Below are 57,126 nucleotides of genomic sequence, written 5' to 3'. Positions count from 1 at the left end.
GCTGATTTTGCCTTCAACGTTACCTGTTCAGGAAGGGTTTATCACGGCGTATGAACAGTATGGTTCGGAAACCTTTTTAGTCATCCGACCAGACAAATAAAAACATTTACCTTTTTATCAAAAACATTCATCTTTTTTTCAAATATTTACTTTTTTTAAAAAAGCATTATGCTAATATGTAATTGTTGTTAGTAGGAAATGCCGCATTGAGAAAGGAATATTTTGGATGAAAATGAAACTATTGAAAGTTGCCCTCATCTTAACGGTCCTCTTGTTTGGAATGCAACTTCCGTCTGCTGAAGCTGCTACTTACGATGGAGAAACGACTGTCAATTTGAACATTCGTACAAAACCTAGTCTAAGTGGAACGGTAGTAAAAACATTACCACGAGGTACGAAAGTAGAATATGGAACGTATAATAAGTCCTGGCATAAAGTGTATGTAAACAATCGTACATATTATGCTTCGGCCCAGTACATTCGTAAACTTTCATCCACTTCAAGTTCATTGACGACACAATCGGCAACGTCTACTGGTGTGACGACAGCGAACTTAAATGTCCGCGTCACGTCCTATCGATCGGCGAAGATTGTGACAACGTTGAAGAAAGGGACGGAAGTGAAGTATGCCGTTCATAATTCTTCTTGGGCAAAAGTCTACTTGAACGGGAAGACGTACTATGCCGCAAAAGCCTACATCGCACCAAAAGTTACCGAATCGAATGTAGAGAAGGTGAACGGCTATGCAAATCGTGATTTGAAGTTGTTTGCGGAGCGAAACCAACGTTCGAAAGTACAGAAAGTTCTTCCGAAAAATACGGTGATCCTCTCAAGTAAATATAACTCGAGTTGGTCGATGGTTTATATCGGGAACGAGACATACTTTACACCGACTGTTGGAATCACAACAGGTTCGGTTGATACCGGTGTAGAGAAAAAAGACGGGTATGCAAACCGGGAGTTGAAACTCTTCGCGGAGCGGAATCAACGTTCAGCGGTGAAGAAAGTCCTCCCTGTGAATACAGCTGTCGTCTCAAGCAAATACAACTCGAGCTGGTCAATTGTTTATATTGGAAGTGAAACGTATTACACACCGACGGCTTGGATCTCTACGTCAAAAACGCCGACAGAGCCTCCGACGACAACGGAGCCGAACGATGGATTGACACAAGGTTACGCGAACCGTACCGTCAATTTATTTGGTAAAACTCATCAGAGTTCGGAAGTCCTCATGGTTCTTCCAAAATACACGGCTGTTTCGTACAAAGCGTACAATTCGAGTTGGTCGACTGTTCAGATCGGTTCGAAAGTCTACTACACAGCGAGTTCGTGGTTGACGAAAGGAAAAGCGCCGGCAGAACCGGAAGCTGCACCAAAAGGTACGGTATACATCAACACGCCTGGAGATGTATTAAACGTTCGTTCGAAAGCGAGTCTTGATTCGAACGTAGTCGGTCAACTGAAACACGCATCTGCTGTATTACATTATGGTACTGTAAATGGCTTCCATAAAATTAAGTTCAACGGACAAGATGCCTATATTTCTTCTGCATTCGTCATGACATCGAAACCAAGCACTTCGACTGGAACGGTCATCGTTCTTGATCCTGGGCATGGTGGGAAAGATCCTGGAGCGACAAACGGTTCCTTGTATGAGAAAACAATCGTTCTTGATGTGACAAAACGTGTCGAAGCGTATCTTCGTTCAAAATATAACTATACGGTGCGACTCACACGTTCGACAGATGTATATTTGACGCTTGATGAGCGAGTAGCTGCTGCTAAATCGCTACGTGGCGATTTATTTGTCAGCGTCCACGTCAATGCGGCAGGTTCTTCAGCTGCTAAAGGTTTAGAAACTTATTACTCTTCGCAGTCCGCACATAGTGCCCGTAGTCGTGTGCTTGCTTCGAATATCCAAAGTAATCTAACTGGTAAGATGAGTGGAATGTCGAATCGAGGAGTGAAAACGGCGAATTATTATGTCATCACATATAATACGGTGCCATCTGCACTCGTCGAATTAGGGTTTATCTCATCACCGACAGACTTGACTTATCTTCGCAGTAACACGTCTCGTCAGCAGATGGCGGAAGGTGTGGCTGAAGGAATTGCCAAGTACGTTCAAACCTATTATTGATCAAATCGACCCAGACAATGATGTCTGGGTTTTTTGATGCATTAAAAAACCGAACCGATTCAATCGGTTCGGTACTATTTTATAAATCATCAAACCCGTTCGCGTCTGTCACTTTCGCATAAGAGCGTGACTTCTGTTCGAAGAAATCAGATTTTGTTGCATTGAGCGAGTCATCTGAGTATGCACGGATCCAAGGCATGACATCTTCGTCAAATCCTTCATACAAGTCGTTCAGACCGATGACACGTAAACGTTTGTTTGCTAAGTACTTGACGTAGTCACGCATTTCACTGACGTCGAGTCCATCGAGGTCGCGAAGTACGTATTCACACCACTCAATCTCAAGGTCGACGGCCTCTGCCATCGTATCGTATACGAATTGGCTGAACTGTCCGTCCGCATCAATCTTTGGATTTTCAGTCAGTACGGCACGTAAGAGCTGGCTGATGAAATAAGAATGTTGCATCTCGTCGCGCTGGATATAACTGATCATCGTTGATGTCCCGACCATTTTTTGGTGACGGGCCAGGTTATAGAAATAGGCGAAGCCAGAATAGAAGTTGATGCCTTCCAAAATAACTGAAGCAACAAGTGATTTTGCAAAATTCTCTGCATTTGGCGTGTCCCGGAACTCTTCATATAAGTCCAGAATGAATTGGTTACGTTTCATGACCATCTCGTCGTCTTTCGCAATATCAAAGATGCGATTTTGTTCTGCGAGTGGGACAAGGCTTGATAAAACGTAACTATACGATTGATTGTGTACGACTTCCTGTTGTGCGATGACGGCAAGTACGGCATGAACAGACGAGTCAGATGAGAACATAGAGGACTCGAGGATGTATCGTGTCTGGACAGAGTCGAGAATCGAGAGCAGTCCGATAATCCGTTTGAATGCATCTTGTTCGCGTTCCGTTAACTGCGGCCATTGTTGCATGTCCTTAGACATCGAAATCTCATCTGGGATCCAAAAGTTTGAAAGCAACTGCTTGTAAATCGTATAGAACTGAGGATACGCGATATCGTTCCAGTTTACGATTGAACTGGTTTCGCCACCGATGATGGCGGTTGCCCGGTTAGGATGTTTGGGCGACAATAATTTGATTTTCTGAATCGACATGATGCATAACTCCTTCTTCTACATGTTGAGCCATCCGCTCTGCCCAATGCTGGACGTTGAACGGTTGGTTACGTGGGGACTGCTCGATTTTAAGCAATTCCCCGGCAAGCGGGATTCCGTATTTTGAAAGGTGATACGCCATCTCATCGACCGCGCGACAGAAATGAACAAACATTTTGTCACCCGTTCCGAATACGGCTGCCTGACGAATTGGTACATTCAATTCTTTTAGCACGAGACGGAACGTGTCCTTCATTTCATCCGGCAAGATGCCATCCGCCCACGTGTATGATCCGAAGTAGACGAGGTCACACGATGCGAGAGACTTTGCTTCCCGATAGCCGACCCGATCGGCATCGTAGCGAACGACGTGGTCACCACGATGATGGTGGGTCGACTCGATGAGCGTTGCCACTTCTTCCGTGTTTCCGCTCATCGAATGACAAATGATTGCAATGTTCATGTCGTTAACCACCTTTCATAAAACGGACTAATTATGAGGCACAAGATTCGCATTCATCCACTTCAACGGTCGTTGAACGTGTGTAATAAATCGATTTCATACCGAGAGACCAAGCTTCTAAGTGCATCGCGAGAAGCTCTGTCGCTTTCACATCGTTCTTCACATATAAGTTGAAGCTGATGGCTTGGTCGATGTGCCGTTGGCGAGCCGCGTTTTGACGGATGCTCCATAATTGATCGATTTCAAATGCTGATTTATAGAACCAGTTCGTGTCCGGTGTCAAGTCCGGCACCGTGACTGGAATCTTATAGTTTTTCTTCTCTTCTGAGTAGACTTTTTTGTAGACCGGATCGATCGATGCAGTGCTACCAGCGATAATCGCTGTTGATGAGTTTGGTGCGACAGCCATCATATAGGCGTTACGGACACCGTTTTGATGCACCGCTTCAGCGAGACCGTCCCAATCGAGGTCATCATGTGAACGATAGTTTCGGCGCTTGAAGTATTCGCCTGTATGCCATTCTGAACCTTCGAAGACACCGAACGCGCCTTTTTCCTTGGCGAGTTCCATTGAAGCTTGAATCGTGAGGTAAGCAATCTTCTCATAAAGTTTTTCTGCGTATTGGACGGCATCGACCGATTCCCAGCGGATTCCTTCGAGTGCGAGCAAATGGTGCCAACCGAATGTTCCGAGACCGACGGCACGATATTTCTGGTTCGTGATCATCGCTTGTGGCACTTCAATGGTGTTCAAGTCGATGACGTTGTCGAGCATACGCATTTGAATTGGGACGAGTCGTTCGAGAACATCGGCTTTCACTGCACGAGCGAGTGCGATTGAGCTCAAGTTACAAACAACGAAATCGCCTGGCGTTTTCGTGATGACAATTTTCCCATCTTGCGTGTACTCTTCTTCGATCGTCGTGGCCGACATGTTTTGCGCGATTTCTGAACAGAGATTTGAACTGTAAATCATCCCTGCATGTTTATTTGGGTTCGCCCGGTTCACGGCGTCACGGAAGAACATATATGGTGTACCTGTTTCAAGTTGTGAGCGCATGTAACGCTTCACGAGGTCGATGGCAGGAACCGTCACGCGTGATAGCTCAGGCGTATTGACACACTCCATATATTTTTCAGTGAAGCTGCCGCCGTTCTCCGTCTCATCGAAATAGTCTTCGAGGCTATACCCCATGACCGTGCGAATTTCGTGTGGGTCGAACAAGTGCCAGTCGCCGCGTTCCTCGACCGTGCGCATGAAGAGGTCCGGTAAGCAGACACCGGTGAACAAGTCATGTGTCCGGAGGCGCTCATCCCCATTGTTCAATTTCGCATCGAGGAACTCGAAGATGTCCTTATGCCAAATGTCTAAATAGACAGCAATCGAGCCTTGGCGCATACCGAGTTGGTCGACCGAGACGGCCGTGTTGTTCAATTGCTTCATCCAAGGAAGGGCCCCACTTGAGACGCCTTTGAATCCTTTGATGTCACTTCCACGTGAACGAATCTTCCCAAGGTAGACACCGATTCCGCCGCCGCCTTTGGAGAGAGTCGCTACATCTGTATTGGAATCATAGATGCCACGAAGCGAATCATCGACTGTATCAATGAAACAAGAGCTGAGCTGTCCATATGATTTTCCGGCGTTCGACAACGTTGGTGTCGCGACCGTCATGTAGAGGTTTGATAAGGCCCAATAGGCTTCTTCGACGAGTTTTAAACGAGTTTCTTCTTTCTCTTTTTGCATGAGCGTCATGGCGATGACCATGAAGCGTTCCTGTGGAAGCTCATATAGGTTCTTCACATGATCGCGCCCGAGATAGCGGTCCGACAACGTGCGGAGTCCGATATATGTGAAGAGACGGTCACGGGACGGGTCGAGCAATGTTTCGAGATGGTCCATATCTTCTTTTGAATACGTATCGAGGAGCGCTGACGTGAAGATGCGTTTTGATGTCAACGTCTCGACAAGTTGGTAGAAGTTACCGTAACGCATCGATGCCTCATAGCCGCGGTTACGTGCTGCCTCGAGGTAGAGACGATTCAAATACATCTCCGTAGCCACGAACGTCCAGTCGGGTTCTTCGGCTTTTAACATGTCAAGGGCGTGCATCGTCAATAAGTCATACACTACATCTTGTGTTAGCGTCTTCGTTTCGAGCGCCCGAATCGCCCGCTCTTCATAGCGCTCAACACTTAAGTGAGGATAACGTGTTTGGATAGATTGAATAAGAGAAGAGACATCAGCAAGCGTTGGAGCTGCTGGTAGCATCGTCTCGTGATGGATTGGGGATGTCAAAATCGATCACTCCTTTAATAGATGTAGATGTTATGAAAGTATACTAAGAACTTCCTAACCTGTCACAATAATGTGTCAACGATCAAAATAGCTGTTAACTATATATTGACACATTTTTATCTTTTTAATCATAAAACACCTATATTTAGTTTTTCAATCCTTGACATTCTGGAATATGCCCATCGCCTTTTTGCTTTTGCTCAAAAAGGGCTTCATGACCCAATTTGAGACAGAGAAATGAGATGAAAAAAATTCTGGATTCCAATTGCGTGATTCTTCACAAAGAAATGAATTCGATTTCATCATCAAAGGGTGGGTGTTTGAATCTCTATGTAAGTGCGAATGTATTGTATTTGACGTCGCTCATCCAAATACCTGCATGAATCGATCGATACTAGATATAGTGTTTCAAAGAATCGCGAAAGGCGAATCGATTTGTCAAGGCTGGTATCCGATTAAAAAGTAAGGTAGATTGGTGAAGTAGGACATGGAATTTTAGCGAAAAGAAGGGTTTAACAAGTGCGTACAGAAGACTTACTATTAAGATGGGACCCACTCGGTTATGGGGCAGGTTCATACGGACCAGAGTTCGATGAGGTGATGATGGCATTGACCTATGTCGAATCCACAGAACAATTGACCGAGGTGATTCGCCGCACGCTTCTTGAGGCGTTCGATGCGTGTCCACCAGAAACAGAGATTATCGAGATGGCGCAGCGACTCCTCGCCTCGTCATCTTGCCAACTATAAGGAGGAACCAATTATGTTACGAATCGATCCAACACCGAACCCGAACGCGATGAAAGTCACACTCCCAGAAAACGTATTCGGCGCAAAAAGCCAAAGTGTGAAAGCAGGAGAAGCGACAGATCAACCACTCCTCGCGAAACTAGTTGAGATTGAAGGCGTCGAGAGCGTCTTCGCCTACGGAGACTTCGTGACCGTATCAAAAGAAAATGGCGTGAGTTGGGAAGCCATTCTTCCGCAGGTCGAAACGGCATATCGCGGATGAAACCGATTGTTTCAATTGTCATTCCAGCGTATAAACGCGAAACGGAACTGACGGAACTGCTTGAAAGCTTAACGGTCCAAACGTTTCAAGCGTTCGAAGTCTTGGTCATGAATAATGAAGGGCCGCCAAAACAACATCTTTTGGCGCCTTTTTTGAATCGTTTAAATGCTCGTGTGATTGAGGTTGGAGAGAATCATCATGTCAAGGCGCGTAATCGTGGCGTTCTCGAAGCGAGAGGCGACATCATCCTATTGCTAGACGATGACGATTTGCTTATGCCGACGCACCTGGAGGCGGGTCTACGAGACCTTCAACAAGCAGACCTCGTTTATTCGGACGCCGAACTGTTCCGCTTCGAATGGAGAGAAGGGCGTCGTGTCGTGACAGACTGGGAACCGTTCGCTTACGCGTTTGATCGTGAACGAATGCGTCAAGATTCCACGTTCATCCCGTCGGGTACCATGTATCGCAAATCGATTCATGACACGATTGGTCTATTTGACGAAGAGGTCTACAATTACTGGGATTGGGATTTCTTGTTGAGGGTGATGGAATCGTTTACCGTGTCACACCCGGCGCGTGCAACGGTACTTTATGCATTTAATGGTACTGACAACCTGTCGGCGAAGCAGGATGAAACGAGACGTCGTTATTTTGATCATTTTTGTCAAAAGCATGGTCTGACAGACATGGAGATGAAGAATTTCCATATCGTTCAGGAAGAACGACGTTCCTATATAAGACAGACAGAGAGAACGTTCACAGGCGAGCTACCTGGTCGAACGGAAGGAGAATAAGTATGTATTCATCAAAAGAGCTTGAATTATTAGAGTTGTTAGAAGAAAAGGGATACCTGGATACGAAGATGTTGGCGGACTTATTGGCACTCGATGAAGAGACGATTGAGTCGATGCTTGAGAAGTTCAAAAAAGACGGTATTCTGCTCGGCTTCCGGGCGATGGTGAATTGGCAAAAAATTAACCGACATGACGTTACCGCGTTTATTGACGTCAAAGTCACTCCAAAACGTGGACGTGGGTTTGATGATGTGGCCGAACGTATTTATCGCTTCCCTGAAGTGACGGCTCTCTATTTGATGTCTGGCGCCTATGACCTTCAAGTCGTCATTCGGGCAAACTCATTACAAGACGTCGCGTCATTCGTGTCGGATAAATTGTCGCCACTTGACTCGGTCTTGTCGACGACGACACACTTCAAATTAAAGACGTACAAGCATGACGGAATCTTGTTCACCCCACAAACTGAAGACAAGCGGTTGAACATCACACCATGAAGTCTTTGTCGAATCAAGTCGTCTCGATGAAGCCATCGGGCATCCGCCGTTTCTTCGATTTGGCACAGACGATGGAAAATGTGGTCTCTCTCGGGGTGGGAGAACCGGATTTCATCACACCGTGGAACGTGCGAGAAGCTAGCTATGCCGCACTTGAAGAAGGGTACACGGCGTATAGTGCCAACGCCGGTCTGATTGAGTTACGAGAAGAAATTGCTAATTATATGAAAGAACGCTTTTTAGTCGAGTACGATCCGACATCTGAATTGATCGTCACGACAGGGGCATCGCAAGCGCTCGATATCGCATTCCGCGCCCTTCTCAATCCAGGAGATGAGGTCATCGTGGTCGAACCGGCATTCGTTTCATACGGTCCACTTATCGAGTTGGCAGGTGGAACTGTCGTGCCGGTCGCATGTCGTCCGGAAAAAGGATTCCGACTCAATCGGGAAGACGTCGAAAAAGCCATTACAGAGCGGACGAAAGCCATCTTGCTCTGCTTCCCGTCCAATCCGACGGGTGCCACGATGAACGGCGACGAACTCGCGCAAATCGCGGAACTTGCGACAAAGTATGACCTTTGGGTCGTCAGCGATGAGATTTATGCGGAACTTTGCTATGACGACCCATTCGTCAGCTTCGCAACGCTCCATGACATGCGAGACCGGACGATTGTCGTCAACGGATTCTCAAAAGCGTTCGCAATGACAGGGTGGCGCCTTGGCTTCACATGTGCGCCCGAAGTTGTGACGAGAGAGATGTTGAAGGTCCACCAATACGGTATGATGTGTGCACCCACGCTCGTTCAGTTCGGTGGACTCGAGGCACTTCGCACTCGTGAGCAGCATGTGCCGGGCATGGTGAAAAGTTATCGCCAACGTCGAAACTACTTCATTCAAGCGTTGAATGAGGCGGGACTCCCAACCCATGTTCCGGGTGGCGCATTCTATGCCTTCCCTTCGATTCGTCATACGGGATTAACGAGCGAAGAATTCGCAGAACGACTTTTGCTTGAAGAACGAGTCGCCGTCGTTCCCGGGAACGCCTTCGGTGAGAGTGGGGAAGGGTTCGTCCGGGCGAGCTACGCGACATCGCTCGAACAATTACAGGAAGCCATTCGGCGGATTCAACGTTTCATGCAACAATTTGAAGTGACAGCAATAAAGGACTCTCATTCGTGAGAGTTCTTTGGCGTTTTAGCGAAATAACGAAAGGGAAAAGACGGGCGAGGTGAAGAACATGAATCAATTTGATTTTGTTGCAGTCGGGTGTGGTCCGTATAATCTTGGTCTCATGGCTCTTGCGGAGAAGACTGAACTGCATGGGATTTGCTTTGAACAACGTGCGGAGATGATATGGCATGAGGGCATGTTGATCGAAGGGATGACGATGCAAACGCATTATTTACAAGATCTCGTAACGCCAGCGGACCCGACCAGTGCGCTTAGTTTTTTGAACTATTTACGTGATGTGGGACGTCTCCAAACATTTATCACGCAAGAACAGGATAAGATTCCTCGAACGGAATACAATCGTTATTTGCGGTGGGTTGTTAACCAACTGTCAACGATTCGTTTCGGTCATTATGTATCTGACGTACAAGCGGAAGAAGAGGGCTTCCTCGTCACCGTCGAATCGGATGGTCAATCGACACAAGTTCATACAAAGCATCTCGTTTTAGGAACTGGGGCGGCACCGTTCGTGCCGGACGGGTTTGAACAAGTCATTCATACGAGCGATTATTTGACGTACCGGGACGTCCTCAAAGACCGATATCGTGTCGCGGTCGTCGGGAGCGGACAAAGTGCGGCAGAAGTCTTCCTAGATTTATTGCGTGACGCGACGGATGAACAACGTGTCGACTGGCTTACACGCTCCGAAAACTTTGAGTCACTCGAAGCAGGCAAGCTCGGGGATGAAATTTTTAGTGTGGATTATGTCGATTATTTTCACAAGCTATCGTATGACGCTCGGCAAGAGCTGCTCGGGTCATTCGAGCGTTTCCGTCACGGCGTCAATCCAGAGACGATGACATCCATTTATGAGGCACTCTATCACCGGACGTCAGAAGGTGAGCCCAAACGAGCGGAAATGATGACTCAGGTCGAAGTAGAATCGATCTCCTATGATTGGTTGACGCATCGGTTAAAGGGGACGCAACGATATACGGGAGAAGTCATTGAGAAGGCGTATGACCTCGTCGTCGTCGCGACAGGGTATCGTCCGGTCGTTCCGTCGTGGATTGAGAAGCTCCCGATTGTATGGGAAGCCGAGGGAGAATGGATGGTTCGAGAAACGTATGAGGTGGTCATGAGTGAACCGCTAGCCGGAAAAATGTTCACGCATACGAATATAGAACATTCGCATGGACCGGCTGCGACGAATCTAGGGATGGCGGTCTATCGAAACGCCTTGATTCTGAATGAAATGGTAGGGGAGACAGTCTATCCGATTCGCCATCAAAAGCCGTTTACAACATTTTAGGCAAAAAAAGGGCTAGGCGAGTCGCCTAGCGGAATCAGGGGGGAATACTTGAAGTCTTGCTTGATTTGTATTTACCCCGCGCTTCGACTTTGAAACATACCAACACGTCAAAAATAATCTTTTTTACTAAATTCTACACTTTATCGAAAAAAGTATGTTATAGTAAGTTGATGAATTTAGCATAGGAGTTGTTTGTAATGGCAAAATACGAAAAAGATCAAGTATTAACAGGTAAAGTAACAGGAATTCAACCCTTCGGTGCTTTCGTAGCACTCGATGACGAGACTCAAGGTCTTGTACACATTTCAGAAATCTCACATGACTACGTAAAAGACGTAAACGATTACGTTCAAGTTGGTCAAGAAGTTGAAGTGAAAATCCTTGAAGTGGATGAAGCTTCTAAAAAAATCAAGCTTTCAATGAAAGCGACTCAAGAAGCTCCAAAACGCGAGAAGTCTGCGAAGCCAGCTCGTCGTGCGCCACGCCGCAACGAAGCATCTTCAAACTTCAAGCAAGAAGAAGCTCCAGGATTCACAGTCCTCAAAGACAAACTTGAAGACTGGATCAAAAACACAAACTTCAAGAAGTAAGTGTTCCAAGGTGACCCGTTCCAAACGGGTCACCTTTTTTTGTTTTACAGGAATCGATGCGACGTGTGACGAAATTGTAACCCGAATAGGAGGAGATGAGATGAAGATTGGCATCATCGGAACGGGCGGGATTGCAACGAGTGCCCACATCCCGAATTATGTCAAAGCAGGGATGGATGTGGTAGCGGTCATGAACCGGACACGGGCGAACGGAGAACGTGTCGCCAGGCAGTTTAACATCCCGAACGTCTATGACACGGTCGAGGAGATGCTTTCGCGCGAACAGATCGATGCCGTCAGTATCTGTACACCGAACGCCTTACATAAAGAGCAAGTGCTTCTTGCGCTAGAAGCAGGGTGTCACGTTCTCTGCGAAAAACCGCCGGGCATATCAGAAGATGAAGCAATTGAAATGTTAGAAGCGGCAAAACGAGCCGGAAAAACATTGCATTACGGATTCCATTACCGACATCGTGTGGATACGATTCTGTTGAAGCGAATGATTGATGCGGGTGAACTCGGAGACATCTATGCGGCGACGGCACTTGCCCTTCGTCGACGTGGCATTCCGGGATGGGGCGTGTTCACGAATAAAGAACTGCAAGGCGGAGGAGCGCTACTCGATATCGGTGTCCATATGTTAGATCTCGCGCTACACTTGATGGATTATCCTGAGCCAAAAGAGATTGTCGGTCATGTTGGTCAATATTTAGGGAATCGACCAGGTGTCGGCTTGATGGGTGAATGGGACTATGAATCCTTATCGGTCGAAGATACAGCGAGGGCGATGATCACGTTCGAGACAGGCGCGTCTTTGTTACTCGATGTCAGTTATATGGCCAACATTGAAACAAAGGATACGATGCGTGTGGAATGTCGCGGTACGAAAGCTGGAGCCAGTCTGTTTCCGCTCACGCTTCACACGGAGAAATATGGGGCGCTTTTTGACGAACGTCCTGCTTATTTGACGGAACACGATCCGTACGAACGCCAAATCCAACTCTTCCTTGAGGCCTGTCGAGAGGCGCCAGACTATCGGCAAGCAGAGGAGGCGGTCATACTTCATCGCATCATCGACCGCATCTATCAGTAAGCACGATACTTTTCATTCCGTGAAAACAGGGTATATAGTGTAGGTGTTACATATTTCTACGAGGAGGATGAATCATGCACAACTTTGAATACAAAAACCCGACAAAACTAATTTTTGGGACACATCAGATCGAAAAATTAGCAGGTGAACTGGAAGCGCTCGACGCGAAGAAAGTGATGCTCGTCTATGGTGGCGGAAGCATCAAAAAGAACGGGACGTACGATGAAGTCGTGGCTGAGCTTGAAAAAGCCGGTATCTCATACGTAGACTTCTCAGGGGTTGAGCCGAACCCACGTATCGAGACGGTACGTCGCGCGGTGAAATTTGCACGTGAAGAAAATGTCGATGCGTTGCTTGCTGTCGGTGGCGGCTCAGTGATTGACTGCACGAAACTGATTTCAGCAGCGATTCCTTATGAAGGGGATGCGTGGGACATCGTGCTACGTGAACATATCCCGACAGAGGCGGTGCCATTTGGTACGGTCCTTACACTCGCGGCGACAGGATCAGAAATGAACTCAGGTTCGGTCATCACGAACTGGGAAACACAAGAGAAGTTCGGTTGGGGTCACCCACTCGTCTTCCCGACATTCTCGATTCTTGATCCACGCTATACGGTCTCGGTTCCAAAAGACCAGACCATCTACGGAATCGTCGACATGATGAGCCACTGTTTCGAACAATACTTCCACCCGAACCATGCACCGGTACAGGAACGTATGACAGAAGGTGTCTTGAAAGCGGTCGTTGAATCGGCACCGAAACTCGTCAACGATTTGGAAAACGTCGATCTTCGTGCCATCATCTTGTTCTCGGGTACGATGGCATTGAACGGCGTCCTTCAAATGGGTGCAGCGGGAGACTGGGCATCGCACAACATCGAACACGCCGTATCCGCTGTCCATGATATCCCGCATGCTGGAGGTCTCGCAATCCTCTTCCCGCGTTGGATGGAGCATGTATTAGATGAAGACAACGCGGCTCGCTTCGCACGACTCGGTACAGAAGTATTTGATGTCGAGCCTGGCGAGAACGATTTGGAGACAGGGAAACGTACGATTCAAGCTGTACGTGCATTCTTCGACCAACTTGGCGCACCGAACTCGCTTCGTGACTATGAGATCGATGAGTCGACATTCGATGCGATCCTCGATTCTGCGATGAAACGTGGCGCATTCGGTCGTTTCCGTACGCTCGAACGCGAAGATGTTGCGCATATCCTCGAACTCAGCAAATAAGGCAAATTCTTGCCTATTTTGCAATAATGATTGAACGAATCCGACGTTTCCGTTTATGATGGGTCATGTATGGCTCTTTCAGGAGCGATTTAAAGGAGGAAATGACATGTCAACTGTACGTTTCGATTATTCAAACGCGCTCTCATTCGTAGGGAAGCATGAAGTCGACCAAATGCAAGAAACGGTAAAAACCCTTCACTCGGTGATTCACGAGCGGAGCGGTGCCGGAAGTGATTTTCTTGGGTGGGTCGACCTTCCGACCGAATACGATCAAGATGAGTTCGCACGAATCAAAGCTGCGGCAGAACGAATCCGTGAGAATTCAGATGTTCTCGTCGTCGTCGGAATCGGAGGATCTTACCTCGGAGCCCGTGCAGCAATCGAAATGCTTCAACATTCGTTCTTCAACGTATTGTCAAAAGAAGAGCGCAAGGCCCCGCAAGTATTCTATGCAGGCCATAATATCTCTTCCACGTATATGAGAGAATTGCTTCAAGTGCTCGAAGGGAAAGACGTCTCAATTAACGTCATCTCGAAATCAGGAACGACGACAGAACCTGCGATTGCATTCCGTGTCCTCAAGCAGTTCATGGAAGACAAGTATGGTCAAGATGGAGCGCGTGAACGAATCTATGCGACGACAGACCGTGCCCGTGGCGCCCTCAAGACGCTCGCGGACGCAGAAGGATACGAAACGTTCGTGATTCCAGATGATGTCGGTGGACGCTTCTCTGTCCTCACACCAGTCGGACTTCTTCCGATTGCCGCTGCAGGAATCGATATCGATGCTTTGATGGAAGGCGCACGTGATGCACAAAACGCCTACAGCTCACCAGAATTGGCTGAAAACGAAGCGTATCAGTATGCAGTCGTACGTAACGCCCTTTACTCCAAAGGCAAATCGATTGAGATGCTCGTCAACTACGAGCCAGCCCTTCACTACGTGTCGGAGTGGTGGAAACAGCTTTACGGAGAATCTGAAGGAAAAGACAACAAAGGAATCTTCCCTGCGGCTGTCGACTTCTCGACGGACCTCCACTCGATGGGGCAATACATCCAAGAAGGTCGTCGCGACTTGTTCGAGACAGTCATCCGTGTGAAAGAAGTCCGTCACTCGATGAACGTCCCAGAAGACGCGCAAGACTTGGATGGCTTGAACTTCCTTGCAGGTGAAACGATTCAATTCGTGAACGATAAGGCGACAGAAGGAACGCTTCTTGCGCACACGGACGGAAACGTACCGAACTTAGTTGTCGAATTGCCAGAGATGACACCGTATCACCTCGGCTACTTGTTCTACTTCTTCGAAAAAGCATGTGCGATGAGCGGATACATCCTCGGGGTGAACCCGTTCAACCAGCCAGGCGTCGAAGCATACAAAGCGAACATGTTCGCATTACTCGGTAAACCGGGCTATGAAGAACAAAAAGCAGAACTCGAAAAACGCTTGAATCAATAAGAAAACGAATCGGTCCGCCAGTCGGACCGATTTTTTTGTTTGAAACTGGGTGAAGACAAGGTAAAGTGAGAGTAGACAGGGGAAAGAAAGGGATGGACTATGAAGACATTCAAGGATTACTATCATAATCAAGTCGAGTTAAGCTTCACCCATTATCCGTTCTCAGACACACCGCTCCACGTCTGGGTGGTCGCCCGTTACAAGGACAAGTGGGTATTGACGAAGCATAAACAACGCGGGCTTGAGTTCCCAGGTGGGAAAGTCGAGCCAGGAGAACATGAGGATGCCGCTGCCATCCGGGAAGTATATGAAGAGACCGGAGGCGTCGTCAAGACGTTACGATACATGGGTCAATATCGTGTGCTCGGTCGCGGCGACACCGTCATCAAAAATATCTATTTTGCGGAGATTGAACGATTCGAAGATCATCCCGCGGTCGACGAGACGGATGGGGCCGTCCTGATCGATGTCTTGCCGGACAATCTACTACGGAATCCGCGTTATAGCTTTATGATGAAAGATCGCGTCTTACCAGAGACGATGAGGGTACTCCATGAGCAACAGTTGGTTTGACCGAATCGACGTGTTGCCACCATACGCCGGTTACCGAGTGACGCGTGGGTGGTACACGACGAATGATGGGGAAGAGGTCGTCGCCTATTCGATTGAACCGAAACGGTCGAACGGACAGGTGTTGATGTACTTACGAGGAGGAACGGCACGAATCGGGGACGTTCGGTTACCACGCCTCATGCAATTTGCGGCCCGAGGTTTTCACGTGGTGGCTCCGGTCTACCGGGGCAATCACGGCGGCACAGGGAAAGAGGACTTCGGTGGTGCAGACTTGGAAGATGTGCTCTCCCTTTACGATCGTATCGAAACGAGCGGACGACCGATTCATGCACTCGGTTTTTCACGTGGTGGGATGATGGCCCTTTCCCTCGCTTCTGAACGACCGGTCACGACCGTCACTTCGTGGGCCGGTGTGACGAATCTTGAGTGGACGTATGAAGAACAACGATCGATGCGGAAAATGTTACGTCGCATGACAGGTGGGGATCCTGAATCGGCAGAAGCGGCATATACGGAACGCTCACCGCTCTACAAGGATTGGGTGGCCCCGACGCTAATCATTCATGGGACGGATGACGAGCAGGTTCGTTTACGCCATGCGACAGCTGTCGCAGAGAAGTTAGGGGAGCAAGCTGAATTTTGGGTACTCCCGTTCGGCCATCAACTCCCGTTTTGGGACAAATGGGAAACGACCGAACAAGCAATGGATTGGATGCTCCGAAATACAAAAGCACCGACTCGATGAGTCGGTGCTTTTTATTAGATGACGAGCGGACCGGCCGCGATGACCGATTCGTTTGCTTTTGTGAAACGCTTAAAGTTTTCTTTGAACTTCATGGCGAGAGCTTTGGCCTCGACATCGTAGCGAGCTGGGTCGCTCCACGTATCGCGTGGGTTGAGCACATCGCTTGGTACGCCTTCAATAGCTACAGGCATCTCGACATTGAAAATATCATGTTTCGTCGTCTCGACGTCACGAAGCTGGCCGTTGACTGCGGCATTGACCATCGCACGCGTGTAAGCGAGTTTCATACGTGATCCTTCACCATAGGCACCGCCTGTCCAACCTGTGTTGACAAGATAGACATCGACATCATGTTCTTCAATCAATTTACCGAGCATGTCCGCATAACGCTCTGGAGCGAGCGGAAGGAACGGTGAGCCGAAACAAGTCGAGAACGTCGCTTGAGGTTCTGTGACCCCGCGCTCCGTGCCAGCGAGTTTCGAGGTATACCCAGACAAGAAGTGGTACATTGCCTGTTCCTTCGTCAATTTGCTGATCGGAGGCAAGACACCGTATGCGTCTGCTGTCAAGAAGACGATCGTATTTGGATGACCTGCACGAGATGGGAGCATCGCGTTGTCGATGAACTCAATCGGATATGCCGCACGGGTATTCTCCGTTAAGGAAATATTTTTATAGTCCGGTGTACGGTCATCGTTCAAAACGACGTTCTCAATTAGAGAACCGAATCGGATTGCATCATAAATTTCAGGTTCGTTCTCACGCGACAAGTTGATCGTCTTCGCGTAGCAACCACCTTCGATGTTAAAGACCCCGTCTGGTGACCATCCGTGCTCATCATCTCCAATCAAGTGACGCTCAGGGTCGGCAGAGAGTGTCGTCTTCCCGGTTCCCGATAAACCAAAGAAGAGGGCTGTCTCGTTTGCATCGTTGACGTTTGCCGAACAGTGCATGGATAAAACGTTTTGTTCCGGCAATAGGAAGTTCATGACAGAGAAAATGGATTTCTTAATTTCGCCACCGTATTCTGTTCCCCCGATTAGAATCGTGCGCTTGGCGAATGAAACGAGAATGAACGTCTCAGAGTTCGTACCATCGACCGCTGGATCTGCTTTATAACTCGGTGCATAAATGACTGTGAACGGGTCGAACGCACTGTTCGTAGACCAATCACGTAAGAAGAGCTGTTTCGCAAATAGACTATGCCATGCATACTCTGTGATGGCACGAACCGGTAAATTGTAGTGCTCGTCAGCACCGGCAGAAGCTTCCAAGTAGTAAAGTTTATCTTTCTTTTCTAAATGGTCGACTACTTTGTCAAGAAGTGCTGTGAACTTCTCTTCTGCAATTGGTTGGTTGACTTTCCCCCAATCGACGAGGTTGTTGCTGACTTCATCTTGTACGACGAATTTGTCTTTCGGTGACCGTCCGGTAAAAGCACCTGTGCTGACAGATAATGCCCCGTCTTTCGTCAGTACCCCTTCACCGTTTTGAATGGCTTCTTCCACCAATTCTGGAACCGTCAAGTTCCGTAACATGTCGGCACCATTAATTAATTCTTCGATTTTCAGGAGCGTTGTCGCCATCCTGAATCCCACCTTTCCCCTAAATAGATGTGGATGAAATCCGCATACTTCCGCGATTACGTTTAATCAGTATGACATTTTTAATTATATGTGACACACTAATTAAACACAAGCGTTTCTTCTCTCTAAGTAAGCGCTTTCTTACACAGACAGTTTATCACATTCTCTTATCACAAGGTGTTAAAAAATAGAAACGAAATAAAAAAATGTTTGACGATTCACAAACAGAAATGTTTTGCAAGTCTGTGAAAACTTTTACGAATTTGTTCGATTCCCTTGACATAACCGAGTGTCATTTATATGATGGTTTTCGTAACGGATACTCTTATTCTGAGCGGTGGAGGGAACAAGGCCCTACGAAGCCCAGCAACCGTCCGACATGAAGTCCTGTGCGGAAAAGGTGCTATCCTGAAGCGAAGCCATTAGCTTCGAACGATAAGAGGGTAAGGAAGAACGATTCAACCTTTCCCAATGTATGTCATCGGGGGAGGTTTTTTTCATTACCGTCCCAAAGCAACGCGTAAGGGGAACGAGTACCGTCCACATAATACCCTTATTATAGGAGGTTTTTTGAATGTCAAAATTGAACCGTCGACTTTTTACTTCAGAGTCGGTTACTGAAGGACATCCAGACAAAATTTGTGATCAGATTTCTGACTCGATTTTGGATGCCATTTTAGCGGAAGACCCGAATGCCCGTGTTGCGGCAGAAACGTCTGTCACAACAGGTCTTGTACTCGTAGCTGGTGAAATCACAACGTCAACTTACGTGGATATCCCGAAAGTTGTCCGTGAAACGATTCGTGAAATCGGATATACGCGCGCGAAATACGGTTTCGACGCAGAAACATGTGCCGTCTTGACATCGATTGACGAGCAGTCAGTAGACATCGCGCAAGGTGTTGACCAAGCGCTTGAAGCACGTGAAGGTCAGATGACTGAAGAGGAACTTGATGCAATCGGTGCAGGAGACCAAGGTCTCATGTTCGGTTATGCAACAAACGAGACACCTGAACTCATGCCACTTCCGATCTCGTTGGCACATAAGTTGTCACGTCGTCTTGCTGAAGTACGTAAGAACGGTACGCTCGAGTACCTTCGTCCGGACGGGAAGACGCAAGTAACGGTTGAGTATGATGAGGACAACAACCCTGTTCGCATCGATACGATCGTTATTTCGACGCAACACGCTGAAGAGATCACGCTTGAGCAAATTCAAGAAGACTTGAAAAAACATGTCATCGAGGCGGTCATTCCGGCTGAACTCATCGATGCTGAAACAAAATACTTCATCAACCCGACTGGTCGCTTCGTAATCGGCGGACCACAAGGGGATGCAGGTTTGACAGGACGTAAGATCATCGTCGATACGTACGGTGGATACGCTCGTCACGGTGGCGGTGCATTCTCTGGTAAAGATCCTACAAAAGTTGACCGTTCAGCGGCATACGCAGCTCGCTATGTAGCGAAAAACATCGTTGCAGCAGGACTTGCGGATAAAGCGGAAGTTCAACTTGCGTACGCAATCGGTGTTGCACACCCAGTATCGATCGCTGTCGATACGTTCGGCACAGGTAAATTGAGCGAAACGGAACTCGTTGAACTCGTTCGTGAGAACTTCGACCTCCGTCCGGCAGGCATCATCAAGATGCTCGACCTTCGTCGCCCAATCTACAAACAAACGGCAGCATACGGTCACTTCGGTCGTACAGACATCGAACTCCCATGGGAGCAAACAGATAAAGCAGCCATTCTTGAAGAAGGCGCGAAACGTTTCGCGTAATCATAAAAAAACGACCTTTCCGCGGAAAGGTCGTTTTTTTATGTTGTCGGAGGTGCCTGTTTGTTCGAATCGGTTGTTTGATCTTGTCCGAGCGCTGTATCCTTCGCTTCGACGACTTTCTCCCCGATGTCCTGTAAGTCTGACTTGGCCTCTTGAGCCGTCTCGACGATTTTAGTGACGTCCTCTTTCACGGTATCGACTTCACCGACGACTTTTTCGTAGACGTTTTGGACGTCTGTGGAGACTTCTTGAATCTTTGTCGAGGCCGACTTCACTTGCTCAATGACTTGAGACGCCTTGCCGGCAGGATCTTGTTTCACTTCGTTGACGAGGCCCCCGACCGACGATTTCGCATTCGAGAGGGATTGCTTTGTCTGCTCCCGGTTCGAGGAGCTAAGTAAGGCGAGTAGACCACCGACGAGGGCACCGAGCAACATCCCGGTCACGACATTGATCTTTGGACTTCCCCCGTCCAATTGATCGAATTGGCGGTTCGGGTTTGCTGTCTGTTCTACTTTCGGGTCATGTTCTTGTCTAGGTTCCATGTGGTTCCACTCCTTCGTTTGATTGGCATTGCTTGTGATATACCCTAGAGCAATGGCGACGTAACGTTTTCTGATGAATCGTCATGAAAAAGAAATGAAGGGCAGGATAAAAACGCTAGGATAGGGAATGATACAAATAGATTGGCCAAAAGGGGGAAGCTGTCATGAAGATGAGGGAAGCAGTGCCAGAGGATGCGGCGTTGATTCGGACGATTGCACTCGCGACGATTTCAAAGGATGATTCCAATCGAACGAGAGCAATGGAGCGCGCCTATCGCCAAGAAGAGATTGTGCGAGCAATCAGTTCAAGTGAAGAAGCACGAGAACAGTACTTTATCGTCGGCGAGTATGATGAAGAGGTCATCGGATTTTGTCATGCCATCGATCGCGGTGACATGTGGGAGATGCTTCGTCTCTATCTGCATCCCGACTATCATCGGAATGGGTATGGCGCAGCCTTTTTGGAATACCTCCAATCCACAAAAGAACAACCGATGGAAGTGTACGTTGAGAATTCGAATGATCAAGCGATTGCGTTTCTCTTACATCAATCGTTTGAAGAAGTGAACCGCATCCAAGAAGAGGTGTATGATCGTCCGATGGAACTCATTCATTTACGATATGACCCGAGCTAAGCCTCCAGACGGATTTTCCTCAAACATCAGTTGCGACTGATGTTTTTTTGATACAATATACATAGTCTATAAATGAGGTGACGACAGCATGACATATGAAGAAACTCGAAAAGGGGTCATCGTCATCGTGTATCCGTTACAGTTCACATCACGGATCAGCGAGAATTTTATTCGACGGCTACAGGACGACTACGAAGTCATCGTCGTTCGGGACCAATCGGTCGGATTGACGGCAGATGACCATAAACAACTCATCAAACGAGCATTACGTGAGGCAGGAGAGTACAAATTGCCGATTCACATCGTGGCATTCAGCCTGGGCGCACTCTTTACGAATCGACTCTTACAGGAGTACGATGTGCCACTCGGGAGCCTCACATACATCTCCCCATTGTTTGACTGGCATGCAACGCGTCAAATCGGTGGGTTGAAACAAGTCGTCGCGAGTGCTGTCGACCGCTTCCGCCCAGACTTGCCACTCGGAATGATGACCTTCACTGGTGGGGGGGACGAATCGTCCCGATTCGGTGAAATCACGTATGCACAATATCGTGAAATTGAAGAAGAAATTGTCGAGCATCAAGAAGAGAAGAAACATTTGCCACGTCTTCCACTCGCTTGTTTCTACGCACCGGACGACCAATTCGCAGATGTGAAGCTGACACTGAATGTCTGTCGAAAGATTGGTGGAGATCAAGTGTATATCCGCCGATTGGAAGGTTTCCCGCATTTTGGATACGAACGATTAAACACGAAATTTGCGGAAACGCTCATGACATTTTATGAATTGATTCAAGAATGACGAAAGGCGACTCAACTGAGCCGCCTTTTTCTTATCCTCGTTTTTCAATCGCCACGATGAACGGGGGATGATTGATTTGGTTGATGAAGCCGTACCGTAGGACGCCTGCCTGTTTTTGGTCGAGTGACTCTACATAACGGAGTACCTCGTCACGTTCGACTTTTCCACTTTCATGTCCGTGGTAAATTACGATGACGATGACACCACCGACAGCCATGACCTCTAATAGTTGAGACAAGGCAGCGATGGTCGTATTCCCGTGTGTCGTGATGGATTTGTCGCTTCCCGGTAAATATCCTAAGTTGAAGACGGCCGCGGTAATCGGACGCAATTCCTTTTCAACGACCGCTTGGACCGTATCGTGACTATCATGAATGACGGTCACCCGGTCACTGACACCCGCCTCTTCAATCCGTGCGTTTGTGGCCGCTACGGCCTCTGACTGGATATCAAATGCGTACACATGTCCCGTGTCGCCAACGGCTTGCGCGAGGAATAACGTATCGTGTCCGTTTCCGGCTGTCATATCGATGGCGACATGTCCTTCTTCGAGATGATCATGTAGTAATTGTTTTGCAAAAGGTAGTACTCTCATTAATCCCATAGATCTCATCCTTCTTTTTTCCTTGGAAAGAATCTCGTCGTTCCAATTCCGCACGAATCTTGTTTAGCACCTGCATCTTGTGACGGCTCCATAGCGGACCAATCAATAGCTCGGGCGGACCGTCTCCTGTCAAACGATGGACGATGACCTCAGGAGGTATACATTCGAGCTGATCGCAGACGAGGGAGACGTATGTGTCTTCCTCCATCAATTCGAGTAGACCTTTTTCGTATTGACGGGCGAGCGGTGTGTGTTTCAAGACGTGAAGTAAATGGATCTTGATTCCTTGTATGTCCATTTTAGCAACTTCTCGTGTTGTGTCGAGCATCATCTCTGGTGTCTCACCTGGGAGGCCATTGATGATATGAACGCAGACACGAATGTTGTGACGACGAAGTTTCGCAAGACCTGTCAAAAACGATTGATAGTCGTGTCCACGATTAATCTTTTTAGCGGTCGTGTCGTGTACGGTCTGAAGACCGAGCTCCACCCAAAGGGACGTCCGTTCATTCAGTTCTGCTAAATAGGCGACGACGTCGTCCGGTAGGCAGTCTGGACGTGTCGCAATTGAGAGACCGACGACCCCATCTTCTTTTAGTGCCGGTTCATACAATTCACGTAACCGCTCGACCGGCGCATACGTATTACTAAACGCTTGAAAATAAGCGATGTACTTGGCATTTTTCCACTTCCGGTGGAGCCGGACCTTCACTTCTGCAAATTGAACGGGAATTGGGTCACAGGCATTTCCCGCGAAATCACCACTTCCATCGTCTGAGCAGAAGGTGCATCCGCCTTTTGAGACGCGACCGTCACGGTTCGGACAGGTGAATCCGCCATCGAGCGGTACCTTGAATACCTTCCCTCCATATTCTCGGCGATATGCCTCATTCAGCGTATGATATCGGTTTTGACCAAATGGATTCATGATCATCTCTCCTTCCTTGCTCATGCTATCACAAACGGGAAATGGCAAAACTTCATAATAAGTAATTTTTCTTGACACTTCCTTGGCGTTCGTTTAGGTTTGATAAGGAAATCTTGTCGATTCGGCCATTATGTGCCGATTTTTTTGATGTGAAAGAGGAATGAAAGGAGGACTTGGTGTGAACAATAAAATGCCAATCTCGGTATGGATTCTAGTCATTGCGATGGCGCTCAATACAACGGCGGCGTCTTTTTTATGGCCGTTTAACACACTGTATATTCATGATTTTTTAGGTGAGTCGATGACGCTTGCCGGGGTGGCACTTCTTGTGAACTCGGCACTCGCGATTGTCGGAAACTACATCGGGGGGACGTTGTTCGACCGTATCGGTGGAAAAACGACGCTCATGATCTCTGTCGGTCTTTTGCTTGCGAGCTCACTTGGATTTTTACTGTTCCACGCCACGTTCTTCGGCTATTTAGTGTGGCTCGGTTTGATTGGCTTCTCAGGTGGACTCGTCTTTCCGACCGTTTACGCATTTGCGGGTCTTATCTGGCCAGAAGGAGGACGTCGTTCGTTCAATGCGATTTATGTTGCGCAAAATGTGGGGGTCGCTCTCGGTACGGCGATGAGTGGACAAATCGCTCGATTTAACATTGAGTGGATTTTCTATGCGAACTTCTCCTTGTCCGTCTTATTTGTCGTGGTGCTCTTATTTGGGCTTCGTTATTTGAAGAACCCGGCACGTCCTGTCGTGCAATCACAACTTGAGGCTGCCGCCACGACTCTCTCGAGCGCAACGATGAAGTCGATGTGGTACGTCGCCATCGGATATGCGGTCCTTTGGTTCGTCTATGTGCAGTGGCAAGGAACGATTGCCGTTCATTCGAAAGATCTCGGTGTCACAATCAGTCAGTACTCACTACTATGGACAGTGAACGGAGCGATGATCGTCTTCGCACAGCCATTACTCAACCGTGTGCTTCGACAGTTTGAGGACGATTTGAAACGTCAGTTAATCATCGGAGCTTCCATTTTCCTTGGTGCCTTCTTGATTGTCCCGTTTGCTGGTGGATTCGGGATGTTCATGGTCGGGATGGTCGTCATGACGATTGGGGAAATGTTCGTTTGGCCAGCAGTCCCAACGATTGCAGCGAAACTTGCCCCTCCAGGTAAAGCTGGCCAATATCAAGGACTCGTCAATATCGCAGCATCTGTCGGTCGTATGATTGGGCCAACAATGTCCGGATTTGTCTACGATATGTTTGGCATCACGGCGGTCTTTGGCATGCTTCTCCTACTCGTCACGTTTGCCCTTACACTGTTTGTCGTCATGAAAGACATTCGCGTCACAGAAAAATCAAGTTGACGTTGAATTTCAGAATGGGCTAAAATAGACTACGATGAATAGCAAGCGATGAAGAGGATTAGTAGCGAACGTTCCGTTTCAAAGAGAGTCGATGGTTGGTGTGAATCGATAAATGGAGGTCGTGAACTCACCTTGGAGCTGTTTTCCTGAAACGAGTAGGGAAAACCGGGGTTACGCCTCGTTACCGGCGTCTCAAGTGGCAGCAATGCAACATGGGTGGTACCGCGGAGAGCTTTCAAGCCTTTCGTCCCATTTTCGGGGACGAAAGGCTTTTTATTATGCAGAGGAGGAAGAATGTTGAGCTATTTTAAACATCAAGAAATCGAGCCGAAATGGCAAAAGCGTTGGGAAGAGAAAGAAGCATTCAAAACGACAGAGGACCCGGAGAAGGATTGTTTTTATGTGCTTGATATGTTCCCGTACCCATCAGGAGCAGGTCTTCACGTCGGTCACCCGGAAGGTTATACGGCAACTGACATCATCGCACGTATGAAACGGATGCAAGGATATAACGTCCTTCACCCGATCGGCTGGGATGCATTTGGTCTACCTGCCGAACAATATGCACTCGACACAGGGAACGACCCGCGTGAGTTCACAGCGCGCAATATCGAAACGTTCCGCCGCCAATTGAAAGAACTCGGATTCTCATACGATTGGGATCGTGAAATTAGCACGACGGACCCGAAATATTATAAATGGACACAATGGATCTTCACGCAGCTCTTCGAACGTGGACTTGCATACGTCGATGAAGTCGCTGTCAACTGGTGCCCGGCACTCGGTACAGTCCTTGCGAACGAGGAAGTCATCGATGGCTTGTCAGAGCGTGGGAATCACCCGGTTTACCGCGTCCCAATGAAACAGTGGGTGCTTCGCATCACAGAATACGCGGAGCGTTTGCTTGAAGACTTGGAAGGTCTCGATTGGCCGGAGAGCGTGAAAGAGATGCAACGCAACTGGATCGGCAAATCAGTCGGTGCCGAGGTCGATTTCAAGGTCGACGGTCACGATAAGATCGTCACGGTGTTCACGACACGTCCAGATACGCTTCACGGGGCGACATATGTGACGCTCGCACCGGAGCATCCATTCACGAAAGTGATCACGACGCCTGAACAATCGACGGCAGTCGAAGCCTACATCGAGGAAGTCTCGAAGAAGACCGACCTCGAGCGTACAGACCTTGCCAAAGAGAAGACAGGTGTCTTCACGGGCGCATATGCGATCAACCCGGTGAACGGCGAGAAACTTCCGATTTGGACAGCGGACTACGTTCTCTCGACATATGGGACAGGTGCAGTCATGGCTGTTCCTGGACACGATGAGCGCGATTATGAGTTTGCGAAAACGTTCGACCTCCCGATCCGTGAAGTCGTCAAAGGTGGAAACGTGGAAGAGGCGGCTTACGTCGAAGACGGAGAGCACGTCAACTCTGGTAGCTTGAACGGACTTAATAAAGCCGATGCCATCAAGACAATCATTGAAGAGCTCGAAGCGAGTGGTACAGGGCGTGCGAAGACGACATACCGCCTTCGTGACTGGTTGTTCAGCCGTCAACGTTACTGGGGCGAGCCGATCCCGGTCGTCCACATGGAAGATGGAACGATGAAGACGGTACCGGTCGAAGAACTTCCGCTCGAACTTCCGATCATCGATGAAATCAAACCATCTGGTACGGGCGAGTCGCCACTCGCGAACGCAGAAGAGTGGTTGACGTATACAGATCCTGTCACAGGGGAAAAAGGTCGTCGCGAGACGAACACGATGCCACAATGGGCAGGTAGCTGCTGGTACTACATCCGTTACATCGATCCAGATAACGAAGAGATGATCGCGGATCCTGAGAAACTTAAGCGTTGGCTTCCGGTCGACTTGTATATCGGGGGTACGGAGCATGCCGTTCTTCACTTGCTCTACGCACGTTTCTGGCATAAGGTCCTTTACGATATCGGTGTCGTCCCAACGAACGAGCCGTTCCAAAAACTCTATAACCAAGGGATGATCCTCGGTGAGAACAACGAGAAGATGTCAAAATCTCGTGGGAACGTCGTCAACCCAGATGATATCGTGAAGTCACACGGAGCTGATACACTCCGTCTTTACGAAATGTTCATGGGACCACTTGACGCGGCCATCGCATGGTCGACGAATGGACTTGACGGGGCACGTCGCTTCCTCGACCGCGTCTGGCGTTTGTTCGATCAGACGAACTTCGCAGACGTGGCACCGACTGCCGACTTTGAACGCACGTATCATCAGACGGTGAAAAAAGTGACGGAAGATTATGAAGCCCTTCGCTTCAACACGGCGATTTCGCAGTTGATGGTCTTCGTCAATGAAGCAAACAAACAAGAGACGTTGCCGAAATCGCAAATGGTCGACTTCATCAAGATGCTTTCACCAGTCGCGCCACACTTGTCTGAAGAGTTGTGGGAGAAGATGGGCATGACGGAAGAGTTGACGTATGCGGCTTGGCCGACATACGATGAGTCAAAACTTGTGAGCGACACGATTGAAGTCGTCATCCAGGTGAACGGGAAACTTCGTGCGAAAATGCACGTCTCGCGTGACGCATCAAAAGAAGCACTTGAAGCGGAAGCACTCGGGAACGAGCGTGTCCAAGAGTTCACAGAAGGCAAGACGGTTCGTAAAGTCATTGTCGTTCCTGGAAAACTCGTCAATATTGTAGTGGGGTAATCAAAAGAATGTGTGACATTGTCGCACATTCTTTTCTTTTTGGTGAGGTCATTTTCTTTTACGGTCGGTTTTGATACACTAAAGGGCGATACTGAAGGAGAAGGGGACGACATGTCCATGAAACGTTCTTATGTGCTATACACGACACTATGTGCCGTCGTGGTCGGTGTGATTCTTTGCTATATCTTTGTCTTCTCTGATGAAGAGATTCAGCGACAGGTCGCCTCGACATTTGAAAAAATTGATATTCAAACAAGCCATCAAACGGCATCCCTCCCACCTGTGGAAGCGGCGCAAGATGATGAAGATATTGATACGACCGATGCGCTCGAACAGATTAATCAAATTGATGAAGTGTACTATAGCGACACGATTGGAGCCTATCTTGTACTTACCGAACAGGCTGAATTTTTCGAAGTGAGCGGGAATGGGACGCGCGTCAACTCAGTGCTCCAACTTGAGAATTCAGGGAAACAGCGCCTCGATGACTTTATCGGAATGCGCATGATCGAAGAAGATCTTGTCTACGCGGTGACTGCGAACGGGACTCTCGTCACAATCGAACGAGAAGAAGGACGCTGGGTCGAGAGACCACGTAAACAAATTAAAGGACTTCTGTCAGAAGATCGAATCTTTGGTCTCGGTTATGACCGGGAATCGAAGCGTCTGTTCATGATGAATCGCTTGGCGGATACACCGGACCTTGAGCTCCTTTATATCGAAGAGCGCGAGATTGAACCGGAAAATCCTACAGATGAAAAATCATCAGAAGCGTCAACTGATGCTGACACGACTACTAAAGAAACAGAAGAATCATCGGAAGATTCAACGACAGAAAACGTCTCGACGAATGACGATGCCTCGAGCGAAACGGCTGCAACTGAAGACGCACCTGAAAATGAGCGAAACGTTCAAGAAGAGGATGAGGAAAAAGAACTCGAAACCGAATGGATGCTTGATTCACGCCAAGCGTTGTCTGCTGACGGGATGAGTGCCTCGATCCAACAAAAATTTGAGCGATTCGAAGGAGTCGGCCTTGTCGAGAGACAAGGACGCATCTACGTGCTCGACTCAGAAGAGCTCGTCCTCTACACAGTCAACCCAGAAGAAGGGACCATCAACGGTCAGATGGTGACGCCTCGCGTGTATGACTCGACCGGTATGTTTTTACAAGACAATGAAATCTTTGCAATCGTCCACCCGGAAGTATTCGATTTGGATGCCTTCGTATCCGTGGACTGATCATGGGGGAATGACAAATGAGCAAACGATATTTTTTTGAAGAAGTGAAACAATTTCATGAAACTTTTGGACATCCAGGGGCAAAATCGCCGCAACCGTTGACGCTTGATCGCGCGACGAAGCGGTCGGTGTGGACGGCAGAGGAAGCGGTCGTCGAGTTTTTGCATCAATCCTCGCAATCGGAAGAAGAGTTTTTACAAGCCATCGAGCAATTCCAATTAGGATTTCAAAAAGCGGTCCAAAAATCGTTGCAAGACACACCACCATCGGATGATGTGGAACGTCTCGTCGGACAAGGGGATGCGTTAACGGACGCGTTATATTTTGTGATGGGCAGTTTCGTTGAACTCGGACTCGACCCCGTTCCGTTGTTTGAAATCGTCCAGCGCGCCAATATGGCGAAGCTTGGACCGGATGGGAAGCCGATTTTACGCGAGTCGGACAATAAAGTTATGAAACCTGAAGGATGGATGCCACCGGAGCCGGAGCTCGAAAAAGAAGTGCGTCGTCAAATCGCAGGGAAAGAATAATCACAAACGGCTTGAGCCCTCACTAGAATGGGTTCAAGCCGTTTTTTGTTGTGATGGTCGTGACGATATCCTGATATTAGATGGGATCGGAAAGGTCATAAGAGTAATTTATGGTATAATTTAACATAAGTAAGTAATCGAGGAATATTGATCATTGAGATGGAGGTCGTTCAACTGAAAAAAGTACTCGGTATTCTATGTGTAAGTTCAGCACTTCTATTAACGGCATGTAGTGAAGATGAAAAAACGTTAAAAACACAGCCTGACGTTTCAATCGAAACGATAAAAATCAATGAAGAGAATGAATTGACAATCGTCCCACTTTACACCCAATACCAGCAATATTTGAACGCATCCCTTGAATCAACCGATTCGGAGGAGAGCAAACAAAACTTCAAAAAATACGTACTCGATTACATAGGGGAAGTCGGAGAGGAAGAAAAGATTGATACATCTAGATTAAAAACTGATTTTAATCTAAAGCCGACCCCTCATAAGCAACAATTGCTGAAGCAGTTAGACAAATTAATCGAGCAGCTTGACGAGATTAAAGAGATTATTGCATCGACATATGCAGATTCAAATCAAATCTTACCCAAAAAGAAGAGCACAGTGTTTATTGCACCGTATAATCCTGAATTCTTTTACGATAGTGAACCGTTGAAAGGAGTAGGCGCAGCAGCATACAAAGACGTATTCATCTTGTTTCTCGATACAGATTTTGACAAAGATGTTCTAGCCTATTCGACTGCTCACGAGTATCATCATCTGATTCTTCGTGATCAAAACGAATACAATCTTAGTTCGACTCTGGAGTCTATTATTATCGAAGGGAAAGCGGACGCATTTGCTGATCGGATTGTCAAAGGGGTTTCTCCCCCATGGCATGTGCCATTAGATGATGCGACCATGGAACACATCGCGAGTCGAGTGAATGATTACGAAACATCCTTTACTGATTTTGTAGTCGGTAATTATCAAAAGGATATGCCACGTTGGAGTAACTATATTCTAGGGAGGGATGTGCTCCATGACTATTTGACGGCGCATCCAGAGCTGTCGATTCCCGAATGGACATTTAAGGAAGATCACGAGATTTTAAAAGCATATAAGTATCGAGATGTGATGAAATTAGAAAATTAAGCTGAAAAGAATGTGAAAAGGCTTGATCCTGAATGAGACAGGATCAAGCCTTTTGATTGATAGTGATCACAATAGTACGCAGACGATACGTTGGACCGAACCCTTTACCGCTCTGTGGCCAGTTCAGCTGCATGCGATCCGGCGCAATGTCCTGTCGTGAAGGCGGCCGTGATGTTGTAGCCACCCGTGTATCCATGGATGTCGAGTACTTCGCCGGCAAAGAAGAGACCGGGTGCCTTCTTTGACATCATCGTCTGTGGCGCAACTTCTTTAACCGATACGCCGCCACCTGTGACGAACGCCTTATCAAAGTCGAGTGTCCCGACGGCGTGCATCTCGAACATTTTCAAACGTGTTGCGAAGTCGATAACGGATTGTTTCTTCAGTTGACTCGCATCTTCTTCACCAAATGTGAGCTCTTCTAACAACAAGTCAAGAAGTCGCTCGGGGATATAGCCTTTCCATACGTTTTTAACGGCACGTTTCGGTTGGCCATGAACTTGGTTCCACAGTTCCTGGACGAGCTCATCCCGTGACGTGTCCGGGAAGAAGTCGAGTGACAAGAGGACGACTTGTTCTTTACTACGCTTCCGTTCTTTGATCGTGTACTGACTGCAGCGGAGCGCGATTGGACCTGAGATTCCAAAGTGCGTAAAAATCATATCGCCCTGGTGTGTCTTGATTGCCTTCCCTTTTTTGCCGTGCACGGTCAACGCGACGTCTCGTAACGATAGTCCTTGAAGCTGTTTCGTTCCGATGAACGAATCGTTCAATTTGATTGGCACTTCTGTCGGGAAGAGTTCCGTGATGGTATGTCCGGCTTTTTCTGCCCACGGATAACCGTCACCTGTCGAACCGGTGTGCGGGACGGATTGTCCGCCGACCGCGACGACGCAAGCTTTGGCTTCAATCATTTCACCGTCCATCAATTCGACCGCATGAAACTCGTTTTCTTCATTAAAATGTAGCGTTTTGACTTCAGCCTTTTTTCGAATCTCGACGCCGAGGTCTTCAATCGCCCGAAGCAACGTGTTGACCACATCCTGTGCCTTATCCGTCACGGGGAACATGCGACCATTGTCCTCTTCTTTCAGAGGGATGCCGAATCCAGTGAACAGGTCGATGATCGATTGATTGTCGAACTGGGCAAGGGCGCTGTATAAGAAACGACCGTTCCCGGGAATGAACTGAATCAATTCATCGATTGGCTTTCGATTCGTGACGTTACAACGTCCTCCACCTGAAATGGCCAATTTTCGACCGAGTTTCGATCCTTTGTCGATCAATAAGGTCGAAGCGCCACTTTTCGCCGCTGCATACGTTGCCATGAGTCCGCTCGGTCCTCCGCCGATGACGATGACATCTTTCATAGGTATCTCCTCATTTCTTCATCTATATGATTAGTAAAATTATCGTAACTTTATTATCCGTAACAGTAAGAGTATAATGAGAAGCGGTTGTTTTGTAAAACCGAATTCATTGAAATAGTTGATTTATAGATGGAGGTGCCTCATGTCATCAAGCGCCAAACAAGATTCTGGAAGAGCCTCCTTCGTCAAAGGGACGCTTCTTTTATCGGCGGGAAACTTGATTTCCCGAATGTTAGGACTATTGTACACATTCCCGTTCCAAGCGATGGTCGGAATTGCCGGAGTGACATTGTATCAAGCCGCATATACGTATTATGCGATCATGATCTCCATTTCGACGGCAGGGATTCCTGTTGCTGTTTCGAAATTTATCGCAAAATATAACGCGCTAGGAGAATACGGGACAAGTCAACGACTGTTCCGACAAGGAATGAAGCTGATGCTTGCGACCGGTGTCGTCGCTTTTTTATTACTCTTTTTTGCGGCACCATGGTTATCGGAGCTAATGGTGCGAAACTCAGAGAACAATCAGCAATACATTGACTCGCTCACACTCGTGACACGAAGCGTCAGTTTTGCGTTACTGCTCATCCCGGCGATGAGTATGGTGCGCGGTTATTTCCAGGGACATCAAGATATGGCTCCCACGGCAATCTCGCAAGTCGTCGAACAGATTGTACGCATCCTGTTCCTTCTCAGTGGAACGATGCTCGTCTTGTTCGTCTTTGCGGACTCGGACTTCATCCAACCGATTGCGAATGCCCTTGGAGGGACGCAATCTGTTGAAACGACTGAATTGAATGGACTGAAAGTCATCGCCGTCACGATTGCGACGTTCAGTGCGTTCATCGGGGCAATCGGTAGTTTCGCCGTGCTCATCATGTATTGGAAGCGTCGGAAGGACATTCATCGTCAGACAGAGAACCCAGCAGGAACTCCCGTCCGCTCGATGAAATCGTTGTTGCTCGAGTTGCTTAGCTACTCAATCCCAATCGTGATGGTCGGGGTATCGACCCCTCTCTATCAATTGATTGATCAATTGACGATGGTCAATACATTGCTCAGTACGGGTGCGACCGTTTCTGAAGCAACGTCGGCGTATGGTTTCTTAACGGGTAACGCTCATAAAATTGTCTTAATCCCTGTATCGATTGCGGCGAGTGTTTCGATGGCGACCATCCCACTCGTCACTCGTTCCTTTACGACGGGCGATATGCAAAAAGTACGAAACCAAATCAATCATATTTTCCAAGTATCGTTCTTTGTGACGATTCCTGCGGTGATCGGTCTCGTTGCTCTTGCAGAACCATTGTTCGGAACATTGTTCCCGGGGGACCGTGAGGGATGGGTGTATTTGTTCCACTATGCACCAAGTGCCTTTTTCTTAGCATACTATTCGGTCGCGGCTGCCATCCTTCAAGGAATCAACCGTCAATACTTCACCATCTTTGCCACATCGATGGGGCTCTTGGCGAAACTTGCTCTGAACGTGCCGTTCGTCTATTGGCTCGGTGGAATCGGTGCCGGTTATGCGACGATTGCTGGATATATTGTAGCGATCATTCTCATGGTATGGATGATTCAACGGTCACTTCATTTCCCGTATAAGCAACTGCTTCGTCGGACCATCTTGATGTTTTTGATGGGTGCGGCGATGTACGCGACCGTTTACCTTTCCCTCCTCGTCACGTTGAGTGCTGAGGCAAGTTGGGGGAACGATGTATTTGCGACAATCGTCGGAGTGACAATTGGCGTTCTCGTATATGGTTATCTCGGTTGGCGTAGCCATCTCGCAGGGAAACTATTAGGGAAACGCTTTGAATATCGGAGGAACGTATAATGCGAATTGATAAATTGTTATCAAACATGGGATATGGTTCACGGAAAGACGTGAAAATCCTATTGAAACAAGGGGCGGTGCGAGTCGATGAGGCACCTGTAAAAGATGCAAAACGACATGTTAACCCAGAATCAGAACGGGTCACGGTGTTCGGGGAAGTGGTCGAGTATCGTCCGTACATTTATTTCATGATGAATAAGCCGGAGGGTGTGATCAGCGCGACGGAAGATCAAGTCGAGACGACGGTCATCGAGTTGATTGATCCCGAGTATGCCCATTATGACCTTTTCCCGGTCGGACGCCTCGATAAAGATACGACGGGGCTTCTCCTCATTACAAACGACGGTGCGTTCAACCACGCGCTCATGTCACCACGTAAACATGTCGACAAGGTGTATGTCGCCGAAGTCGATGGGGAGATGACAGTAGACGACATTAAGACGTTTGCGAATGGGGTTGAGTTAGAGGATGGCTATACGACGAAGCCGGCCCGTCTCGAGATACTGAGCCGGAGCGGACGTCGTTCGGTCATCCGTCTCACACTTTCTGAAGGGAAGTATCACCAAGTGAAACGAATGGTCGCGGCGGTAGGCAAACATGTCGAACGATTGGAGCGTGTACAGATTGGGGCGCTAGAACTCGATGAAACGCTTGAGCTCGGGGCATATCGTGAGTTGACGGAAGAAGAAGTTCAATTGTTTCTTCAATAAGTAGTGCGATGAGAGAATCTGTCTGATGAGGCAGATTCTTTTTTCATGAAAAAAAGAGACCTGAACGCCAGGTCTCTTGAATATACATATACAATTCAATTTGCCGTCTTGAGTGAACGTTTCGATGAAGTCCACGTGCCACGGCTAGGGCTCTCCACAAGGTTATTGTACTCAAGTACGTTCAAATCACGTTGCACAGTGCGTGACGTGATGCCGAACTCTTCTACTAGTTCTGAAGTGGTAACGGATTCCCTTTCATTGATGAACAAATAAATGGACTTGATGCGCGTTAACATCCGATCTGTTGAGCCTTTCATTGGATAACCTCCCAATGTGTAGAATAATGACAAACCATACCTACAGACGACAAAATGAAATATAAAATTGTTATTTTCTAAAATTACACCTTTAGTATACCGCTCTTGAGCAAAAATGCAAGTGGAAAGCACGAACAATCTGTTTGTAAAGATTTGATTATGAACGTAAATATCGAATGAAGATTATTTTTTTACATCGAAAAGAAGCTTAAACACGAACGAAAAAAACTTTTCTAAATGAATGTTCGTCTTTCATACATTTGGATATACTAGTAAGGGAGAGAACATTCGCAAAAGGGGAGATGAACATGAATTGGAGACAGGAAGTCGACAATCGTAAAGATGCATTTTTAGAGGACTTAAAAGGATTACTAGAGATCCCTAGCGTACTCGATGAGTCACAAAGCGCACCGAACATGCCGTTCGGTCCCGAGGTTCGAAAAGCGCTCGACTACATGTTTGAGATCGGTGAGCGTGACGGATTTAAAACAAAAGATGTTGGCGGGTACGCTGGACATTTGGAATATGGGGATGGCGAGGAAATCGTCGGGATCTTATGTCACCTTGACGTCGTACCAGCAGGGGAAGGATGGACGTATGGTGCGTTCACCCCGACCATCACAGATGGCAAAATCATTGCGCGTGGAAGTAACGATGATAAAGGACCATCGATGGCTGCATACTATGGTCTACGCATCGTCAAAGAGCTCGGCTTACCACTCTCGAAACGCGTCCGTTTGATTGCAGGTTGCGATGAGGAGAGCGAATGGCGCTGTGTCCGTGAATATTTCAAACAAGAACAGATGCCGACATACGGCTTCGCACCCGACGCGGACTTCCCCATTATCAATGCAGAAAAAGGATTGTACGATGGTGTGTTGACCCAGCTACCGATTCAACACGTACCCGCATCTGCATACCATCTTCTATCATTCACGAGCGGAGAACGTCCGAATATGGTACCAGACTTCGCGAAAGCCGAATTGAAGACGGATGAGGTACTCGAGGAAAAGTTCGAGGCCTATCTTGAAAAATATGAAGCGGACGGAACGTGCGAATACGATCGTGGCACATATACGTTCACGATGAAAGGTAAAGCGGCGCACGCGATGGAACCGGATAACGGAATCAACGCGGCCTATGTCCTCGCAGGGTTCTTGTTGCATCTTCCACTCGACATTCAGGGAGAACGCTATATCGAACTTGTTCGTCACGTGTTTGCAGACTCACGTGGAATTTCGCTCGGGATTGAAGCGAGTGATGAGACAGGTGATTTAACAATCAACGGTGGGGTGTTCCGTTATAGTGAAGGCGAGCGTACAGCAACAGTGAATATTCGCTATCCTTATACGGCGAAGTTTGAAGAACGGTTGCAAAACCTTCGCGAAATCGCCTTGTCGCTTGGATTTGAATTGAAGACGCGTCAACATATGCCACCACATCACGTGGCAGAAGATCACCCGCTTGTGAAGACGCTAGCAGGCGTATACGAACGTCAAACGGGTGAACATGCGAACTTGATGGCCATCGGGGGCGGCACGTATGCCCGTTCGCTCGAAGCAGGCGTTGCGTTCGGCGCATTGTTCCCAGGTGCTAAAGATGTGGCGCATCAGGTCGATGAATATATGGAGATAGAAGATTTATTACGTGCCGCAGCCATCTACGCTGAGGCGATTTACGAGCTCGCTAAATAAGAAACAAAGAGAGCTGGCTGGTATAGTCGGCTCTCTGTCCTTTAGGAAGGAAGTTATCATTTAGGAAGGAAGTTATCATTGGATTCGCAAAAGAGATTGTTTCAGTCTGTATACGTCGCGATATTCTTCGCGCAGGGGGCATTGATCCCATATATGACCTTATATTTTTCACAAACGAAATTTGGATTGACACCGACCCAGGTCGGAATCATCGTTGCGGTGTTACCCATCCTCTCCATTGGCATCCAACCGTTATGGGGAATGTTGACCGACCGGACAGGACGAGTTCGGGCTTGGTTGATGTTGGCGATGCTGAGCGCCGCGCTTATTTCGCTTAGCTTTTTAGTAGCGACCTCATACGTCTGGATTGTCGTGCTCATGGTGATTTGGTCCGTATTCCAATGTGCTCATATTCCGCTTGTGGACATGATGACGCTCGACTATACGGCTCGGTCAAAAGTGGACTACGGCGCGATTCGTTTGTATGGATCGGCAGGGTTCGCCATCGCCGTATTTGCGATGGGACGAATCTCCGATACGACGTGGGGACTTGCGAGCACGTTCGTAATAAGTGCCGTCCTACTTATCCTCGGAAGTGTGTTCGTCCGAATGATTCCTGAGAAAAGTTCGATTCGCGACGTCACGTTGGCACCCCTTTCTTGGAAAGCAGTATGGAACAAGCAGTTTGTGTTCTTCCTGCTCGGTGGCATGCTCGTGTTCGGACCGATTTATGCGAATAACTACTATTTCGGGCTATACGTGACGAATAGCGGGGGTTCGACGACACTCGTCGGAACATTATTCCTCGTCGCTGTATTATTCGAGATTCCGTTTATGAAAGTGGCGTCTCAACTTATGGAACGATACGGAAGCGTCGGCGTACTTGTCGGTGCGGCCATTATTTCTGCTTTACGGAATGGAATACTTGCGCTTGAACCACCGATTTGGGTCATATGGCTTCTTGCAATCGCACAAGGACTTGTTGTTGGACTCCTCATTCCCGTTGCGCTTCAATTCGTTCGGACACTCGTTGACCGGCAAGTCTCCTCGACGGCCATCGGAGTTTACATGGCACTCACGTCAGGACTTGCGACAGCAGGATTTAATATGCTGAGCGGGAAAATCATTGAACTCGATGATATTTTAGGCGTATTTTGGATGTATACCATTGTGACGGCACTTGGAGCATTGATTTGGATCGGAATGTCACGTCGCATCATGAAAGGATGAACGACATGAGCACGCATTATTTTATTGCGATTCCCATTGAGGCGACCGAACTGGTTGCAGTGCAGCAAGCTGTAATGCCTTTTTACTCGTATCGTCGAATTTATCGACCGGACGAATTTCATCTGACCCTTCAATTTTTAGGCGAATTAGACGGAGAGGAATTAGATGACGTAAAAGAGATTACACGAAAAATCAGTCAAGACACACAACCCTTCACATTGACGTTCGGCTCGATTGACCATTTCGGTAGACCTGATCGTCCACGTGTGCTGACAGTCGTACCTGACGCATCAGAACCACTACACCGATTTGCACGTGCACTCCGCCAAGAACTTGTCGACGTGATCCCGAGATTGGACAGGAAGGCGTTCGTCCCTCACGTCACACTCGCTAAAAAATGGGATGAAGGAGAACGGGTTGCTTACGTTCCGCCTAAATTTCATGTGACTGAATCTGTAGAAGAACTGATTCTGTACGAAGTACAACCGAATCATAAACCAGCCTATAGAGCCGTAGAAGTTTTTCCGTTAAGACGGCCAGAGGAGGACATATGGCAATCCCGGTTAAAATTTTTGACGTAATTTCAAAATATGAACGTAATGTTTTAGATCAATACAATCGCTATTTAGAATATGTGGAATCCGACACGGCACGTCTACAACGTCTTCACGAAAACAATCGCTTGAATCCGGTAGAGGTAATCGAGCTTGAGCGCCCGTGGTGGAAAATTTGGGCGAAGTCGGAGCGGATTGAGTTAGAGCCCAAGCCGCTTTCTGAATCACAATATCAAAAGATGTTACAGGAACGCCGACACATTCAAAAACTTCAGTTTGCCTGTGAAGGAGTGCTCGAAGCAGATTTACCACATTTGGCATTCGTCCGGGACTATGCGTATCGGGTCATGCGTTCAGACTGGAATGAGCGACACTTTTTCTTATTTCATCCGGTCATCGAATGGAACGGTGCGACAGTAGAACTAAGTCATCTCATCATCGGACCGACACATCTGTATGTTGTCGAATGGCTGGAAGGCGACCGCAGCATCTATCACATATCGAAAGAAAAGACTTGGGTTCATCAACCGCTGAAAGGGGAAAATACCCGTGTGGTGAACCCGCTGATCGCATTGACACGAACAGAGGAACTCATCCGACAAATCTTACCTAACTATGCGGGAGTACTTCAGAAAGTAGTCATTGCCACTGATGGGTATTTTGATAATGTGCCGAACGTCCGATCAACGCATTATATCGGGCGTAATGAGTATACCGACTGGATGAAACAAGTGAACGGACGCGCACCGATCGTCAAAGCACAACAACTTCGTGATGTGGCGACCTTATTAGACGTAACTGCTAAGATGCCGTTTCGACAATTTATGGATCAGTGATTGAGAGGAAGGGACGCATATGCATCACACACCCGATCAAAAGACCGCCTCACATGTGACCATTGAGAGCGCGTCTTTCGTATCATTTGAGACAATACAACTTGAGATTGTGCGCGAATATGAATCCGTTCCAGTACAAATCGAACAAAACGGACGACCGATTGACTATCTTGTGGAACAACAAGTTGTGACGGAATCTGGGATGGTCGAACAAATACTTCGTTTGAATGAACCGATCTCTTTGGAAACGATGTACACGGTGTTTCATCCTGGAGAAAAAACGACAGTGATCGTTCCGCGCGAAGTCGTCCGCTCAGAAGAATTCGAACGCCGGTTTTCATATGATGGACCACTCGGTGTATCGTTCACACCTCATGGGATGGAAGTCGCTGTATGGTCCCCTGTGGCGCTTTCCGTGTGGATCACCGTCCATGATGAGACAAACCATCGCGAGATCGAACGATTTCGGATGAATCGTGGTTCTCGTGGAGAATGGCATGGAAATGTGCCCAAAGCATTCGAAGGGATGCTATATCGCTTAGAAGTCAAAACACCAGTTGATACGAGGCAAGTCGTCGACCCGTATGCGAGAGCGGTCAGTTTGAACGGAGAGTATGGCGTGTTAGTAGATGTTGCTGAATTTGTGAAGAAACAAGTCGAGCAAACTGCACGTCCCCCTCTGTGGAAGCCGACAGACGCGGTCATCTATGAACTACACATTCGTGACTTCACAAGTCATCCCTCTTCAACGAGTCAATTAAAAGGGCTGTACGGAGGAGTTGCAGAGAGTGGGGTTCGGACAAAAGAAGGAAATCGTGCAGGACTTGATTATTTAACCGAGCTCGGGGTGACCCATATTCAATTGTTACCGGTCCACGATTTTGGGAGTGTCGATGAAGCGACACGTTTGCCATACAATTGGGGATACGACCCGATTCATTGGTTTAGTCTAGAGGGGAGCTATGCTTCGAGACCGGATGTGCCACTTAGTCGGGTATTTGAATATGCGACACTCGTCTCTGATTTGCATCAAGCGGGACTTCGCGTCGTCACAGATGTCGTGATGAATCATCTTTATATTCGAGAACAATCCCCACTCGAAGCGCTCGTTCCTTATTATTATTTCCGGTATGAACATGACGGGACGGTTGCGAACGGAACCGGTGTCGGAAATGACACCGCATCAGAACGCTATATGATGCGTCGGATGATTGTGGACTTCGTGACGTTTTTCGCGACGACCTATCAAGTCGACGGATTTCGTTTCGACTTAATGGGCATCCACGATGTCGAAACGATGAATCAAGTTCGGGCAGCGCTCGATAAAATAGACCCGTCTATTCTCGTATATGGGGAAGGTTGGGATTTGGCGACCCCGCTCGGTCAGTCGTTCAAAGCGACTTCGCAAAATGCAGCCAGAATGCCTCGAGTCGGACATTTTAACGATATGATCCGAGATGCCTTAAAAGGATCGACGTTCAATGATCGGGAGCGTGGCTTCATTTCAGGGAATGAATGGCGAGAGTGGGAACTGCGAGAATGTCTCACTGGAGCGATCCATATCCCGAACGTGACGGTCGGGCGTTTTCCAAGCCCGAACTATTCCATTAACTACGCTGAGGCGCATGACAATTATACGATTTATGATAAATTGGCATTATCCTGTGAAGGAATCGATGAGACGACACGTCTCGCGATGCAACGTCTGGCCAATGCGGTCGTCATCACTTCTCAAGGGATTCCATTCATCCATGCGGGTCAAGAATTTGGACGCACGAAGCACGGTGTCGAGAATAGCTATAATTCCCCAGATCATATTAATCATTTCGACTGGGATTTACGTGACACACGAATTCGAGAAATCGAATATGTGAAAACACTCCTAAAGCTTCGTCGACTCCATACTTGTTTCCGTTATGATTCAAGGCAAGAAGTCATCGAACATTTTACATTTCTTCCGTCACCGCCTGGCGTCATCATTTATGAATTGACGGCGAGTCATTCATATGATGCATGGCAACGAGTGCGCGTCTATATCAATGGAACGTTTGATCCGCTTTCATTCGAAAATGATGCAAAATGGAACGTCTACGTCGAAGGGGACACAGCAAGCCTTGTTCCAATCGCGCGAAACCCGGAACACATTCAAGTCGAGTCGTTGTCAATGACGATTCTCGCATGTTAAGATGTTGATTGTATCTCTTTAATTTTAAGTAAGATTTGAGCGTGATGAATATGTATTCAGATATAGTCGGTGCGCTCGGTAAAGAGTGGACAGTCGCTTCAGCCGGAGGAATTACGGGAGAAGCGTATGTAGCGACGACGCGCCAACAGAAGATTTTTGTTAAACGGAACTCTTCACCGTTCCTGGCAATTCTATCGGCAGAAGGAATCGTTCCGAAACTTCTTTGGACAAAACGAATGTATAACGGGGACGTATTAAGCGCCCAGCAATTTATTGAAGGCCGCGAACTTTCACCTGAAGATATGAAACGACCAGATGTTGCGGCACAACTTGGTAAAATTCATAACTCTAAAGAATTATTGTTTATGCTACAACAATTGAACCATACACCGGTGACACCACACTTATTGCTTCGTCAATGTGAAGCATATGAACAAGATGAGACGGATCCTACAATCGGGGAAGCCGTTCAGTGGTTAAAACACCATTTGCCGAAAGTCGATGAGCAAGAATTCGTCGTCTGTCATTCTGATTTAAATCATAACAATTGGATTGAAGATGAGAACGGTCTACTCTATTTGACCGATTGGGACGATGCCATCATTGCAGACCGCGCCTTTGATTTGGCGATGGTTGTCTACAGCTATGTCGAAGAGACGGAGTGGGAGCGCTGGTTCGCGCATTATGGAGTAGGGATGTCGAGTGAACTTCATAATCGGATGCATTGGTATGCCATCGCACAAACGATTTTAACAATCTATGGGGAAATGAACGATGCAGCGCGTACAGAAGGTTTTCATGTTTTGCGCGAATTGATTGATGAGGCATATGAACGAATCAACTAAAAAGGGATGGCTGAGCGCCATCCTTTTTTGAATGCGTTAAATGTCATCCGGATTCATGAAGTATGCCCAAACGAACGTTGCGATGACGCCCGCGAAAAACGTTAGTGGCGCTGCATAAAAAATAAGAAATTGATCTAATGTACTCATCATATATAACCTCCTTGTGAAGGATGATTCATGTTCATTAAACTATGATTTCGTGTATAATCGCAAGAGGACTGCTCGTTCGAAACGTGCATATTCCCATTAAACTTGAACATTTGATGAACGAAAGGTAGGATTTTCATGCGTTTACGACATAAGCCTTGGGCAAGAGAGTATATGGAGGCCCAGGAACATGTATTTATTCAACATCCTGATCAGTTGAAAGGGAAGTGGCGTACCGAGTTTGGTAACGACCACCCGCTTTTCATTGAAGTCGGTTCAGGAAAAGGACAATTTATCTTAGGGATGGCAAAACAACATCCCGATGTGAATTTTATCGCAATCGAATTATTTGAGAGTGTCGCGGTATCCATCGTCCAAAAACTAGTCGAGACACCGATGCCGAACGTGAGAGTATTGACAGTAGATGCAAAACAACTCGTTGATTATTTCGAAGCGGGTGAAGTTGATCGTGTGTACTTGAACTTCTCGGATCCATGGCCAAAAACACGTCATGCGAAACGACGGTTGACGTATAAGACGTTCTTAGCGACGTACGAGGCGATTCTCCCGAAAGCGGGTGAGATTCATTTCAAGACGGACAATCGAGGTTTATTCGAATATTCGCTTCAAAGTATGAGCCAATACGGAATGTTCTTCACAGAAATTTCACTCGATTTACATGTAAATGAACCAGAAGATAATGTTCGAACTGAGTATGAAGAACGCTTTAGTGCGCTTGGTCAACCGATTTATCGAATGGAAGCTGTCTTCCGTCCGAAAAATTGACACGCTTTTTTCTTATTTTAATAGTATTTTCTTCACACTTTTTTCTTTCTTCTTGGTACAATAGGAATGACGCTAAACTGGAATAAGAGAAGGGGGAACATGGGGATGTTGAAAAAAGCATGGGCAAGCCTGCTTGCAGTAATCTTCATTCTAACAATCGCACCAATGAATACCTCAGCGAACGAAGCGTTCTTGGACGCACTCGAAGAGGATTTGAAAGCGACGCATTACGACTATAAAGAAGGAACAGCTGAAATCGTGAAAGAAGAAACACTTCGCCATTCAAATGGAAACGAAGTCATCGCAGCGGTCGTCAAACTCGACACAATCCGTGATGGAATCTTTATTACACGTAAAACCGAGTTGCATTATTATGATGCAACAGATAACAAAATCCTCTCGACAGCAGATCTTGCTGAAGTCGAAGGAGCAGGCGATTTCGCGGATGCGAACATTGACATGCTTGGACAAAAAGTTGTCTACTGGTTACCAGTTCTGATCTTGCTTCTATTAATTGCAATCCCTGCAATTATTTTGTATGTTGTCGTACCACGATTCTATTCAACTAGCTCATATATGAATCCTGTATATGAAAAGAATGACAACCCACGTTAATACGTAAAAGCACCCCGTTCTTCTAAACGGGGTGCTTTTTTATTGTTGCTTTAGCTGTCCAACGATGTCAGCGAGTGACATCCCATTCCCAGAAGAAACCGATGCGATGAAGGCACTCTCGACGATCGGACCGTCGAAGAAAGCAAGTTGTTTGTCGCCTTCGTACATGTCGATGGCGAGTTCGGCGTTCATCGTAGCTGATCCGATGTCACTGAGAAGAAGGGCTTCGCCTTCGACTTGACCAAGTGCTTCTAAAATCCGGTTCACGTCTGTTCCGATTGCCCCATCATCAAGGCCACCAGCTAGATGAATCGGTACAGCAGGTGCCATTTCTTTCATGAGATCTTGAATCCCTTCCGCAATTTTCGCGCTATGCGAGACGATAATCAATTCGACGATGTTAATCGACCTCCTTCATAATGGCAGCCAATAGAATGGAGCTAGAAAGAGAGCCAGGGTCGACCGTGCCTCGTGAGTTTTCTCCGAAATAGGAGGCTCTACCTTTTGTCGCCACCATATCCTCCGTTTTTTGGACGAGTTCATCTAGTTGTTTCTGATAATCGTCGCCTTGTTGAACGTGCTCGAGGAACGGGTCCCATACGTCAACCATCGTTTTTTGACCGACCTCGGATTTTCCACGGGCTTTGATGGAATTAGATCCCTCTTGGAGCGCCTCCTTGAGTAAGGTGAAATCAGCTTCTTTCGCTTCACCGAACGTGGTTGCCATCTTGACGAAGGCGGAACCATATAACGGTCCGGCCGCACCACCTACCTTCGACATGAGGGTCATCCCGACTTTTTTACTGAGTGCTCCTAACGAGTCATATTCTTCATCCAAAATGGATGAGACCGCATCGAACCCACGAGACATGTTAATTCCGTGGTCACCATCCCCGATTGCCCGATCTAGGTCCGTAAGTGTGTCTTTTTGTTCTTCGATGCCAACTTGTGCATCACGCAACGCTTGCTTCATCCCATCAATCGTCAACATAAACAAAACACCTCATTCATTAATTTTTAAAGCCGAGTGCTGCCGATGGAGCGTCTAAATAAGAAGTCATCTCCTCATCAAGAGGAAGGAGGGTGATGGAGAATCCATGCATCTCGAGCGATGTCATATAGTTGCCGACGTATTTCCGTTTGAGCGTATAACCGGCAGCCTCCAGTTTTTCTGCGACAAAGTGATAGGTCACATACAACTCAGACAACGGCGTTCCACCCATACCGTTCACCATAACGGCAACTTCACCAGGATCGACTTCTTTTTTCAAATGACTGAGGAGGTCGTCGACGATTTGGTCGACATCACTCGTTGGTTTCCGCTCGACACCACGTTCCCCGTGAATCCCGATGCCGATTTCCATCTCTTCTTCATTCAAGTCGAAACCAGGTTTACCACTGACCGGCATGTAACAAGGTTCAACTGCCATCCCCATAGAGCGCACGTGTGAAGCTACTTTTTCGGCAATCGCTTTAACCTCTTCGAGTGATTTGCCACTAGCGGCAGCGGCACCGGCAATCTTGTGGACAAAGACCGTTCCGGCAACCCCGCGTCGATCTTCTTTGTTCGAAATGGCGACATCGTCGGCGACGACGACATGGTCGACTTTAATCCCATCCCCTTCCGCAAGTTCTGCGGCCAGTTCAAAGTTCATGACATCCCCTGAGTAGTTTTTGACAATGAGTAAGACTCCGTTGCCACCGTCAGCTGCCTTGATTCCTTCAAGTACCATGTCCGGAGTAGGAGAGGTGAACACTTCCCCACAAACTGCCGCATCTAGCATGCCATCTCCGACATAACCTGCGTGTGCCGGTTCGTGACCGCTCCCACCACCCGAGACGAGTCCAACTTTCCCAGACTTCGCTCCGTCGGCACGGCAGATGACATTCACGCCATCAACGCGACCATACACTTCAGGATGGGCGTGGACCATTCCTTCTACCATTTGCGATACGAGTTCACTTGGTTCACCGATTAGCTTCTTCACACGAGATCACTCCTTTTTTGAATTGAAAACTACCAATTTCAATTTTCCACTCTTTCGTTCGAACTAAACAAAAAAACCGACGAATCATTCGTCGGTTTCGTGTCATGCATATTCGAGTAAAGCGCCAGTCTCAGAGTCGACTGTGAACTCATATGTTTTTTCTTCATCGTTCTCAAGAACCGAGATGCCACCTTTGTAGACGTCGTATTCACGACCATCATACGTGTAAATCTCCGGTGATGCTGAAATCCATGCCCCTTGGACATGACCTTTTGCTGAGAAAGCACGTTTTGTGTACTCCAACGCGTTTTCTGCAGATAAGCTACGTTCATCTAAAGCTTTTTTCGTCATAAGTGCGGCAATGACGGCAACCCCGATTCCAATAAACCAATACCTTTTTTTCATATGACTACCTCCCCTTGAACTATGGCTATCATGTACATCGTACCAAAACCTGTACCCGAATGGAATGAAAAGCATTCGCATCCTATCAAATCTTTTGTATATAATGAGACAAGAACGACTAGGGAAGGATGATGAAAGATGGATCAGAAGACAAGAGATTTATTCAAGACGTTAACAGAACTACCGGGTGCTCCGGGGTTTGAGTCAGAGGTGCGTCAGTTCGTACGCGAACGCATCGAACCCCATTCAGACGATATTGTCACAGATGGAATTGGATCAATTTTCGGGAAACGTGTGGGGGATGAGTCGGGACCGAAAGTGATGGTAGCCGGACATATGGATGAGGTTGCCTTTATGGTGACACGGATCACCGAGAACGGCATGCTTTACATACAACCACTCGGTGGCTGGTGGAGCCAGGTGCTTATGGCGCAACGCTTCGACATCATCACGTCGAACGGTAAAATTCCGGGTGTCGTCGCTTCGACACCGCCTCACTTGCTAGGACCTGATGCGATGAGTAAACCGATGGACATCAAACAGATGTTCATCGATATCGGCGCCGATTCAAAAGAAGAGGCAGAGTCATGGGGGGTACGTCCAGGTGTACCAGCTGTCCCGTCGAGCGCATTCACTCCGCTTCACCATCCGAAAAAGATTATGGCCAAAGCATGGGATAACCGTTATGGCGTCGGTCTTGCTGTCGAATTGTTGGAGGAAACGACAAAAGCAGATCACCCGAACATTCTCTTCTCGGGTGCCACGGTACAAGAAGAAGTCGGATTGCGCGGCGCACAGACGGCATCTGAATTGATTCAACCGGATGTGGCGCTCGTACTTGATGCTTCACCGGCGAACGATGCCTCTGGAAGTAAAACAGAGTTCGGACAGCTCGGTGAGGGTGCCTTGATTCGCATTTTGGACCGTGTCATGGTCATGTCACCAGAAATGCGTGATTTCTTGCTCGACACGGCTTCAGACGAAAACATTAAAACCCAGTATTTCGTCTCACCAGGCGGTACCGATGCGGGGCGCGTTCACATGAGCGGAGAAGGGGTCCCGACAGCCGTGATTGGTGTCGCATCAAGATACATTCATACGCATGCATCCATTCTTCACACGGATGACTACGATGCAGCAAAAGCGTTACTCAAAGCGTTGGTCAAACGACTGGATCGTTCGACACTTGAAACACTTCGTCCGTCACGTTGATTTACTTCGTCCGTCCACTCATTTCATGGGTGGACGGTTTTTTATGGTTTTTCTTGCTATTTCGAAAAAACACCTTATACTGATAGAAGTGTTTATACAATTTGTTTACTTGTGACAAGACACTTGTTTGAGTGTAAGGAGGATATACGGTGTTCAAGAAAAAAGGAATCTCACTTAGTCCGTCAATCTATTTTGTGACGGCACTAAGTTATATGGCACTTGGTTTGTTTAGTACATTAATTATTGGTCTGATCATGAAGACGATTGGTGGGCAACTCGATCATACAGTTCTTTCAGGAATGAGTGGAACATTGATTCAAATCGGAGAAGTAGCGATGAGTTTGACGGGTCCTGCCATCGGGATTGCCATCGCCTATGCGTTAGAGGCGCCACCGCTCATTTTATTTTCGGCGCTCGTTGTCGGGGCGTTCGGTTATGAATTCGGACCGGCAGGAAGCTATGTCGCGACGATTCTTGCCGTCGAAGTGTCAAAGCTTGTCTCTAAATCGACAAAACTTGATATTTTAGTGACGCCGTTCACAACGATTGCAGTCGGTTATTTCACCGCGACATATATCGGTAAATATGTCGGATTGTTCATGACGCAACTTGGTAGTTGGATTGAATGGGGCACGGAACAACAACCTTTATTCATGGGTGTGGTCGTTGCGACGTTGATGGGACTCGCATTAACTGCACCGATTTCAAGTGCTGCCATTGCACTCATGCTCGGTTTGGACGGGATTGCAGCAGGAGCCGCAACTGTCGGATGTGCCGCGCAGATGATTGGTTTTGCCATTACGAGTTATCGGGATAATGGGGTCGGTGGAGCGATTGCTCAAGGAATTGGAACATCGATGCTTCAGGTTGGAAACATCGTGAAAAACCCTTGGATTCTCTTACCTCCAACATTAGCAGGAGCGGTTCTAGCGCCGATAGCAACATTACTTTTTGAATTGGAAAGTGTCGCTGCAGGTGCCGGCATGGGAACGAGCGGACTTGTCGGTCCAATCGTCATGCTTGAGACGATGGGCTTTAGCTGGTATACGCTTATGATTGTCCTCGGTTTCTTAATCATCGGGCCAGCCTTACTCAGTTATGCGGTCTATGAAGTGTTGAGAAGGACTGGACGGATTCAACCGAATGATTTGAAAATTGACTACTAAAAAAGGCGACGTTCCTCGAAACGTCGCTTTTTTTCATCCAATTCCAAACCACATTTTAACGGACTCAACCGTCTCACGCGGAACGCGGAAACTGACGAGAAAGAGCATCAAAACAAGCACATAGATGGGAAGTAAAAAACGTTTTCGCACGATTGGTAAATAACGTGCCAGTTTCTTGAACCATTTTTCAAGAACATAAATGACAGCGAATCCGACAACGAGCCAAATCAAGATTTCTAATCTGGATTTGTCGGTATCAATAAATAAATAGCCGTATCGAATAATGGCGAGCATACCGAAAACGCCGACCATTTGTTCGAACGGGTGCTTCATATCGGGATTTAAAGTTTCACGCGTTAATTTCATTTAATCTCACCTGTTTCAACTAGTTTCGGTTTTGATTATAACAAACAGCAGAACAGAATGTGTGACTAGACTTATGCTATTATAAGTGAGGAAAAAACGAACAGGAGTGGTAATCATGAAACAACTATCAACAATGGAAGAATATACAGTAGCGAAAGATGCGAAAAGTGTCTTCATGTTTTCAGCGGCATGGTGTGGGGATTGCCGATTCCTTGACCCGTTCATGCCAGAAATCGAAGAGAAATTTAAAGAATGGACGTTTTATCATGTCGACCGTGATGAGTTCATGGATCTTGCACAAGAACTTGATATTTTCGGGATTCCAAGTTTTGTGGCGTTTCATGATGGCAAAGAAGTCGATCGTTATGTTGGTCGGGAACGCAAAACGCCGGAGCAGGTCGAAGCATTTTTGAATGGACTCGGGTGACCCTTTATGGAACGGAATGAGTTAAGACGTTATCTAGAATCGAGCTTCAATGAGGATTATCGCACGTCCTATGACCGCGAAAATGAAGTCATGCGCATCGAACGTAAGTCTGACCGTTTTGGGGTGAACATTCGACTTGCACCGATTGTCGCAAAAGCGAAAACTCGTGGGAAAGTGGCTGTCGATGAAGTGATTGAGTATATTGAATCTGCCATGAAGGCGGATGATCAAATCTCCCTTGAAGGAAATAGTGCGTCCATCTATCCTGTCATACGCTCGAATTCATTTTCGAAGACGACAAAAAATGGGGAATCGCTCGTATTTACACCTCATACAGCTGAAACGGCAATATTCTATGCGCTAGATCGCGGGAACGGTTATCGATTGATTGAAGAACGACATTTGTCTGAAGAGTTCAGTCTTGAACGTGTCGACCACATCGCTCGTGAGAATGTAAAAAAACTTCCGACGGAAATGAAACAAGATGAGGTGGCAGGGAATCCGTTCTACTTTTTATCTGCCCGAGATGGATATGAAGCATCGCGTATTTTAAATGATGAATTTCTGCGGATGATGGAGCGGCGCGTCGAAGGAGATATGCTCGTCGGAGTCCCGCATCAAGATGTGATGATTATTGCGGATGTACGAAACGATCAAGGGTATGATGCGATGCAACAATTGATGTTTGATTTCTTTACGAATGGTCGTGTCCCTGTGACTGCACTCGCCTTTCACTATGAGGCAGGGCATCTTGAACCGATTTTTATTGTCGGAAAAAAGACCCCGCCATCGAACACATAATCTGATAAAATAAGTGAGATGAGTTTGAAAGAAGGGACGTAGGAACGTATGCAAATGAATGTGTTTTATAACCGAGAAGGAATCGGTGATGTGCTCATGGTGTTATTGAAAGAGGGAGAACGTCACCATCAGACTGTAGAACGGACAGGTGATATCGCCGTCGTCAAATCTGCAGATGGAGAAGTGAACGGGTATAACTTGTTCCAGGCGAGTCAATATGTGGACGTTACGGGTTGGAACGGTCCTGTTGACTTGACGGTCGAATTGGTTGAACAGCTGCGAATCATCTTGAAGGACAATGGCATTGAAGAGGATTTCTCTTGGGTTGATGTGTCACCGAAATTTGTTGTCGGCTATGTTGAACAGGCTGTGAAGCATCCAGACGCTGACAAATTATCCGTTTGCCAAGTCCAAATTGACCAAGGCACTGTACAGATTGTTTGTGGTGCACCAAACGTTGCGACAGGTCAAAAGGTTGTTGTTGCGAAGCCTGGTGCGGTCATGTCGACAGGGTTAATCATTCGCCCATCTGCACTTCGTGGTGAACCTTCACACGGAATGATCTGTTCTGCCCGTGAATTAAACCTTCCAAATGCCCCACAAGAAAAAGGGATTTTAGTTTTAGATGACGAATATGAAGTAGGTACAGCATTTGAAATCGGTCGCTAATTTCGACCGATTTTTTGTTAAATAAGGATTGAGTGAAAAAGCGAGGAATCAAGTATGGATGCATATGAACGTTCACTGAAACAACAAGCAGAGCGAATCAAACGGGAATTATCGAGAGAAGGGCAGACGGTATCCCCTCCACCGAAAGCAGATGTCCCCAATGAATTTATACCGTCAGATGTCCCGTCACCGATCTATGGATATGCTCGTCCGAAACCAAAGATTGTGCTTCCTGTCGAACACTCTCCGGAGACGAGAGAAGCATATGATTCAGAGCAGAAGGCAGAGAACGAAACCGTTGAGGAATTGATGCAAGAAGAACCAACGATTGAACACTCGTCTCTCCATGAACAAAACGAAGCGCCTCTTGAAAAGATTTCCACGGAAATGACATCCGAAAAGAAATCATTATTAGGCGAGGTCTCAATTTTAGATGACGGTTTCTCATCCGTCTTTATGCAGTCGACGGACTTGTCCCATTCAAAAAAAGAATCGGTCGTGGATGTGGATGATGCAGCTGCACCAGAAGAAACGTTAGATGTAAACGCACCCCCGGAGCAAATCGGACCATCGGTTGAGCAGATTGCAGAAAGATTACAAACACCATCTGAGCAACAGACGTTACCGCCGGACACAGAGTTGACACCGGCAGTACAAGTCTCTTACAAAGCGGATCAACCGCCTTTAAACGTGATGATGACGCCGAAAGATCGAATGGCGATGTACCGTAGCCGACGACTTGCACAAAAAAACAATAATCTGTAATAGCACGACTCCAAGAGTTTTGCTATAATGACAAAGGTTTGTCGCATTTTGACGAGCCGCAATGAATTAGGGGGGCTATTTACAGATGAACCGTTATCACTTCGTCGGAATTAAAGGAACGGGCATGAGTCCTTTAGCTCAAATTTTATTTGATATGAACAATGAGGTCCGTGGGTCGGACGTTGAAAAAGCATTTTTTACTGAAGAAGCATTAAACCGAAAAGGGATTGAAATTTTGCCGTTTGATCCTGACAATATTTCTGAAGACCAAATCGTCGTACAAGGAAACGCGTTCAGCGACGACCATCCAGAAATCGTGCGCGCACGTGAACTCGGCTTGACGATTTATAAGTATTACGAGTTTTTAGGTGAGCTCGCAAACCATTATACGAGTGTCGCCATTACGGGGTCACATGGGAAAACATCAACAACAGGCTTGCTTGCCCACGTCATGCGTGGAATCGAGCCGACATCATTCTTGATTGGTGATGGAACGGGTGAGGGAGTTGCCGATTCGAAGAACTTCGTCTTTGAGGCCTGTGAATATAAGCGTCACTTCTTATATTATCGTCCTGATTATGCCATCATGACGAACATCGACTTCGATCATTCGGATTACTTCTCTGGTTTAGATGATGTCATCGATGCATTCCAAGAAATGGCCAAGCAAGTGAAAAAAGGGATCATTGCTTGTGGCGATGACGAGAATCTTCAACAAATCCAAGCCAATGTGCCGCTCGTTTATTACGGGTTTGGAACACATAATGATTTCCGTGCTGAAAACGTCACATCAACAGAAAATGGAACAACATTTGATGTCTTTTTACGCGATGATTTCTACGGAACATTCCGCATTCCTGGATATGGAGACCACAGTGTATTAAACGCACTCGCTGTGATCGCGACATGTGACTATGAAAACTTGCCAAAAGAATTGGTTAAAGAACGATTGGAAACATTTGATGGTGTGAAACGTCGCTTTAGTGAATCGACACTAAACAATCAAGTACTCGTTGACGATTACGCACACCATCCGCGTGAAATTAGTGCGACAGTTGAGGCGGCTCGTAAAAAGTATGGGGAGCGGGAAGTCGTGGCGATTTTCCAACCGCATACGTACACACGTTTGAAATCATTCATGGACGACTTTGCGACGGCATTGGCCGAAGCAGATACAGTCTATTTATGTGACATTTTCGGTTCGGCACGTGAACAAGAAGGGACGGTCACGATTGAGGACCTTCAGTCACGAATCGAAGGCGCGCATATTTTGAAACGTGGTGGCACGAGCGTCTTACGCAATCATGACAAGGCGGTACTCTTGTTCATGGGTGCAGGTGACATCCAAACGTATCAACGCGAATATGAAGAAATCGTAAAACTTGAAGCATAAGATGGAGGAGGGACGAATGTCTCTCCTTTTTTATGTTTAGCCAACGAAAATCTCGGTAATAGTAGTATCGATGAATAAGACAAAGGAGATGTTAGGAATGGCTAGTCAAGGTGCACTCAATACGTTAAACAAGGAAGTCGCGAACTATGGACTGTTATTTGTGAAGCTCCATAATTACCATTGGTATATCAATGGTCCTCACTTCTTTACGTATCACGAGAAACTCGAAGAGCTTTATAACTTAGTGGCAGAACTCTACGATGACGTTGCAGAAAGACTTCTCATGAACGATGGAGAACCGTTTGCGACGATGAAAGAGTATTTAGAACACTCAACACTAAAAGAAGGCGATCGTCACGAAGAAACCGAACAGATGATCAAAGATATCATCAGTGACTTCAAACAAATCCGTCAAGAGATGCAGGATGCGATGGAAAAATTTGAAGATGGAGACGAAGCGATTGAAGATACGTTCGTATCTCACATCGAACGACTCGAAAAAGAGATTTGGATGATGTCTGCTGCACTCGGCAAAAAACCTAAACTTTAACATAAAAATGGTGCGTCTCGCGTAGACGCACCATTTTACTTATTTCAAATTTTCTGGGTTGAGCGGGAGTAAGGAATCGATGACGAATCGTCCGTCTTTTCGAATCAATACATCGTCGAACCAGATTTCACCACCGCCGTAATCCGGACGCTGAATGTTGACGAGGTCCCAGTGAACTGACGAATTATTGCCGTTATACGCATCGTCATACGCTTGACCAGGTGTGAAATGGAAGCTTCCATCAATTTTTTCATCGAAGAGAATGTCTTTCATCGGATGTTGAATATACGGGTTGACACCGATAGCGAATTCACCGACGTAGCGAGCCCCTTCATCTGTGTTGAACACTTCATTGATACGTTCTGTATCATTGGCCGTCGCGTCCACGATTTTGCCGTCTTTGAATGTCAACTTCACGTTCTCGAACGTGAAGCCTTGGTATGGAGATGGCGTGTTATATGTGATGACGCCATTGACCGAATCTTTGACCGGCGCCGTGAACACTTCACCGTCTGGAATGTTCATTTGACCAGAGCATTTGATTGCCGGGATATCTTTTATGGAGAACGAGAGGTCCGTTCCTGGTCCTTTTAACGTGACACGGTCCGTCTTGTTCATCAATTCGACCAATCCGTCCATCGCACGGTCCATTTTTCCGTAATCGAGTGTACATACGTTGAAGTAGAAGTCTTCGAACGCTTCTGTTGATTTTCCTGCGAGTTGTGCCATCGATGGGGATGGGTAGCGGAGGACGACCCACTTCGTCCCTTTCACGCGGTCTTCCGTGTGCATTTTACCGAGCGTAGCACCGACGAGTTTTTGTTGCTCACTCGGCACGTCAGAGAGTTCATTGATGTTATCGCCGGCACGTAAACCGATGTATGCATCCATGGCTTGCATCTGTTTCCGTTCGATGTCAGCCATGAGTTCAAGTTGTTCGTGACTGGCACCCGTATATAATTTACGTAAGATACGGCTCTCTTTCAACAAGACGAATGGGTGTCCGCCCGCCTCATATGCTTTTTCGACGAGTGCCTCGACAAGCGATTCCTCTACGCCAAAATTCTCAATCAGTACTTTTTCCCCCGGTTGTAACTTGACGGAATAATTGATTAAACCGTCTGCTAATTGTGTAATTCTTGGATCTCTCACACGATCACCCCTAATTATTTTTATGAATTTCTATTTTAGTGTAATCGAAAACATAAAAACGGGTAAAGGAATAATCAGACCGAATGGCGAAAACGGTTGTAGCAAATCTTTTCAGTCATAATGGTGCTATAATGAAACGAGAAACGATTGAATAGGAGGAATGGATTGAATGGAGATCACACTAGGAGGCATCGCGGGCCTGATTGCGGCCCTCGCGTTTGTCGTACTCGTCATCTTCTTGGCACGTGTCTTATCGAATGTAAACCGTACACTCGGTAGCGTCGCCAATACGACCGAAAATTTAGAACGCCAGCTCGACGGAATCACGATGGAAGTGACGGCGCTCTTACATAAGACGAACCGTCTCGTCGACAACGTGGAAGAAAAAACAGAATTGCTCGCACCTGTTGCGCATGCGCTCGATGAACTAGGTACATCACTGAACGAGGTAACCGAATCAGTCCGTACCGTCTCAACTTCTGTCCACTCGGCAGCGGATGAAAACAAAGAGCAGATTGCACAAGCCGTGCGTTGGGGGTCTGTGGCAGTCGAATTGTTCAAGAAGAACAAACCAGAGTCTTCTACAACAAAAGAACGTCCACGTCGTCGCACACGACGCGAAAAGAAAGAGGAAACACCTGTATCACCTGACTTGATTCAAACGGACGATACGATTAAATAAGGAAACTACGGGGAGGAACTCACACATGACAGACCAAAAGCAACCAACAGAACAGAATCAATCAAGTAGCGGATTTTTGACGGGGGTCATCCTCGGAGGGATTGTCGGAGCAGCGGTTGCTCTCTTAACATCACCGAAAAGCGGACGAGAAGTGCGGACGTACCTTGACGAAAAGACATCTACATCGCGTGAGCGCTTGACTGTCAAATCGAAAGAGATGCGTGAGAAAGCAGAGCCGGTCGTTGGGGAATGGATTAAAGTAGCGAGCGATAAGGCGGCACCTGTCCTCAATATCGTGAAAGATAAGGCGCGTGAGGCAGCCGAGTTAAAGCAACAAATCGATGAGGACGACCTTTCGATTGAAGAGGCGATGGAGAAAGCAGATCAACTCGTCGCGGAAGCGGAATCTGAAGTGAAAGAACAGATGGACCGCGCGGCCGAAAAAGAGACGCCGGACTCATCACTTGAATCTGAGTCGGACGATTCACTCGAAGCACCTATCAATGAGATGCTCGATGATGAGTCAAAAGAAGAACTCAATGATTTGAAGAAAGACCTTAAAAAGGAAGAATAATGTAAAAGGACCGTGAACTGAACCCTGAATGATCGTCACTTGATAAAAAGTGCTCATTCAGGGTTTTTGAATGTGATCGAATCGATATAATGAATCTATTTATTCAGACGAGAGTTTCGAAACGTAAATCACTCCACTATGAAACACGAAATTAAAGACTAATCAGTATTGGCGAAATTGAGAAAGATAGAAAATGAATCGTGAGAAAAGTGTATAAAGACGGTTATAATATTTTTTTGTTTGCAGGAGGATAGATGATTATTGAAATAGACGGTTATTATAAGCAATCTTTCCTAAGGGGAAATGAATGTACTTTAAGTGAACTCAAAGAAATCTATGAAGCAATTTTAGGAGTTACAGATTCTGCTTCTGAAGTAAGTTCAATATTATGTAATAATTATAATTTTAAAGCAATCTCTATAAATGAAGTTGTGAATGTACGATACGTAATTGATACAGACACACAAATTGTCTATGAACCATCAAAATAAAATTTCATATTTGTAGTTTGATGGTAGATAAAATTATTAGATGTCTAGATAGCTATCACAACACACACGCTATTCGAGGCATTCGTTATTAAATTTCCCTAAATTAGGTTTCAGTTCAGAACGCGTTCGGTCCTTTTTTGGTGATTTTGTGACGTAGAAGGTTTCCTTATGACAAAGCGCACAAAGTTCGATATAATTAGGTTTCTGGAAAGAACGGCTTAAGAATGTGAGGGAAACGAATGAGTCCACAAGATCAATTGAATCGATTACGTCGAGAAATGGATGAATTGAACCATGAAATGCTCGACTTGCTAAGTCGGCGTGGTGCACTTGCCGTCGAAATTGGAAAAATCAAACGTCTTCAAGGCGTCGAACGATACGACCCGGTCCGAGAACGAGAGATGCTCGATTTCATCGCAGCTTCGAATCAAGGACCGTTCGAAACGTCACGTCTTCAACATATTTTTAAAGAAGTATTTAAAGCGTCTGCTGAACTACAAGGCGAAGACCGGGATAAGACGTTACTCGTTTCGCGTAAACGTCAACCGGAAGATACGTTGGTCCATGTGAAGGACGTGACGATTGGGAATGGACGTCCGCAGCTGATTGCGGGGCCATGTGCCGTCGAATCGTTCGAACAAGTGAACGCGGTCGCAGAGAAGCTCGCGTTGTCTGGAGTGAAAGTGATGCGAGGCGGGGCATACAAACCACGTACATCGCCGTATGACTTCCAAGGCTTAGGTTTTGAAGGGTTGAAAATGCTGAAGGCAGCAGCGGACCGTCATGATTTACGAGTCATCACGGAAATCATGACACCAGGAGCAGTCGAGTCGGCCTTGCCATATGTCGATATCATTCAAGTTGGTGCCCGGAATATGCAAAACTTTGATTTGTTGAAAGAAGTCGGTAAGACAGACAAACCGGTCTTGTTGAAGCGTGGATTATCCGCTACAATCGAAGAGTTCATTTATGCGGCAGA

General features: G+C 47.1%; 60 protein-coding genes, 1 riboswitch and 1 other annotated feature (2 of these 62 running past the window's edge). Of the genes, 44 read left to right on the top strand and 16 right to left on the bottom strand.

The window, feature by feature from the left end:
• Together KNO66_RS06495 and KNO66_RS06490 are read left to right on the top strand one after the other, a co-directional pair.
• Positions 1-100, top strand: partial view of a MazG nucleotide pyrophosphohydrolase domain-containing protein gene (locus KNO66_RS06495; RefSeq protein WP_251127310.1) — the 3' end only. Its footprint begins 674 nt before the window's first position; only the last 100 of its 774 coding nucleotides appear in the window; the start codon falls outside the window, past its left edge; it ends in the stop codon at positions 98-100.
• Positions 101-226: 126 nt separating this feature from the next.
• Entirely contained in the window at positions 227-2,140 is a 1,914-nt protein-coding gene (locus KNO66_RS06490) for an N-acetylmuramoyl-L-alanine amidase (RefSeq protein ID WP_214741494.1), read from the top strand.
• Between the two features lie 79 nt (positions 2,141-2,219).
• Here the strand turns inward: KNO66_RS06490 and KNO66_RS06485 are convergent, their stop codons facing one another.
• From KNO66_RS06485 to KNO66_RS06475, 3 genes are read right to left on the bottom strand one after another with little or no spacing between them, the layout of a single operon-like run.
• Positions 2,220-3,260, bottom strand: a complete 1,041-nt coding sequence (locus tag KNO66_RS06485) for a ribonucleotide-diphosphate reductase subunit beta (protein ID WP_214741492.1) — start codon at positions 3,258-3,260, stop codon at positions 2,220-2,222.
• Positions 3,217-3,723, bottom strand: a complete 507-nt coding sequence (locus KNO66_RS06480) for a flavodoxin domain-containing protein (protein WP_214741490.1) — start codon at positions 3,721-3,723, stop codon at positions 3,217-3,219. The genes KNO66_RS06485 and KNO66_RS06480 overlap by 44 nt, the downstream gene beginning before the upstream one ends.
• Before the next feature lie 31 nt (positions 3,724-3,754).
• On the bottom strand, positions 3,755-6,010 hold the full coding sequence (locus tag KNO66_RS06475; protein WP_483299191.1) for a ribonucleoside-diphosphate reductase subunit alpha: 2,256 nt from the start codon (positions 6,008-6,010) through the stop codon (positions 3,755-3,757).
• Positions 6,011-6,541: 531 nt separating this feature from the next.
• Between KNO66_RS06475 and KNO66_RS06470 the strand changes: the two genes are divergently transcribed.
• The 12 genes from KNO66_RS06470 (at position 6,542) to KNO66_RS06415 (ending at position 16,510) form a co-directional block, all read left to right on the top strand.
• Positions 6,542-6,772 carry a DUF1871 family protein gene (locus tag KNO66_RS06470; RefSeq protein ID WP_214741488.1) on the top strand — a complete coding sequence of 77 codons (231 nt, stop codon included), beginning with the start codon at positions 6,542-6,544 and terminating at the stop codon, positions 6,770-6,772.
• A gap of 13 nt (positions 6,773-6,785) precedes the next feature.
• The gene (locus KNO66_RS06465) at positions 6,786-7,034 is read left to right on the top strand and encodes a NifU N-terminal domain-containing protein (RefSeq protein WP_026825527.1); all 249 of its coding nucleotides are present in this window, start codon (positions 6,786-6,788) and stop codon (positions 7,032-7,034) included.
• Positions 7,031-7,831 (top strand): glycosyltransferase family 2 protein, encoded by an 801-nt coding sequence (locus tag KNO66_RS06460; RefSeq protein WP_214741486.1) that lies wholly within the window; start codon positions 7,031-7,033, stop codon positions 7,829-7,831. The genes KNO66_RS06465 and KNO66_RS06460 overlap by 4 nt, the downstream gene beginning before the upstream one ends.
• A gap of 2 nt (positions 7,832-7,833) precedes the next feature.
• Complete coding sequence (locus KNO66_RS06455) at positions 7,834-8,328, top strand: Lrp/AsnC family transcriptional regulator (RefSeq protein ID WP_214741484.1); 495 nt, start codon at positions 7,834-7,836, stop codon at positions 8,326-8,328.
• Positions 8,325-9,509, top strand: a complete 1,185-nt coding sequence (locus KNO66_RS06450) for an aminotransferase (RefSeq protein ID WP_214741482.1) — start codon at positions 8,325-8,327, stop codon at positions 9,507-9,509. Before KNO66_RS06455 ends, KNO66_RS06450 begins: the two co-directional genes overlap by 4 nt.
• A gap of 58 nt (positions 9,510-9,567) precedes the next feature.
• Positions 9,568-10,812: a lysine N(6)-hydroxylase/L-ornithine N(5)-oxygenase family protein gene (locus KNO66_RS06445; protein ID WP_214741480.1), complete on the top strand. Its 1,245-nt coding sequence runs from the start codon at positions 9,568-9,570 to the stop codon at positions 10,810-10,812.
• A gap of 197 nt (positions 10,813-11,009) precedes the next feature.
• The gene (gene yugI / locus KNO66_RS06440) at positions 11,010-11,402 is read left to right on the top strand and encodes a S1 domain-containing post-transcriptional regulator GSP13 (protein ID WP_074033496.1); all 393 of its coding nucleotides are present in this window, start codon (positions 11,010-11,012) and stop codon (positions 11,400-11,402) included.
• A gap of 100 nt (positions 11,403-11,502) precedes the next feature.
• Positions 11,503-12,495 (top strand): Gfo/Idh/MocA family protein, encoded by a 993-nt coding sequence (locus KNO66_RS06435; protein ID WP_214741478.1) that lies wholly within the window; start codon positions 11,503-11,505, stop codon positions 12,493-12,495.
• A 74-nt stretch (positions 12,496-12,569) separates the two neighbouring features.
• Positions 12,570-13,733, top strand: a complete 1,164-nt coding sequence (locus tag KNO66_RS06430) for an iron-containing alcohol dehydrogenase (protein ID WP_214741476.1) — start codon at positions 12,570-12,572, stop codon at positions 13,731-13,733.
• 106 nt (positions 13,734-13,839) lie between these two features.
• Positions 13,840-15,192, top strand: coding sequence for a glucose-6-phosphate isomerase (locus tag KNO66_RS06425; RefSeq protein ID WP_214741474.1), 1,353 nt, complete (start codon positions 13,840-13,842; stop codon positions 15,190-15,192).
• A 99-nt stretch (positions 15,193-15,291) separates the two neighbouring features.
• Entirely contained in the window at positions 15,292-15,765 is a 474-nt protein-coding gene (gene ytkD, locus KNO66_RS06420) for an RNA deprotection pyrophosphohydrolase (RefSeq protein WP_012726795.1), read from the top strand.
• Positions 15,746-16,510 carry an alpha/beta hydrolase family protein gene (locus KNO66_RS06415; protein ID WP_214741472.1) on the top strand — a complete coding sequence of 255 codons (765 nt, stop codon included), beginning with the start codon at positions 15,746-15,748 and terminating at the stop codon, positions 16,508-16,510. Before ytkD ends, KNO66_RS06415 begins: the two co-directional genes overlap by 20 nt.
• Positions 16,511-16,524: 14 nt before the next feature.
• Here KNO66_RS06415 and pckA read toward each other — a convergent pair whose 3' ends face one another.
• Positions 16,525-18,096: a phosphoenolpyruvate carboxykinase (ATP) gene (gene pckA / locus KNO66_RS06410; RefSeq protein ID WP_214741470.1), complete on the bottom strand. Its 1,572-nt coding sequence runs from the start codon at positions 18,094-18,096 to the stop codon at positions 16,525-16,527.
• A gap of 322 nt (positions 18,097-18,418) precedes the next feature.
• Positions 18,419-18,538, top strand: a riboswitch (SAM riboswitch).
• A 132-nt stretch (positions 18,539-18,670) separates the two neighbouring features.
• On the opposite strand from pckA, the gene metK reads away from it, so the two are divergent.
• Positions 18,671-19,879 carry a methionine adenosyltransferase gene (gene metK / locus KNO66_RS06405; protein ID WP_012726792.1) on the top strand — a complete coding sequence of 403 codons (1,209 nt, stop codon included), beginning with the start codon at positions 18,671-18,673 and terminating at the stop codon, positions 19,877-19,879.
• A gap of 38 nt (positions 19,880-19,917) precedes the next feature.
• Here the strand turns inward: metK and KNO66_RS06400 are convergent, their stop codons facing one another.
• On the bottom strand, positions 19,918-20,424 hold the full coding sequence (locus KNO66_RS06400) for a hypothetical protein (protein ID WP_214741468.1): 507 nt from the start codon (positions 20,422-20,424) through the stop codon (positions 19,918-19,920).
• 164 nt (positions 20,425-20,588) lie between these two features.
• Here KNO66_RS06400 and KNO66_RS06395 point away from each other — a divergent pair, with 164 nt between their 5' ends.
• Both KNO66_RS06395 and KNO66_RS06390 read left to right on the top strand, forming a co-directional pair.
• Positions 20,589-21,059, top strand: a complete 471-nt coding sequence (locus KNO66_RS06395) for a GNAT family N-acetyltransferase (protein ID WP_214741466.1) — start codon at positions 20,589-20,591, stop codon at positions 21,057-21,059.
• Between the two features lie 88 nt (positions 21,060-21,147).
• Positions 21,148-21,861, top strand: coding sequence for an alpha/beta hydrolase (locus KNO66_RS06390; protein ID WP_214741464.1), 714 nt, complete (start codon positions 21,148-21,150; stop codon positions 21,859-21,861).
• A 31-nt stretch (positions 21,862-21,892) separates the two neighbouring features.
• Here the strand turns inward: KNO66_RS06390 and mnmM are convergent, their stop codons facing one another.
• Complete coding sequence (gene mnmM / locus KNO66_RS06385) at positions 21,893-22,465, bottom strand: tRNA 5-(aminomethyl)-2-thiouridylate-methyltransferase MnmM (RefSeq protein WP_214741462.1); 573 nt, start codon at positions 22,463-22,465, stop codon at positions 21,893-21,895.
• Complete coding sequence (gene mnmL, locus KNO66_RS06380; RefSeq protein WP_214741460.1) at positions 22,419-23,393, bottom strand: tRNA modification radical SAM protein MnmL/YtqA; 975 nt, start codon at positions 23,391-23,393, stop codon at positions 22,419-22,421. The genes mnmM and mnmL overlap by 47 nt, the downstream gene beginning before the upstream one ends.
• A gap of 178 nt (positions 23,394-23,571) precedes the next feature.
• On the opposite strand from mnmL, the gene KNO66_RS06375 reads away from it, so the two are divergent.
• The 5 genes from KNO66_RS06375 (at position 23,572) to KNO66_RS06355 (ending at position 30,377) form a co-directional block, all read left to right on the top strand.
• Positions 23,572-24,762: an MDR family MFS transporter gene (locus tag KNO66_RS06375; RefSeq protein ID WP_214741458.1), complete on the top strand. Its 1,191-nt coding sequence runs from the start codon at positions 23,572-23,574 to the stop codon at positions 24,760-24,762.
• A gap of 39 nt (positions 24,763-24,801) precedes the next feature.
• Positions 24,802-25,017, top strand: a binding site (T-box leader).
• A gap of 39 nt (positions 25,018-25,056) precedes the next feature.
• Positions 25,057-27,462, top strand: coding sequence for a leucine--tRNA ligase (gene leuS, locus KNO66_RS06370; protein ID WP_214741456.1), 2,406 nt, complete (start codon positions 25,057-25,059; stop codon positions 27,460-27,462).
• A 117-nt stretch (positions 27,463-27,579) separates the two neighbouring features.
• Entirely contained in the window at positions 27,580-28,704 is a 1,125-nt protein-coding gene (locus KNO66_RS06365) for a hypothetical protein (protein WP_251127308.1), read from the top strand.
• 17 nt (positions 28,705-28,721) lie between these two features.
• The gene (locus KNO66_RS06360; protein ID WP_214741452.1) at positions 28,722-29,234 is read left to right on the top strand and encodes a pyrophosphohydrolase domain-containing protein; all 513 of its coding nucleotides are present in this window, start codon (positions 28,722-28,724) and stop codon (positions 29,232-29,234) included.
• Positions 29,235-29,393: 159 nt separating this feature from the next.
• Complete coding sequence (locus KNO66_RS06355) at positions 29,394-30,377, top strand: DUF2268 domain-containing putative Zn-dependent protease (RefSeq protein WP_214741450.1); 984 nt, start codon at positions 29,394-29,396, stop codon at positions 30,375-30,377.
• A 104-nt stretch (positions 30,378-30,481) separates the two neighbouring features.
• On the opposite strand, the gene KNO66_RS06350 is transcribed toward KNO66_RS06355, so the two are convergent.
• The gene (locus tag KNO66_RS06350; protein ID WP_214741448.1) at positions 30,482-31,747 is read right to left on the bottom strand and encodes a BaiN/RdsA family NAD(P)/FAD-dependent oxidoreductase; all 1,266 of its coding nucleotides are present in this window, start codon (positions 31,745-31,747) and stop codon (positions 30,482-30,484) included.
• A 142-nt stretch (positions 31,748-31,889) separates the two neighbouring features.
• Here KNO66_RS06350 and KNO66_RS06345 point away from each other — a divergent pair, with 142 nt between their 5' ends.
• Complete coding sequence (locus KNO66_RS06345; protein ID WP_214741446.1) at positions 31,890-33,587, top strand: putative polysaccharide biosynthesis protein; 1,698 nt, start codon at positions 31,890-31,892, stop codon at positions 33,585-33,587.
• Positions 33,587-34,297: a pseudouridine synthase gene (locus KNO66_RS06340; protein ID WP_214741444.1), complete on the top strand. Its 711-nt coding sequence runs from the start codon at positions 33,587-33,589 to the stop codon at positions 34,295-34,297. Before KNO66_RS06345 ends, KNO66_RS06340 begins: the two co-directional genes overlap by 1 nt.
• A gap of 95 nt (positions 34,298-34,392) precedes the next feature.
• Here the strand turns inward: KNO66_RS06340 and KNO66_RS06335 are convergent, their stop codons facing one another.
• Complete coding sequence (locus KNO66_RS06335) at positions 34,393-34,614, bottom strand: DeoR family transcriptional regulator (protein WP_012726776.1); 222 nt, start codon at positions 34,612-34,614, stop codon at positions 34,393-34,395.
• A 308-nt stretch (positions 34,615-34,922) separates the two neighbouring features.
• Here KNO66_RS06335 and pepV point away from each other — a divergent pair, with 308 nt between their 5' ends.
• From pepV to KNO66_RS06305, 6 genes are all read left to right on the top strand, one after another.
• Positions 34,923-36,308: a dipeptidase PepV gene (gene pepV, locus KNO66_RS06330; RefSeq protein ID WP_483299184.1), complete on the top strand. Its 1,386-nt coding sequence runs from the start codon at positions 34,923-34,925 to the stop codon at positions 36,306-36,308.
• A gap of 78 nt (positions 36,309-36,386) precedes the next feature.
• Positions 36,387-37,538, top strand: coding sequence for an MFS transporter (locus tag KNO66_RS06325; RefSeq protein WP_214741440.1), 1,152 nt, complete (start codon positions 36,387-36,389; stop codon positions 37,536-37,538).
• Positions 37,539-37,543: 5 nt separating this feature from the next.
• Positions 37,544-38,119: an RNA 2',3'-cyclic phosphodiesterase gene (thpR, locus tag KNO66_RS06320; RefSeq protein WP_214741438.1), complete on the top strand. Its 576-nt coding sequence runs from the start codon at positions 37,544-37,546 to the stop codon at positions 38,117-38,119.
• Positions 38,089-38,928, top strand: coding sequence for an NERD domain-containing protein (locus KNO66_RS06315; protein ID WP_214741436.1), 840 nt, complete (start codon positions 38,089-38,091; stop codon positions 38,926-38,928). The genes thpR and KNO66_RS06315 overlap by 31 nt, the downstream gene beginning before the upstream one ends.
• 19 nt (positions 38,929-38,947) lie before the next feature.
• A complete protein-coding gene (gene pulA / locus KNO66_RS06310) occupies positions 38,948-41,113 on the top strand; it encodes a type I pullulanase (RefSeq protein ID WP_214741434.1) in 2,166 nt (721 codons plus the stop codon).
• A 50-nt stretch (positions 41,114-41,163) separates the two neighbouring features.
• Entirely contained in the window at positions 41,164-41,958 is a 795-nt protein-coding gene (locus KNO66_RS06305) for a phosphotransferase family protein (RefSeq protein ID WP_214741433.1), read from the top strand.
• A gap of 36 nt (positions 41,959-41,994) precedes the next feature.
• Here the strand turns inward: KNO66_RS06305 and KNO66_RS15030 are convergent, their stop codons facing one another.
• On the bottom strand, positions 41,995-42,105 hold the full coding sequence (locus tag KNO66_RS15030) for a hypothetical protein (RefSeq protein WP_012726769.1): 111 nt from the start codon (positions 42,103-42,105) through the stop codon (positions 41,995-41,997).
• A 138-nt stretch (positions 42,106-42,243) separates the two neighbouring features.
• On the opposite strand from KNO66_RS15030, the gene trmB reads away from it, so the two are divergent.
• Positions 42,244-42,891 carry a tRNA (guanosine(46)-N7)-methyltransferase TrmB gene (trmB, locus tag KNO66_RS06300; protein WP_214741431.1) on the top strand — a complete coding sequence of 216 codons (648 nt, stop codon included), beginning with the start codon at positions 42,244-42,246 and terminating at the stop codon, positions 42,889-42,891.
• A gap of 105 nt (positions 42,892-42,996) precedes the next feature.
• Positions 42,997-43,506 (top strand): hypothetical protein, encoded by a 510-nt coding sequence (locus tag KNO66_RS06295; RefSeq protein ID WP_251125834.1) that lies wholly within the window; start codon positions 42,997-42,999, stop codon positions 43,504-43,506.
• A 39-nt stretch (positions 43,507-43,545) separates the two neighbouring features.
• Here KNO66_RS06295 and dhaM read toward each other — a convergent pair whose 3' ends face one another.
• The 4 genes from dhaM to KNO66_RS06275 form a co-directional block, all read right to left on the bottom strand.
• Positions 43,546-43,896, bottom strand: coding sequence for a dihydroxyacetone kinase phosphoryl donor subunit DhaM (dhaM, locus tag KNO66_RS06290; RefSeq protein ID WP_251128064.1), 351 nt, complete (start codon positions 43,894-43,896; stop codon positions 43,546-43,548).
• 10 nt (positions 43,897-43,906) lie between these two features.
• Complete coding sequence (dhaL, locus tag KNO66_RS06285; RefSeq protein WP_214741427.1) at positions 43,907-44,497, bottom strand: dihydroxyacetone kinase subunit DhaL; 591 nt, start codon at positions 44,495-44,497, stop codon at positions 43,907-43,909.
• A gap of 19 nt (positions 44,498-44,516) precedes the next feature.
• A complete protein-coding gene (gene dhaK / locus KNO66_RS06280) occupies positions 44,517-45,494 on the bottom strand; it encodes a dihydroxyacetone kinase subunit DhaK (RefSeq protein ID WP_214741425.1) in 978 nt (325 codons plus the stop codon).
• A gap of 102 nt (positions 45,495-45,596) precedes the next feature.
• Positions 45,597-45,899 carry a PepSY domain-containing protein gene (locus tag KNO66_RS06275; protein WP_012726763.1) on the bottom strand — a complete coding sequence of 101 codons (303 nt, stop codon included), beginning with the start codon at positions 45,897-45,899 and terminating at the stop codon, positions 45,597-45,599.
• A 138-nt stretch (positions 45,900-46,037) separates the two neighbouring features.
• Here KNO66_RS06275 and KNO66_RS06270 point away from each other — a divergent pair, with 138 nt between their 5' ends.
• Together KNO66_RS06270 and KNO66_RS06265 are read left to right on the top strand one after the other, a co-directional pair.
• Positions 46,038-47,111, top strand: a complete 1,074-nt coding sequence (locus KNO66_RS06270; protein WP_214741423.1) for a M42 family metallopeptidase — start codon at positions 46,038-46,040, stop codon at positions 47,109-47,111.
• A gap of 149 nt (positions 47,112-47,260) precedes the next feature.
• Positions 47,261-48,277 carry a PTS sugar transporter subunit IIC gene (locus KNO66_RS06265; protein WP_214741421.1) on the top strand — a complete coding sequence of 339 codons (1,017 nt, stop codon included), beginning with the start codon at positions 47,261-47,263 and terminating at the stop codon, positions 48,275-48,277.
• Between the two features lie 33 nt (positions 48,278-48,310).
• On the opposite strand, the gene KNO66_RS06260 is transcribed toward KNO66_RS06265, so the two are convergent.
• Positions 48,311-48,610, bottom strand: coding sequence for a hypothetical protein (locus tag KNO66_RS06260; protein ID WP_251128063.1), 300 nt, complete (start codon positions 48,608-48,610; stop codon positions 48,311-48,313).
• Positions 48,611-48,758: 148 nt separating this feature from the next.
• Here KNO66_RS06260 and KNO66_RS06255 point away from each other — a divergent pair, with 148 nt between their 5' ends.
• The 6 genes from KNO66_RS06255 to KNO66_RS06230 all read left to right on the top strand — a co-directional run bounded on the left by KNO66_RS06255 (position 48,759) and on the right by KNO66_RS06230 (position 53,248).
• A complete protein-coding gene (locus KNO66_RS06255; protein WP_214741417.1) occupies positions 48,759-49,070 on the top strand; it encodes a thioredoxin family protein in 312 nt (103 codons plus the stop codon).
• Between the two features lie 6 nt (positions 49,071-49,076).
• Positions 49,077-49,871, top strand: a complete 795-nt coding sequence (locus tag KNO66_RS06250) for a DUF1444 family protein (RefSeq protein WP_214741415.1) — start codon at positions 49,077-49,079, stop codon at positions 49,869-49,871.
• Between the two features lie 54 nt (positions 49,872-49,925).
• On the top strand, positions 49,926-50,540 hold the full coding sequence (gene ytpR, locus KNO66_RS06245; protein WP_214741413.1) for a YtpR family tRNA-binding protein: 615 nt from the start codon (positions 49,926-49,928) through the stop codon (positions 50,538-50,540).
• Positions 50,541-50,594: 54 nt separating this feature from the next.
• Positions 50,595-51,305 (top strand): hypothetical protein, encoded by a 711-nt coding sequence (locus KNO66_RS06240; protein ID WP_214741411.1) that lies wholly within the window; start codon positions 50,595-50,597, stop codon positions 51,303-51,305.
• Between the two features lie 85 nt (positions 51,306-51,390).
• Positions 51,391-52,698 (top strand): UDP-N-acetylmuramate--L-alanine ligase, encoded by a 1,308-nt coding sequence (murC, locus tag KNO66_RS06235; RefSeq protein WP_214741409.1) that lies wholly within the window; start codon positions 51,391-51,393, stop codon positions 52,696-52,698.
• A 97-nt stretch (positions 52,699-52,795) separates the two neighbouring features.
• On the top strand, positions 52,796-53,248 hold the full coding sequence (locus tag KNO66_RS06230; protein WP_214741407.1) for a Dps family protein: 453 nt from the start codon (positions 52,796-52,798) through the stop codon (positions 53,246-53,248).
• Between the two features lie 39 nt (positions 53,249-53,287).
• On the opposite strand, the gene KNO66_RS06225 is transcribed toward KNO66_RS06230, so the two are convergent.
• A complete protein-coding gene (locus KNO66_RS06225) occupies positions 53,288-54,400 on the bottom strand; it encodes an aminopeptidase (RefSeq protein ID WP_214741405.1) in 1,113 nt (370 codons plus the stop codon).
• Between the two features lie 169 nt (positions 54,401-54,569).
• On the opposite strand from KNO66_RS06225, the gene KNO66_RS06220 reads away from it, so the two are divergent.
• From KNO66_RS06220 to KNO66_RS06205, 4 genes are all read left to right on the top strand, one after another.
• Positions 54,570-55,082, top strand: a complete 513-nt coding sequence (locus KNO66_RS06220; protein WP_214741403.1) for a DUF948 domain-containing protein — start codon at positions 54,570-54,572, stop codon at positions 55,080-55,082.
• A gap of 25 nt (positions 55,083-55,107) precedes the next feature.
• Entirely contained in the window at positions 55,108-55,656 is a 549-nt protein-coding gene (locus tag KNO66_RS06215) for a YtxH domain-containing protein (RefSeq protein ID WP_214741401.1), read from the top strand.
• Positions 55,657-55,910: 254 nt separating this feature from the next.
• Entirely contained in the window at positions 55,911-56,147 is a 237-nt protein-coding gene (locus tag KNO66_RS06210; protein WP_214741399.1) for a hypothetical protein, read from the top strand.
• A gap of 239 nt (positions 56,148-56,386) precedes the next feature.
• Positions 56,387-57,126, top strand: the 5' portion of a protein-coding gene (locus KNO66_RS06205; RefSeq protein WP_214741397.1) for a bifunctional 3-deoxy-7-phosphoheptulonate synthase/chorismate mutase. It continues 352 nt past the right edge of the window; only the first 740 of its 1,092 coding nucleotides appear in the window; its start codon is at positions 56,387-56,389; its stop codon lies off the right edge, out of view.

It is taken from the genome of Exiguobacterium sp. s48, from assembly GCF_018617395.1.
Taxonomy (GTDB): Bacteria; Bacillota; Bacilli; order Exiguobacteriales; family Exiguobacteriaceae; genus Exiguobacterium.
This window is presented reverse-complemented; position numbering and strand designations above follow the sequence as displayed.

Excerpts from the sequence above, each read along its gene's own strand:
- KNO66_RS06460 (WP_214741486.1), top strand. The coding sequence starts at position 7,031 with ATGAAACCGATTGTTTCAATTGTCATTCCAGCGTATAAACGCGAAACG.
- KNO66_RS06435 (WP_214741478.1), top strand. The coding sequence starts at position 11,503 with ATGAAGATTGGCATCATCGGAACGGGCGGGATTGCAACGAGTGCCCAC.
- KNO66_RS06480 (WP_214741490.1), bottom strand. The coding sequence starts at position 3,723 with ATGAACATTGCAATCATTTGTCATTCGATGAGCGGAAACACGGAAGAA.
- KNO66_RS06230 (WP_214741407.1), top strand. The coding sequence starts at position 52,796 with ATGGCTAGTCAAGGTGCACTCAATACGTTAAACAAGGAAGTCGCGAAC.
- mnmL (WP_214741460.1), bottom strand. The coding sequence starts at position 23,393 with ATGAATCCATTTGGTCAAAACCGATATCATACGCTGAATGAGGCATAT.
- KNO66_RS06450 (WP_214741482.1), top strand. The coding sequence starts at position 8,325 with ATGAAGTCTTTGTCGAATCAAGTCGTCTCGATGAAGCCATCGGGCATC.
- KNO66_RS06360 (WP_214741452.1), top strand. The coding sequence starts at position 28,722 with ATGAGCAAACGATATTTTTTTGAAGAAGTGAAACAATTTCATGAAACT.
- KNO66_RS06345 (WP_214741446.1), top strand. The coding sequence starts at position 31,890 with ATGTCATCAAGCGCCAAACAAGATTCTGGAAGAGCCTCCTTCGTCAAA.
- pulA (WP_214741434.1), top strand. The coding sequence starts at position 38,948 with ATGCATCACACACCCGATCAAAAGACCGCCTCACATGTGACCATTGAG.
- KNO66_RS06220 (WP_214741403.1), top strand. The coding sequence starts at position 54,570 with ATGGAGATCACACTAGGAGGCATCGCGGGCCTGATTGCGGCCCTCGCG.
- trmB (WP_214741431.1), top strand. The coding sequence starts at position 42,244 with ATGCGTTTACGACATAAGCCTTGGGCAAGAGAGTATATGGAGGCCCAG.
- KNO66_RS06430 (WP_214741476.1), top strand. The coding sequence starts at position 12,570 with ATGCACAACTTTGAATACAAAAACCCGACAAAACTAATTTTTGGGACA.
- ytkD (WP_012726795.1), top strand. The coding sequence starts at position 15,292 with ATGAAGACATTCAAGGATTACTATCATAATCAAGTCGAGTTAAGCTTC.
- KNO66_RS06390 (WP_214741464.1), top strand. The coding sequence starts at position 21,148 with ATGACATATGAAGAAACTCGAAAAGGGGTCATCGTCATCGTGTATCCG.
- KNO66_RS06465 (WP_026825527.1), top strand. The coding sequence starts at position 6,786 with ATGTTACGAATCGATCCAACACCGAACCCGAACGCGATGAAAGTCACA.
- pckA (WP_214741470.1), bottom strand. The coding sequence starts at position 18,096 with ATGGCGACAACGCTCCTGAAAATCGAAGAATTAATTAATGGTGCCGAC.
- KNO66_RS06270 (WP_214741423.1), top strand. The coding sequence starts at position 46,038 with ATGGATCAGAAGACAAGAGATTTATTCAAGACGTTAACAGAACTACCG.
- KNO66_RS06255 (WP_214741417.1), top strand. The coding sequence starts at position 48,759 with ATGAAACAACTATCAACAATGGAAGAATATACAGTAGCGAAAGATGCG.
- mnmM (WP_214741462.1), bottom strand. The coding sequence starts at position 22,465 with ATGGGATTAATGAGAGTACTACCTTTTGCAAAACAATTACTACATGAT.
- KNO66_RS06340 (WP_214741444.1), top strand. The coding sequence starts at position 33,587 with ATGCGAATTGATAAATTGTTATCAAACATGGGATATGGTTCACGGAAA.
- KNO66_RS06395 (WP_214741466.1), top strand. The coding sequence starts at position 20,589 with ATGAAGATGAGGGAAGCAGTGCCAGAGGATGCGGCGTTGATTCGGACG.
- KNO66_RS06335 (WP_012726776.1), bottom strand. The coding sequence starts at position 34,614 with ATGAAAGGCTCAACAGATCGGATGTTAACGCGCATCAAGTCCATTTAT.
- KNO66_RS06490 (WP_214741494.1), top strand. The coding sequence starts at position 227 with ATGAAAATGAAACTATTGAAAGTTGCCCTCATCTTAACGGTCCTCTTG.
- KNO66_RS06455 (WP_214741484.1), top strand. The coding sequence starts at position 7,834 with ATGTATTCATCAAAAGAGCTTGAATTATTAGAGTTGTTAGAAGAAAAG.
- murC (WP_214741409.1), top strand. The coding sequence starts at position 51,391 with ATGAACCGTTATCACTTCGTCGGAATTAAAGGAACGGGCATGAGTCCT.
- KNO66_RS15030 (WP_012726769.1), bottom strand. The coding sequence starts at position 42,105 with ATGAGTACATTAGATCAATTTCTTATTTTTTATGCAGCGCCACTAACG.
- KNO66_RS06445 (WP_214741480.1), top strand. The coding sequence starts at position 9,568 with ATGAATCAATTTGATTTTGTTGCAGTCGGGTGTGGTCCGTATAATCTT.
- KNO66_RS06425 (WP_214741474.1), top strand. The coding sequence starts at position 13,840 with ATGTCAACTGTACGTTTCGATTATTCAAACGCGCTCTCATTCGTAGGG.
- dhaL (WP_214741427.1), bottom strand. The coding sequence starts at position 44,497 with ATGTTGACGATTGATGGGATGAAGCAAGCGTTGCGTGATGCACAAGTT.
- KNO66_RS06400 (WP_214741468.1), bottom strand. The coding sequence starts at position 20,424 with ATGGAACCTAGACAAGAACATGACCCGAAAGTAGAACAGACAGCAAAC.
- KNO66_RS06315 (WP_214741436.1), top strand. The coding sequence starts at position 38,089 with ATGGCAATCCCGGTTAAAATTTTTGACGTAATTTCAAAATATGAACGT.
- KNO66_RS06240 (WP_214741411.1), top strand. The coding sequence starts at position 50,595 with ATGGATGCATATGAACGTTCACTGAAACAACAAGCAGAGCGAATCAAA.
- KNO66_RS06250 (WP_214741415.1), top strand. The coding sequence starts at position 49,077 with ATGGAACGGAATGAGTTAAGACGTTATCTAGAATCGAGCTTCAATGAG.
- leuS (WP_214741456.1), top strand. The coding sequence starts at position 25,057 with ATGTTGAGCTATTTTAAACATCAAGAAATCGAGCCGAAATGGCAAAAG.
- KNO66_RS06275 (WP_012726763.1), bottom strand. The coding sequence starts at position 45,899 with ATGAAAAAAAGGTATTGGTTTATTGGAATCGGGGTTGCCGTCATTGCC.
- KNO66_RS06210 (WP_214741399.1), top strand. The coding sequence starts at position 55,911 with ATGATTATTGAAATAGACGGTTATTATAAGCAATCTTTCCTAAGGGGA.
- KNO66_RS06485 (WP_214741492.1), bottom strand. The coding sequence starts at position 3,260 with ATGTCGATTCAGAAAATCAAATTATTGTCGCCCAAACATCCTAACCGG.
- KNO66_RS06355 (WP_214741450.1), top strand. The coding sequence starts at position 29,394 with ATGGAGGTCGTTCAACTGAAAAAAGTACTCGGTATTCTATGTGTAAGT.
- KNO66_RS06260 (WP_251128063.1), bottom strand. The coding sequence starts at position 48,610 with ATGAAGCACCCGTTCGAACAAATGGTCGGCGTTTTCGGTATGCTCGCC.
- KNO66_RS06365 (WP_251127308.1), top strand. The coding sequence starts at position 27,580 with ATGAAACGTTCTTATGTGCTATACACGACACTATGTGCCGTCGTGGTC.
- ytpR (WP_214741413.1), top strand. The coding sequence starts at position 49,926 with ATGAATGTGTTTTATAACCGAGAAGGAATCGGTGATGTGCTCATGGTG.
- KNO66_RS06350 (WP_214741448.1), bottom strand. The coding sequence starts at position 31,747 with ATGAAAGATGTCATCGTCATCGGCGGAGGACCGAGCGGACTCATGGCA.
- KNO66_RS06415 (WP_214741472.1), top strand. The coding sequence starts at position 15,746 with ATGAGCAACAGTTGGTTTGACCGAATCGACGTGTTGCCACCATACGCC.
- pepV (WP_483299184.1), top strand. The coding sequence starts at position 34,923 with ATGAATTGGAGACAGGAAGTCGACAATCGTAAAGATGCATTTTTAGAG.
- yugI (WP_074033496.1), top strand. The coding sequence starts at position 11,010 with ATGGCAAAATACGAAAAAGATCAAGTATTAACAGGTAAAGTAACAGGA.
- metK (WP_012726792.1), top strand. The coding sequence starts at position 18,671 with ATGTCAAAATTGAACCGTCGACTTTTTACTTCAGAGTCGGTTACTGAA.
- KNO66_RS06295 (WP_251125834.1), top strand. The coding sequence starts at position 42,997 with ATGTTGAAAAAAGCATGGGCAAGCCTGCTTGCAGTAATCTTCATTCTA.
- thpR (WP_214741438.1), top strand. The coding sequence starts at position 37,544 with ATGAGCACGCATTATTTTATTGCGATTCCCATTGAGGCGACCGAACTG.
- KNO66_RS06305 (WP_214741433.1), top strand. The coding sequence starts at position 41,164 with ATGTATTCAGATATAGTCGGTGCGCTCGGTAAAGAGTGGACAGTCGCT.
- KNO66_RS06215 (WP_214741401.1), top strand. The coding sequence starts at position 55,108 with ATGACAGACCAAAAGCAACCAACAGAACAGAATCAATCAAGTAGCGGA.